The sequence below is a fragment of the Vibrio sp. 10N.261.54.E10 genome, from assembly GCF_002877735.2.
In the GTDB taxonomy this organism is placed as follows: domain Bacteria; phylum Pseudomonadota; class Gammaproteobacteria; order Enterobacterales; family Vibrionaceae; genus Vibrio; species Vibrio crassostreae_C.
The window spans coordinates 1-57,671 of sequence record NZ_MCXE02000004.1; the positions used below are offsets into that span (position 1 = coordinate 1).

The following is a 57,671-nucleotide window of genomic DNA, read 5'->3' on the forward strand; positions in this document are numbered from 1 at the left end:
TAGGAGCTTGTAGAGAAGCACCTTCTGGTGCGGCACGCAGTGGCTCACTAGGGTGATGCCAATCTAGGCCATAGATGAAAGCTCCAAGAGAAAGCCTTGCCCGAAGGATCACGCCTAAGGAAAGAGCACCTCATTATTTCTCACCCCACGTAAAAAACTAAGAAGCAATAAGCTAAGAGATAAGAAGCCAAGAATGAGGATTATTTAAATACATTTACCCGTCAGTAAGTCACTAGAATGGGTATATCGATACTGCCACCTTGCTCACTGTAACCTCCCTTTTGAGAGCCAAAGGTCAGCGTCCCTTTTTCAAAACGAGCATTAATGGTCTCAAGCGCTCGATTAAGCTCTATTGTTAGAGTTAGCCCCAAATCAGTCAAGCCAGTTTCTAAGTTAATGTATATACGTCTATAAGTAAGGCAAACACTTGTCGTATTTTCCAGTAGGAATAAAAACAGATATCGTCCTTACCTCACTTTTTTGAGACCTCACCTTAGTCATCACTTCAGCGCTGTGATGTACTATTTCTCCAAATAGCACATCCGTTTCTCTTAATCGGTCCCGATAACTTAGTTCAACTGATTTACGCAACAAAGAAATATCAAAATCCTTCATACGTGGTGCGAGCCATGTAAATCCAAATCAAACGGTGATGAAAACCGTGCGGTGCTTTATTAAATTATTCATATGTGTGCTCTACCCTTTGCCACTTAGAGTAGTTATATCAAGATATTTAGTTATAGTGCGTTAAGGACACAATGCCTTTCTAGCGTAAATCAATTTTAATTAAGCCAAGAAATTATTTACACCTTCGCAATAATTATTGGCTTTGTTGCGTAATTCAGTTTAGAAACAGAGTCTCCCCGTTTCTCATGCTTTTTAGTCAATACGACAAGTTTCAGGCATACCTAACCCAGTAAGCTTGTTCAACGGTTTTATCATCGCGTAAGTTTCACCCACCTGTGAATTGTAATTTCTTAAGCTCAATCGCCCTCCTAACAACTGTTTTACTCGATACATCACTGTTTCTGATAGTGAACGTCTGTGGTATCCATACCGCTCTTTCCAATACTTATTTGAGCCGTATAACTTCTGGCAACCCACGGCGAGATTTCGAGGGTGACCACGCTCCCAGAAGGCTGCTCCTTCTCTTGGGGGAATAAGCGCAACGGCTCGCTTAATCTTAATAGCAGCGTGGCACACTCTCGTGTCGTACGCGCCATCGCCAGACTCTACGCTTGCCATCCGTCTCGTGTTTTTTGACTTTTCATGAGTGCTGTCGTGATAGCTAAATCACTGAATCGACGTGGCCTACCGCGCTTATTCTGTTTGCTTTGCGCCCAACCGCTTATTGCCTCTTCATCAATCCAAAAAGTCAGAGAGCCACGGTTAATGAGCGATTGGTTGTATTGCTTCCTGTTGGTTGTTTTGTAACGAGGTTTAGACATAGAGCTACGAGAGAGAGTGGACGTAGCTGATCATATCGTAGGTTCTTGATTTAGTTCCATTGAATTACGCAACAACAAATCCACCTAGCTTTATTATTTATATTTAATAGATATAAATAATAAATATATATCTTTTCAACCCTAGAACCATTGTTACATTATAACAATTAGTGTTCTATTTGAGGTCGAGGGAATGAAAGGACACCTTTTAAAAGTAAAAGCACTTTTTTTGGCAACTTTGGCTTTGGGTGACATGGCCTCTGCTTCTACAGCTCTTCAGTTCAAAGACGTGCTCGGTAGAAACATCTCTTTAGAAAAGCCGGCAGAAAAAATTTTCCTAGGTTTTTATTTTGAGGATTACCTAGCGATCGCTGGACCAGATGCTTACAAAAAAGTGGCTATTTTCCCAAGACACTCTTGGAAAGATTACCGTCAATCTCAATGGACCACCTATAAAAAAATCATTCCTGAGTTAGAAACGATTATTGATTCAGGTTCTCTTTATACAGGTACTTTTGATTTCGAAAAACTCTTGTTAACTAAACCTGATGTTGCACTTCTTGCGGCGTGGCAATATCAATCCCTTGGTGAAAAAGTTGAAATACTTGAAAAGAATGGTATCAGAGTTGTCGTTGTAGACTTCAATGCTCAAACGCTTGAAAAACACGTCATTAGCACACGTGTTATAGGCAGAGTAATGGGGACAGAAGGACGCGCTTCATCGATTGCAACGGAATACGAAAACACAGTAAACATGGTTAAACAACGTGTTACGAGGCATCTGGAAAACCACACGGCACGCCGTGTGTATGTGGAAGCAGGTACAGGTGGACCAAATGAATACGGTAAATCTTACTCGACGACAATGTGGGGCAACCTTTTGACAATGGCGGGGGCCGATAACCTTGCCCATGGGATGTTTGAAGGTTCTGCCCACCTAACGCCTGAATATATCTTGAGTCAAGATCCAGAAGTGATCTTTATATCCGGTGCTCACTGGGTTAAACATAACGACAGCGCCCTGCTTGGTTTCAACAGCACAATGGAAGAAGCGCAAACTAGATACCGCCCCTACCTAAATCGTGCTGGCTGGAATCAACTGACGGCAGTTAAAAATGGTGACGTCTACGGTATATACCACTCAGGAACACGTACTATTTACGACCACGTTTTCTTGTTGTATCTAGCAAAGTCTATTTACCCAGAAGCATTTAAAGATATTGAACCTAAGAAATTGCACCAAGAATTTTTTAGGAACTACATGCCGCAAGCGCTCAAAGGCACTTTCATGATTCAGGTGGGCGTAACTCATGAATGAAAGCATGAAAGCATCGTCTGACCTGAATCATTCCAGCGGCGCTATTTATCAAAGAATGCAGAAGCAAAGAATTAAGATTTTGCTAGGCGCTTTTCTGGCAACGAGTTTTTCCGCTTTATTCGATCTTGGTACTGGCTCATCGTGGCTAGGCATTGAACAAGTTGTTGAAGCCCTCCTAGGTGGTCCCTCTGGTGACAGCTTATCAACACTTATTGTCTGGCAACTTCGGTTACCCATCACTCTCACCTGTCTTATGGTTGGCGCCTCACTCGGCCTCGCTGGCGGTCTAATGCAAACCCTCTTAGCCAACCCACTTGCCAGTCCGTATACCCTTGGTATCTCTGCTGCTGCTGGATTTGGTGCAGCCATAGCTTTTTTAACCGGTTTTTCAGTATTTGGTTTGCATTGGTTAGGCGTGCCGTTTGCCGCTTTCTTGACATCTGGATTAGCGAGTATGGCGATCTACATAATTGGTCGCAGCCGACATATGGACGCAAAAATCCTGATTTTGGCAGGTATTGTCGTTCTCTTCTTTTTCCAGGCTTTACAGTCATTAATTCAATATTTGGCATCACCAGAAGTGCTGCAGCAAATTGTTTTTTGGTTATTTGGCAGTCTACTGAAGGCGAGTTGGTTGTCCTTCTTTGTTTCAGGAGCCGTTTTCCTGTTCGGTTTGGTCTTTGCGTTATCTAAGGTATGGGCACTCACCGCCCTCACTTTAGGCGAAGAGCGTGCACTCGCCTTGGGAATAAAGACCAGCAAGTTAAGACTACAGATGTTTTTACTGTGTTCCTTATTAACTGCAGGAGCAGTGTCGTTTGTCGGAACCATTGGTTTCATTGGTTTGGTTGCTCCTCACCTAGCAAGAATGCTAATAGGCGAAGATCAGCGTTTCTACTTACCTTTGGCGGCATTAATGGGAGCGTTGCTTTTATGTACCTCGTCTCTTGTTGCTAAGTTGATTGTCCCAGGCACTATCATACCAATTGGTATCGTCACCTCCTTAGTCGGTGTGCCGATCCTTCTTTATTTTCTGATAAGCAGGAGGTTTATCTAATGACGTCGCTTTCAATAGAAAATCTTGCCGTTCCAATTGGAAGAAAACTCGTTTTAAAGAAGGTAGATGCCCACTTTTTGGGTGGCAAATTTACCGCCATTTTAGGGCCCAATGGCGCAGGAAAAACGACATTGCTCAAAGCTATCATGGGCATCATTCCTTCTGATGGGAAGATTAATTCAAGTGGGGAGGACGGGCTGAGATTACCGCTACAATCCTTCTCGTACCTATGTCAACTCAACAAATCTCCCTGTCAATTAACGGTTATTGAGTTTGTCTTACTGGGCTTGGTTCATCAACTGAGCTGGAACATCACATTTGAACAAGAACAAAAAGCAGACGCCATCCTTGATTATCTAGGTTTGAGAAATCTCGCCCTTAGACAGTTTTCTCAACTAAGCGGTGGTCAGCAACAGCTGGTTTCACTGGCGCAATCTCTTGTTGCTGAGCCCAAGGTATTGCTCTTAGATGAACCAACAAGCGCCTTAGATCTCAAGCATCAAGTCCAAATTTTAGACCTTGTTCGTCAATATACCCGAGCCAAAAATATCATCACAATTGCGGTCCTACACGACCTCTCTCTCGCTGCTCGATACTGCGACCATCTTCTCTTAATGAATGATGGTGAAGTTCAATATTGCGGTAAACCAGAAGACGTGCTCGATTCTGAAAGGCTGGGGAAAATCTATCAGATTCATGTGGACGTAGGTTGTTGCGTTCATGGACATACCCACGTCACCCCAGTTCGAGCCCTTAAAACAGATTAGGCATTCTTATGGCAATGAATAAAAGGCAATATCACTTATTAGTTTCTCTATCCACGTTTGAATCTCAAATTCAAACCCTGACTCATTACAGCCTTGAAAATTGTGAATGTTTTGTCCTTTTGCAAGAAAAAATTGATGAGTTTTGCGCTTGGATTTTGCAAGAAAATTTTAAAACCATTAGCGATGATTTTGATATGACCCCTGAGTACGATCGTTTAATCAAGCAGCTTCGTGAAACTGCTGTAAAAGCTCTGTGTTTATTGGAAAAACATCAGTCTCAGTGTGCCAGAGAGCATCAAATCGACATCAGCGAATATTTATACCAACTTTCTGAAAACACAAAAATTGAACTAAAAAAAGCAGGAATTGAAAGCAACTCTCGAGTCCTGTTTATTGGCTCAGGGTCCTATCCGGTTTCTGCTTTCACTATATCTCAGAGCACAGGCGCTCTCGTGCACGGTCTAGATCTTGATGAGCAGGCAGTGAAAATGGCCAACCAACTCAACTTGTCAACCACTTTTAGCTGCAAAGATCTAATCACTGAGTTTGCCTCTTTCCGGCCAACTCATGTTGTAGTAGCCTCTTTAGTGGAACATAAATGGGAACAACTCAGACAGCTTAGACCTCATCTTAACCACTCTCACCGAGTATTAGTTCGATTCGGTAATGGTTTAAAGTCCGCCTTCAATTACCCTTTCAACCCAAACCTAATGGATGGGTGGGAAACACAACAGATCCATAACGATGCAGCGATATATGACACCGTCTTGATGGAGCGCGCAAAATGACTCTTTCATTAGGAAAAGTGTTAATCGTTGGCACAGGGCCAGCCGCATTTCAGACAGCAAAAATCATCAGAAACCAGTGCGAGCAACTTGGGTTAGTAAACCGCTCATCAGAGCGCTGGCAGCCGATGTTCGAAAGCTTACACAACGAACGTATTGCGCATATTATCGCTGCCAAATCCTCTTTGAAGCGAATGGCTGGGCAGGTGATATTTGATGCGGTTTTTGAAGATTTACGCGATGTAAGCGGACAATGGGATACGTTGGTTCTGGGCACCCCATCTCATGCTTATTCAGCGGTTCTATTGGCTTTACCTAAATCGTGTTTGAGTTCCACAAAAATAGTAGTCCTCATTTCATCCTTATTTGGTGGGCACCGGATTGTAAAAGGCTTGTTTTCAGAACTGAATTTAACCCCCAACGTACTGATATTTTCCAATTACTTTGCGGCCACTAAATTTATAACGGAACAAGCTGGCGTTCGTGTCCTTACCAAAGCGGTTAAAAAACGTATTTATGCTTACTCAAGTAAAGAAAAATGCCCTGTCCTAGAGCTACTGACTCAAACTTTAGCGGATATCGGTGTTGAAGTTGTCGAGTTGGAAAATGGGTTTAGCGTAGAAGGACGAAACATTACCTCTTTCGTTCATCCCGCATTTTTTATGACCCCTTTCTCGCTCAATCATATCTTAAGTGAGACGAGAGAAGTTAAGTACATGTACAAACTTTTCCCTGAGGGACCGATCACAACCGAAACCATCCACATTTTGGTTGAGCTATGGCGCGATATATCAAGATTGATGCTTCACTTTAACGGAACACCATTTAACTTGTTACAATTTCTCAATGATGACAACTACCCTGTGCATCCAGAAACCATTCGTCGTCGTCAAATTGAGCAGTTTATGTCGCTCACTCCAATAGCGCAGGAATATTTGGTTTACGTACGATACAGCGCGATTCTGATCGATCCTTTTTCTAAGCCGGATGAAAATGGGTGCTACTTCAACTTCTCTGCCGTGCCCTATGCCAAAGGTAAGGTGGAAAAAGGCAAGTTGTCTTTACCTCGAATACCTAAAGAAGATATACAGAATCTTTACTGGCTTCAAGTCTTAGGCAGAGCGCATGGGATTGCATTACCGAGCGTTAACCGTGTGCTAGGTATATTCGAATCTTGGTTAAGTAGCTCTCAACTCCCTCACCATTTGATTGAAGAGTCCCGCACTCAAGCGCACCAATACCTTGGTTGGGTGCGTCTATCATACGACCTTTAAAGAAACCCATCATGAACAACGGTGTAGCGTTAACTATATTTTCTGCGTTCATTTTTAGTGTCATGAACGCACTTATTAAAGCGGCCAGTTTGACGATTCCAAGCTCTGAAATTGTCTTCTTCCGAAGCGCAATAGGAACCGTTCTGATTTTAGGTTTAATGTGGAAAGCGAGTATCAGGTTTTCTACCACGGGCATACCAATGCTTTTGCTTCGTGGCCTGTTTGGGGCGTTTTATCTGCTCGCTTTTGTGTACGCGATTACCCACATGCCGCTAGCGGACGCCGTGATTTTGGCTTACCTGTCCCCGTTCTTCGTTATATTACTTTCCAACCTAATTTTGGGAGAAAAAGCCCCTAAAAAAGTAGCATTCCTTTTTCCGCTCACTTTGGTTGGAGTTACCTTAATTGTAAATCCATTTAGCTTCGACACATTTAATTTGTATGCCCTCTCAGGGGTGGCGAGTGCTTTTTTTGCGGCGGCTGCCTCTATCACTATTCGCCACCTGAGTAAGAGGCACCATATTTACGAGATTGTGTTTTATTTTCTTTTCACTTCGATGTTGGTATCCGGTTACTTGATGAGGGAGGAGTTTGTGGTTCCACAGGGAATTGCGTGGATTTATCTAATTGCCATTGGTCTTGTTTCGCTCATTGGGCAAATTTTCCTAACAAAGGCATTCAGTCATGAAAACGCCGCTGTAGTTGCAGTCACCCGCTATATCGGCTTGGTCTTCAATATACTTTGGGGGGTTATTTTTTGGTATGAAATCCCTAGTTGGATGAGCACATGTGGCGTTCTTATAATAATAACAACATCTATTTCCCTCTCGCTAAAGAAAAAAAATATTATTCAATGATCTGAGTACCACCTAGAAAACAAACTAATCAAAGAGAGTAGGGAAGGCTTTGTTGCGTAATTAAATTTAGAGATAGATGCACCCCGTTTCGCATACTTTTTAGTCAATACGACAAGTTTCAGGCATACCTAACCCAGTAAGCTTGTTCAACGCTTTTATCATCGCGTAAGTTTCACCTACCTGTGAATTGTAATTTCTTAAGCTCAGTTGCCCTCCTAGCAACTGTTTAACTCGATACATCGCTGTTTCTGAGAGTGAACGTTTGTGGTATCCATACCGCTCTTTCCAATACTTATTTGAGCCGTATAACTTCTGGCAACCCACTGCGAGATTTCGAGGATGACCACGCTCCAAGAAGGCAGCCCCTTCTCTTGGGGGAATAAGCGCAACGGCTCGCTTAATCTTAATAGCAGCGTGACATGCTCTCGTGTCGTAAGTACCATCACCAGACACCTCAAGGATACTTCGGCGTGTTTGTTTCAGTAAGTTCGAGAGTACTTCCCCATCTCTAACCGTCGATAAACTTAGCTCGGCTGCAATAATTACATGAGTGCTTGTATCGACGGCAATATGAAGCTTTCGCCAGACTCTACGCTTGCCATCTGTCCCGTGTTTTTTGACTTTCCATTCACCTTCGCCATAAACCTTTAGGCCAGTCGCATCAATGGCTAGGTGCTGTATCGCTCCTTTCGTTTTTGTCTTAAATGAGACCTCAACTTGCTTTGCTCTACGACTGATGCAGGTGTAATGCGGACAGCTTAATGGAACATGGGCCAGTCTAAATATCGAGTTGATAAATCCTTGCAACGCTCTCAGTGGCATAGAAAACACGCGTTTCACCATGAGTGCTGTCGTGATAGCTAAATCACTGAATCGACGTGGCCTACCGCGCTTATTCTGTTTGCTTTGCGCCCACCCGCTATCGCCTCTTCATCAATCCAAAAGGTCAGAGAGCCACGGTTAATGAGTGATTGGTTGTATTGCTTCCAGTTGGTTGTTTTGTAAAGAGGTTTAGGCATAGAGCTACGAGAAGTAGTGAACGTAGCTGATCAGATCGTAGGTTCTTGATTTAGTTCCATTGAATTACGCAACAAAGCCAGTTAACGCTACTTGGAATATCAAAACGAGGAAATAAAGAACTGAGAACGCTATTTATCCATGCCGCAAGGTCAATTTTATGGAAAGATAAGTCGGTCGAAAAATATTTTGGTTCATGGCTTATTGAGCTTAAGAAGCGAAAATCTTTTAACTTGGCTGTGTGGTGAAAAATTGAAAATACAGGGGCATTTTTTGGAATACTTCCCGATTACTATTTGTTTTCGCTAAGAGCCTAAATTATCGATGAAAAACGCCCCTCTTGAAAGGGGTGTAGATTTGAACACACTGTTTTTACATGAACGCCAAGTTACTCTTATCCAGGAGCACTTTAACTCCAGAATACAGGCTAAAAGAGTGTGGTGGATAACCTTGTCACTGTTGATGGAAATTTGGGGATCACGACGGCACGTGACTTAGCTCGTCACGAAGGCATTCTTGTTGGTATCTCTGCCGGGGCAACGGTAGCTACAGCTTTAGAAGTGGCTAAATCTGCATCTAAAGGAAGCGTGATATTGGCAATGGCACCAGATACAGGAGAAAGATATTTGTCTACTGAGTTGTTTGATCAACTTGGTAATGAAGAAACGGACCCTTTTATTACAACTTGGAGCGAAGAGTCTATAACAGCTGAATGTAATGCATAGTTCACCCTCTAAATACTGGATTTATGTTAATAGTACACGTGACATGTAAACGCTATCAACGATAATTATCAACGAAAGGAGTACTCGTATGGAAAAACGAATTTCATTAAGTGTGTTGGCGTTGGTCATGTTCTGTGTGACCTACTCTGTAAACCTTCAAGCACCTCTTTACAGTGTTTATGCCGAAAACAGTAACATGGGCCCCGCGGCGGTCGCCATCGCCTTTGCTGCCTATGTATTGGGTCTATTGCCTACTCTATTAATGCTAGGGGGTATTTCAAATAAAGTAGGTAGGAAGCAACCCATATTCCTTGCACTATTGTTAAGTGCGGGGGCAACGGCATTGCTCGTCATTCAGCCAAATTGGACCTCGTTATTTGTCGCAAGACTGCTATTGGGTGTTGCTACCGCCTTAACCACAACCTCAGTCTCAGCGTATATATACGACCTTATTGATGAACGAGAACAAAAATTTGGTACGTTGCTAGTGGCCGCGTCTACGTCGTTGGGGTTTGGTAGTGGTGCACTTGCGACAAGTGTGAGCCTAAACGTAGCTGGCATGACAGTGCTTCCATACAGTTACCTCAGTCTATTTCTACTCGTTTCTTTGTTGTTGTTGTTGCTGGTTCGATTGCCGAGCAACCAAACCATAAAACCAAATCTCAAACTCATTACATTGCCTTGCTTCCCCACCAACACGTGGTCGTATGGTTTAGGCATGATGTTAGCTTGGGCTACAACGGGTATGGTCATCGCAATCGTACCAATACTTCTCAATGAGATGGGTTTAAGCGATTGGACTGGCTTAATGGTTTTCCTATCTATTTGCACTGGTTTTTTGACTCAACACATTGCTAAACGCTTGCACCCAAACTCAAGCCTAATATTGGGATGTTTCTTTACGGTATTTGGGTTTAGCCTCATAGCACTTGGCTACTATCATGAATCTATCACGATCATTCTTTTCGGAGCCAGTTGCACTAGCCTTTCAAGTTATGGTTTCACATATATGGCGGGGCTACTTAAGTTTACGAGTAACCATAACATCGACAAGGCAAGCTCTACGGCTGGCATGTACATCTATTCTTATGTCGGATTTTCGATACCTGTAATTACGTCCGGATTCATAGCGCAGCGCTTCGGTAACTGGATGGCGATACTCAGTTTTCTAACACTTCTACTGGCTCTTTGTTTCATTATTGTCGTCGGAAAGTTGATAGAAGGGAAGAAACAAACTCACTTTATGAAAGTTAAGAGCTAGGAAGGCTGAATGTCAGACTCACAGATTTCGCTCATTACAGGAGCAAACAGAGGGATCGGTTTTGAAATTGCAGCAGAACTTGGCAAGCAAGGTCATAAGGTACTGCTTGCTGGTAGAAAAGCAGCAGCAATTAAAGAGGCTGCTGCTAACCTGAACCTCCAAGGTATCGAAGTCTATTGCTTATGTATGGACATTACCGACGACAAATCTATCAAAGAAGCCGTCCATATCGTTGAAACCTTGTTTGGTAAGGTCGATATACTTATAAACAACGCAGCAATAAGGGTTGAAGAATATGGCACACCGCCGTCTGAACAACCACTCATAAAATGGTTTGAAACGTTCAATACAAATTTGTTTGGTACGGTAAACGTAACCCGCAGCTTTTTACCTTTACTCAAGCGCTCAATGAAAGGAAAAATCCTCAATGTATCGAGCTTATTGGGATCGGTGACGTTACATAGTGACACCAAATCATACGCATACACGGATGAATTTAAATCTCTACCAGCGTACAGTGCCTCAAAAAGTGCCCTCAATTCTTGGACTGCTCACCTCGCCTATGAGCTTCGAGATACCTCGATAACGGTAAATAGCATCCATCCCGGCTATACAAAGACCGACTTAAACGATGGCGATGGGATGTTAACCCCAAAAGAAGGAGCCCTCACAGCGATAAAAGTGGCACTTGATGCTGACAGCTTAGTGAGTGGTCAGTTTATTCACATGGAATCCCTTCTTCCCTGGTAGTAAAAGGAATAGTTAAATGCTCGCAACAAAGAAAGTCGCTTTAGTCTCAGATAGTGATAGCCTAGCTGTCGACTATGATATGCCTTATATTCTGGACGCTTTTAAGCGTACTGACGTGGAAGTTGATGTGATATTTTGGGATAGCCCCAACCACGATTGGGCTATGTATGATGTGGTTGTCCTGCGCTCACCGTGGACCTATATGGAGAAAATTGAGCCATTCATTGAATTTTGCCAACAAGTTGAAAATTGTTCAGTACTGCTCAATCCTCTATCGGTGATCAGATGGAACTCAGACAAGAGTTATTTGAAACAACTCGAGAAGCAGGGTGTCCCAATTGTCCCGACAGAAATCATCTACTCAGAAACTGAGATTCAAGCAGCCGTTGCTAATCTTCAAGATAACTACTGGAAAGTTCACGAAGTCGTGATTAAACCAACAGTTGGTGCCTATTCATTCGGTGTCATTCGTCTGTCCATCGAAGATTTAGACAAAATAACTCAGCATGTGCGTTACCTATTAGGACTAGGTAAGGGCGTCATTATTCAACCATACCTACATACGATTGAAGAGCATGGTGAAACGAACATGATTTACTTTGATCATACGTACTCACATGCGATTAAGAAGGAACCTTTGCTCGCACAACGTGGTGAGACTAAAACGCCGGACATGGAATTTCGCAAGCTAAAAGAAGCGAATAGTGAAGAGAAGGCGTTGGCGAAGCGTATATTGAGGTTAGTACAAAGCAATCTTGGTCTTTCTCAACCACTTCTGTACGCGAGATTAGACTTCATTGAAGGTAAAAATGGTCGGCCGCTGCTGCTGGAACTTGAGATAACCGAACCATCACTAAGCCTACCACTTACGCCTGAATGCGTTGATATATTTGTGCAGTCGATTATTGATAAAGCCCCAAAGCCTGTATATATAAAGGATTCTTTGTAACTGCCCTGGTTACCTATAAGCAGTTAATCGGTCTTCGAACATAATTATAAAGCGGTTCAGAACTTGTCGCCATTTGCTTATATGGGCATCGTCCATTGTACGGAGACATCCTGGATCGCTAAGAAGATCGTCTTCCCTGCCACTTCATCCGTTGGGAATAGCTTACTTTTGTTGACGGCTTTCGAGATAAAAAGTGACGGATAAAATTTAGCCTATGAAGTTTCTGGACAAAAATAAATCAGTACCTTTGCTAAATTAGAAAGTCATGAATAACTACAGGTATGGAAAGTCACTTAATTTGGTGTCCAGTCTTGGCTGTGCAGATCATTGTCTATCTTTACCATCCTGTTTAATGTATTTGCGATAGGCTCATTATGGTCGCATAACACTCGGTAAACACACATAATGAAAGGAATTTATCTATGATATTTAAAGGAATCAGTGCTTTCCCGATCACCCCGATGTCGGATGAACGAATCGACGTGACCGCTTATAGTCAGATTCTTGGCCGTTTAATTAACGCAAGGGTTGATTCTATATGTGCCTTAGGGTCAACAGGTTTATATCCGTATTTAAACGCATCAGAGAAACATAACGCGATTGCTACAGCAGTTGAAATGGCAGGAGAAATTCCTGTCTTGGCTGGCATCGGGTCGCTACGATTAAGGGATGTGCTTGCTAATGCTGAGCAAGCAGAGCAGCTCGGCGTAAAAGGTCTTTTACTCGCGCCTATTTCTTATCATCGGTTATTCGATGAAGAAGTCTATGAACTCTATCGACGTGTATCGGAGAGCGTTTCGGTACCTATCTGTGTATACGACAACCCAGCTGCTACCCATTTTACCTTTAGTCACGAACTCCATGCTGAGATTGCAAAGCTAAAAATGGTGCAGTCAATAAAGTTCCCTGGTGCGCAATTTGAAGATCAGGGTGGATGCCGAGTTCAAGCTCTCAGAAAACTACTGCCAGGCAATGTAACGATTGGAGTTAGTGGTGACGTATTCGCTTCAAATGGCATTCAAGCAGGATGTGACGTTTGGTATTCCGTCCTAGCAGGTTTGTTCCCACTCACCGCTCTATACTTATTTAAGCAAGCCAAAATTTCTTCCCCTGCGCAAGCGAAAGAACTCTCTCTAAGATATGACAGACTGTGGCAATTGTTCTCAGATAATCTCGGTGCCATGAGGGTGATGGTCAGTGCGGCAGAAATATTAGGCTATGCTGAATCCCCATGTTTACCAACCCCTTTGACAGGATTAGATAGTGAATCCAAGCTCATTCTGCAAGAAATTATCTCAGAGTTAGATCTCGCTTAACACTATATGTAGAGTGAAATTTCTTACGGGATTTTTCGACCCAAAATCAAGATGGCAAGCTTTGGACCAAAACCGTGTCAGTGTTTTTACTAATCTAGCTGCCACGGGTAAAATGTGATCTACCCTGTCAGCACGAAGCTGGACACTTCTGAGTTACGAACCATAGAACATCCTGACTTTGCGGATTACTTCTAGTATTACAACCATACGACCACCCTGCATGTTGTTGGCCAAATGCCCTTATCCACTACAGATGGCAATTGCCGACAACAAAAAACTTATACCTAATAAGTCAAAACCTAAAACACCCTCTTTTAGAAGGTAATATCCAGAAACAATACCAATAATAGGTATAACCAAGATATTTAAGTTAGCTGACATCATCAATATACTTCGGCACTTCTGGTAGGTTATTTCATCGAAGAAGACTACCAGTTCATCTCAATATCTATCTGCCTAGGTTTTATCTTGATAACTAACTAATGTATTAAAGTACCTGCCAAGCACTTTATTAAAATCACTAATATAACCACCTACCGAGGTAGGTGGTTTTGAGAGAGAAATCTAAGACTCAGACGTTTGCCGCTAAGGAACAGAGACACACGATGCGTAAAGATAGTCGTCGCTCGGCATAGTGAGCCCAGAGTGACCATTTCTGAGAGATATATTGGCATAGCCCGGACCACGAGACGTTGATGTCCAGTAATTTATCCTGACTGCCCAGCCACGAGCAGTAAACATATTTCCATTTGTGTTGAATAGTCCCCTTAACTCATTCACAGTAGCTAAACGCCAGTTGGTTCGTCCTGCAATACTCTTGGAATTATATGTGTCACACAATGAATCTGCGTTATTCCAATCGAAAATATAGAAATCCCCAGTAGGACCTGAAGTTCCTATTTCTTGTGTAAAACCTTTATTTGTACTGCCTCCTCTACTATCTAGGAACGTTTTGGATGGTGAATTTGTAAACAATTTCCCACTACCAGTATCGAAGATGTCAAGACATGAAGCTCCCGTACTCCTACATGCATAGACATCCACGTCCACTGTGTTACTGGTGACTCCGTCTAGGAAAGCCTCAACCGTCGTGGTGGCGACTGTGTCCCCAGACAATAAACCAGTAGGCGTGACCGTTGCTGTCTGTGGTTCATCCGGTGTCCACGTGACCGAACGGCTGACATCTGATGAGGTCCCATCACTGTAGGTCGCTGTTGCAAGTAACTGTTGTGTTTGACCTTTCGCGACTAAGACCTGTGAAGGCGTGACGGTGAGCGAGGTGACGATGGCATTGGTCACCTCCACGTCCACTGTGTTACTGGTGACTCCGTCTAGGAAAGCCTCAACCGTCGTGGTGGCGACTGTGTCCCCAGACAATAAACCAGTAGGCGTGACCGTTGCTGTCTGTGGTTCATCCGGTGTCCACGTGACCGAACGGCTGACATCTGATGAGGTCCCATCACTGTAGGTCGCTGTTGCAAGTAACTGTTGTGTTTGACCTTTCGCGACTAAGACCTGTGAAGGCGTGACGGTGAGCGAGGTGACGATGGCATTGGTCACCTCCACGTCCACTGTGTTACTGGTGACTCCGTCTAGGAAAGCCTCAACCGTCGTGGTGGCGACTGTGTCCCCAGACAATAAACCAGTAGGCGTGACCGTTGCTGTCTGTGGTTCATCCGGTGTCCACGTGACCGAACGGCTGACATCTGATGAGGTCCCATCACTGTAGGTCGCTGTTGCAAGTAACTGTTGTGTTTGACCTTTCGCGACTAAGACCTGTGAAGGCGTGACGGTGAGCGAGGTGACGATGGCATTGGTCACCTCCACGTCCACTGTGTTACTGGTGACTCCGTCTAGGAAAGCCTCAACCGTCGTGGTGGCGACTGTGTCCCCAGACAATAAACCAGTAGGCGTGACCGTTGCTGTCTGTGGTTCATCCGGTGTCCACGTGACCGAACGGCTGACATCTGATGAGGTCCCATCACTGTAGGTCGCTGTTGCAAGTAACTGTTGTGTTTGACCTTTCGCGACTAAGACCTGTGAAGGCGTGACGGTGAGCGAGGTGACGATGGCATTGGTCACCTCCACGTCCACTGTGTTACTGGTGACTCCGTCTAGGAAAGCCTCAACCGTCGTGGTGGCGACTGTGTCCCCAGACAATAAACCAGTAGGCGTGACCGTTGCTGTCTGTGGTTCATCCGGTGTCCACGTGACCGAACGGCTGACATCTGATGAGGTCCCATCACTGTAGGTCGCTGTTGCAAGTAACTGTTGTGTTTGACCTTTCGCGACTAAGACCTGTGAAGGCGTGACGGTGAGCGAGGTGACGATGGCATTGGTCACCTCCACGTCCACTGTGTTACTGGTGACTCCGTCTAGGAAAGCCTCAACCGTCGTGGTGGCGACTGTGTCCCCAGACAATAAACCAGTAGGCGTGACCGTTGCTGTCTGTGGTTCATCCGGTGTCCACGTGACCGAACGGCTGACATCTGATGAGGTCCCATCACTGTAGGTCGCTGTTGCAAGTAACTGTTGTGTTTGACCTTTCGCGACTAAGACCTGTGAAGGCGTGACGGTGAGCGAGGTGACGATGGCATTGGTCACCTCCACGTCCACTGTGTTACTGGTGACTCCGTCTAGGAAAGCCTCAACCGTCGTGGTGGCGACTGTGTCCCCAGACAATAAACCAGTAGGCGTGACCGTTGCTGTCTGTGGTTCATCCGGTGTCCACGTGACCGAACGGCTGACATCTGATGAGGTCCCATCACTGTAGGTCGCTGTTGCAAGTAACTGTTGTGTTTGACCTTTCGCGACTAAGACCTGTGAAGGCGTGACGGTGAGCGAGGTGACGATGGCATTGGTCACCTCCACGTCCACTGTGTTACTGGTGACTCCGTCTAGGAAAGCCTCAACCGTCGTGGTGGCGACTGTGTCCCCAGACAATAAACCAGTAGGCGTGACCGTTGCTGTCTGTGGTTCATCCGGTGTCCACGTGACCGAACGGCTGACATCTGATGAGGTCCCATCACTGTAGGTCGCTGTTGCAAGTAACTGTTGTGTTTGACCTTTCGCGACTAAGACCTGTGAAGGCGTGACGGTGAGCGAGGTGACGATGGCATTGGTCACCTCCACGTCCACTGTGTTACTGGTGACTCCGTCTAGGAAAGCCTCAACCGTCGTGGTGGCGACTGTGTCCCCAGACAATAAACCAGTAGGCGTGACCGTTGCTGTCTGTGGTTCATCCGGTGTCCACGTGACCGAACGGCTGACATCTGATGAGGTCCCATCACTGTAGGTCGCTGTTGCAAGTAACTGTTGTGTTTGACCTTTCGCGACTAAGACCTGTGAAGGCGTGACGGTGAGCGAGGTGACGATGGCATTGGTCACCTCCACGTCCACTGTGTTACTGGTGACTCCGTCTAGGAAAGCCTCAACCGTCGTGGTGGCGACTGTGTCCCCAGACAATAAACCAGTAGGCGTGACCGTTGCTGTCTGTGGTTCATCCGGTGTCCACGTGACCGAACGGCTGACATCTGATGAGGTCCCATCACTGTAGGTCGCTGTTGCAAGTAACTGTTGTGTTTGACCTTTCGCGACTAAGACCTGTGAAGGCGTGACGGTGAGCGAGGTGACGATGGCATTGGTCACCTCCACGTCCACTGTGTTACTGGTGACTCCGTCTAGGAAAGCCTCAACCGTCGTGGTGGCGACTGTGTCCCCAGACAATAAACCAGTAGGCGTGACCGTTGCTGTCTGTGGTTCATCCGGTGTCCACGTGACCGAACGGCTGACATCTGATGAGGTCCCATCACTGTAGGTCGCTGTTGCAAGTAACTGTTGTGTTTGACCTTTCGCGACTAAGACCTGTGAAGGCGTGACGGTGAGCGAGGTGACGATGGCATTGGTCACCTCCACGTCCACTGTGTTACTGGTGACTCCGTCTAGGAAAGCCTCAACCGTCGTGGTGGCGACTGTGTCCCCAGACAATAAACCAGTAGGCGTGACCGTTGCTGTCTGTGGTTCATCCGGTGTCCACGTGACCGAACGGCTGACATCTGATGAGGTCCCATCACTGTAGGTCGCTGTTGCAAGTAACTGTTGTGTTTGACCTTTCGCGACTAAGACCTGTGAAGGCGTGACGGTGAGCGAGGTGACGATGGCATTGGTCACCTCCACGTCCACTGTGTTACTGGTGACTCCGTCTAGGAAAGCCTCAACCGTCGTGGTGGCGACTGTGTCCCCAGACAATAAACCAGTAGGCGTGACCGTTGCTGTCTGTGGTTCATCCGGTGTCCACGTGACCGAACGGCTGACATCTGATGAGGTCCCATCACTGTAGGTCGCTGTTGCAAGTAACTGTTGTGTTTGACCTTTCGCGACTAAGACCTGTGAAGGCGTGACGGTGAGCGAGGTGACGATGGCATTGGTCACCTCCACGTCCACTGTGTTACTGGTGACTCCGTCTAGGAAAGCCTCAACCGTCGTGGTGGCGACTGTGTCCCCAGACAATAAACCAGTAGGCGTGACCGTTGCTGTCTGTGGTTCATCCGGTGTCCACGTGACCGAACGGCTGACATCTGATGAGGTCCCATCACTGTAGGTCGCTGTTGCAAGTAACTGTTGTGTTTGACCTTTCGCGACTAAGACCTGTGAAGGCGTGACGGTGAGCGAGGTGACGATGGCATTGGTCACCTCCACGTCCACTGTGTTACTGGTGACTCCGTCTAGGAAAGCCTCAACCGTCGTGGTGGCGACTGTGTCCCCAGACAATAAACCAGTAGGCGTGACCGTTGCTGTCTGTGGTTCATCCGGTGTCCACGTGACCGAACGGCTGACATCTGATGAGGTCCCATCACTGTAGGTCGCTGTTGCAAGTAACTGTTGTGTTTGACCTTTCGCGACTAAGACCTGTGAAGGCGTGACGGTGAGCGAGGTGACGATGGCATTGGTCACCTCCACGTCCACTGTGTTACTGGTGACTCCATCTTTAGTGGCTGTGATCTTTATAAATCCTAACGCTTTGCCAATTAATTGTCCCGGTTCTACAAAATATCCAATGTTCTTGTTATTAGAGCGCCAAATGCTTAAATCAGTTAGCACCTTTGAAGAGTGATCAGAATAATAACCTACTGCGACGAAAGCTTTTTTGTTCCCCTTCCTCATCGTTAATTTACTTGTTCCCCGAATTCCTGATGAGGAGACGCTAATATCGATCCGTTCTAATGTTATTGCTGGTTTTACATCAACCTCTTCTGACAATTCTAAATTACAACCTGCCAAGAAGAGTATAATTAATATAGAAAGGGAGATAATTTTATTCATGGCTATAGCTAGTATGGTTATAAATTAAAAATGATTCTTATAAATTCGATTAATAGCAGAGGAAATGACAATCATTTAAGATAATTAATCAATTATTTAACATAAAGCAATGATTTTATATTTTTAATTAATTATCTTTATTTATAAATATAATCATGAATAAACCCTGTATTTCGCTTTCAAATAGTACTAACTTTAGCGTTTAAAATTGGCAGATAATTAATTAAAAATAAATAATAAAAATCCCCCCCCATACAGTATTGATAGTGTTAACGTATTTTAACTAAAGAGAAAGAGCTGAGCTCAGCTGCAAGGAGATTATCAACAATGGTTTATCAATGGGCAGTATTTCGTCATCAGCATCCTATTTTCGGGGGAGGATGTGAACTATTTGTTGTCCTGCTCGCTTTTTTATCAATAGCCTTACCTCTAATATGTGAAGAAAGCTTATTAATACTAGGAATATCTTTAGGACTTGCCATCATCTGCTTTACTCTATTTTTACTTTTTGCCCAAAGTGACAAGATCCGAAGGTCTATGCCTAGCTAGAAAAATGCTATTAAGTCCTTAAAAAACTAGGAGCTCTTCCCTCGTTTGCTTGGGTTTTCAGCATATCTATCTAAGTGACTACTCACCGCCTATTGGGCGATGCTTCTTATTTCGTTAGCCATTGCTCGATAGTATCAAGACTTACGCAGCTTCCATAAGCAGAGACGATTATCCAACCGCCTTTAATTCTAGAAGGCCTTTATCACGGATATTAAGGGCGGCGTTTAAGTCACGATTTATGTCTGTAGTGCCGCCTGATGGACAATCCCACTTGCAAACCGATAAGGGCATTTCTTCCACTTTATGACCGCAACAACAGCACGTTTAGAGCTTGCGTCCCACTGATTTAGTTTAACTAGATATTTGCCTTGCTCTTTTAGTTTGTACTCCAACTTAAAGACAAAACTATGCCATGAGGCGTCCGCTATGTGTTTCGCCAGTTTGCGGCTTTTCATCATGTTTGTTGATTTCAATGTCTCAATTATCACCGCTTGGTTTTCGTCAACGAGAGTTCGAGAAAGCTTATGTTGAAAATCAGCACGAGCGTTAGCCACTTTTTCGTGGCATTTGGCAACGAGCAATCTAGTTTTTGCTCGATTGGCACTGCCTTTTGCTTTTCTAGATAGCTGACGCTGCTTTCGTCTGAGATTCTTCTCAGCACGTTTTACAAATCTTGGGTTAGCTGTCTTTCTACCGTTCGATTCAATAGCAAAATGAAATAGACCTAGATCAATACCAGTTACCTTGCTTAACGTAATGCTCTTAACCTTGCCTACAATCTCACGGTGATTATTCGCCTCTACAGGCTTTATTTTCGGGAGTTTGATGCACCATCAAAGACTTTTACACCAACACAGTGATAGCTCGATTGCTTACCGTGTCTACGTTTGAATGTGGGTACTTGGCTTTCAACTTCGGATTAAAGAAGTTATCAAAGGCTTGGTGACGATTGAGTACAGATTGCTGCAAGACGGTTGAATCATCTTGCTTCAACCAGTGGTATTTACGCGATTTCTTGGCAACTGCAAGTAGTGGCTTGATGTCCTTTTTAGGATTCAGTAAGTTTTGAAAAAATCACCACTCCAAGACAAAGTTGCTTGGTAGTTACAATACGCATAATCGCCTGGTGCTCACAAAGAGCAAAAGCGTTGCTCGTATAACAAACCCGAACCGATTGAATGCCGAAAACGACTGGAATATCGAAACAAAATTCAGACCTATTGATGGCCTTACCTTATGAGGGTTTGATGCCGTCGCGCATCAGCCGACCTTAATCGTTATACAGACAAGAGAGTAAACCTTTGGCCGACGCGCGATGCTCGGAGGTTGTTTCTGTCGTCTTTTCCGTTTTCTTCGCATAGGCGTCGTCTTCTCGCATTTGTTTAATGGTGGTAGCACAGTCACACACTCTGATACTCACCCCTCCCCCCGGTGCCTTTAGTATTAAGAAGTCGATTGAATTCACCCAAATCACGTGCCTGGATATGTCAGAGGAAACCGTAGAACGTATTTTCATGTGACCCTCTAAACGCCAAAACGCACATCAAAACAAAACCCTGAGCACTTAAACGTCCCCTCCTCCGTTTGCACGAATCGCAACGCTGGAAACACAGACCCGTAAGTGGTGTACAGAATAATGTGATCCGCTCGCTCGTGAAGAAACCATTCACCAAAGCCAGCGCCATTTAATTCAATGAAAAAGTCACGGATTTCATGGAAAGCAAAACGACGCGACACCAATTGCGGAAACTGCTGCTTGATAGCTTCAACGAACCCTTGGCCTTTTAACGACGCGATATCAGCCTGTTGCTCTGGCGACTGACGACGACTGAACATTTTTAAACGCTGGATTTTGGAAACCCAATCAGACTTTCTTTTCGCCTCATCACGACACTTTTTGACTTGATAGCGCAACTTCAAGACCGCCAAAGATCTAGAGACATCATTTTTTGGTGAGCTTTCGTGCCCAGCGGCGAAACGCTGGTCGCTGAACTTTGATTTAGAGAGAGTTAGGCTTGAGTGTCGTTGTACCATGAGGAGTTTCCTTTCTGTTTGAGTATCACTTTTATGGAGCCGCTTGGCTGTCCGGCAAACGTTCTTGGTTCTCAAGGACAAGGGCGCGAAGCGTTCATATACCCTTGTCATTGGGGTTCAGAACGATCACGGTTAACAGCCTGTGAGCCCATCAAATGATGTGAGTCGAAAGGGAAATAGGCACATAAGACAATAAGCCTTTACTCGAACTTAATTAAAGTCAGTGAAAGGAGTGAGGAAGCGCAAGCGTTCTGGCCACGCCTTCGAAATAGGACGTTCTTCATCTCAAAGCCAGCCTCAGACAATTCTAGAGGGGTGATGAGGCTACCTTTTGCTCCGGTAAAGTGATTAGCTAAACAAACGAGGTCTTCCACGATCACCTTGCTTGGTCCGTTGCCATTGTTGGATCACTTTTTCATCAATCCAAAATGTCAGCCGACCCACGATTGCAGGGGTTGGGGTGTAGATTTAACCACACTGTATTTACATTAATATCAAATTTCTCTTTTACAGGGGTCCTGTCACCCCCAAAATACAGGCTAAAAATAACAATAATCTAAACTTTCTTATCTTGCTATCGCTTCAATTAATGCCAACCCACCACCTAATCGCAAAATTTTTGATTTAAAAGACTAGTAAAATCAAAGAAATGTCATTCTCAATACTCGATTGGACTCACTTGTAAGGAAAACATAATTGATAGTTAATTTATTAGTATTCGGTCTGCATTAAGAGTTAGGTGGAGCCTCGTTTAACTGATTTTAATCAAAGGTAGTAATATATGTACACAAGGACAAGAATACTGTTCTATTTGAGTTGTTTTTTTCTCTCCTTTAATGCTAGAGCGATCGATTTATCAAATAGTTACGTGACATTTTATGAGGGACCACAATTGAGTGATCAAGCATTTCTCTACCCTATACTTAGAGAGAAAGATACTCGGGAGCTCACCTATCTTGATGACCTCATTTTAGATTCTCTGAGAGGTGGGAAGTTGGGTTATCAATATTTTGATTCCGGTGGAACGAGCGCAACTTGTCAGGGGTCCAGAGGTGGTTTCATACCAATAGGCAAGAAAACCACCGTAAGAAATCTTAGAGTCCCGTCTTGCTACAACAGCTTAATCATGCGTACGCGCTTATGTCTTTATGACAAGGACAACAAGTATATTGGAGGAAATTGTACAGACTCTTACTATGGCCATACTTTTAATCCTTTAACAGAGAAGCCTAGTGACTATAGGTACAAGAAAAATGGGACGTTTGAGGGATGTGAGTTGAACCCGGTAAAAGTAAAGCTAAGTGACATCTATGAGGATTCGGCTTTAGCCCCTGAGGCAATACATACGTACTTTCCTATTGGAACTTGTCGCGCGGTGCATTTAGAAAGTCCTGACTATAAAAGTTTTACCTCGATTCTCTCTCAGATGCATCCTAAAATATATAAGCGCTTAGGACCTAAGTGCACAGTTCTAGAAACTGAACCAGTGTCTCTAGCCCATACTAATGGGACAGTTATTCATCCTAGTATCAAACCTACAAAAGTAGGTTGCTTATAATTTTTTGCTATGTGTAGTGGTCAACTGAAATTGGCCACGGTTTTAGAGGGTACCCAAGACAATCTCTCTGATTCATTAGGTGTGAGGCCACCATTATAGTGATGTGGCCTCAATTGGCTGTAATAGCCAATGATGTATTGGATAATTTATTGTTGAGCCTCAGAAAAGCTACGATAACCTACTGTTGGGATCCACTCCGTCTTTAAGCTTCTAAAGAAACGTTCCATTGGAGCATTCTCCCAGCAATTTCCTCGTCGAGATAAACTTTGTTTTATCTGAAAACGCCACAGTAACTGACGATATTTTCTACTCATCTAGTGACTATCTTGCTCGCTGTGGAATGTAGCCCCTTTAGGCTTTCCTATACTGATGTCTCGGTAATTGACAGCTAATCGAACCAAGCGTTTTCATTAGCTTTGTTGCTAGATAACGGCTCAGAGCTACGCCTTGATTTATCACCAGATCAGCAATAGTTCTCGCTCCCGAAGAGCCATTGCTTACCGCTGCGGTCCTCACCTCGCTTGCGGTCACCCCCTCATAAATTCCGTTGTGGAAGGTCATTAATGGCGACGGCAACATACAGCGATAACACTTCATACGATGTAAGCGATTCCTTGACGTGGACGTCGAATGAGCTGAGCACGGCAACGATGACACCTACTGGCTGGTTGTCAGGGGTTGCGGTTGGCAGCACGACAGTCACGACAGCTGAAGATGGAGGCATCACCACTCACACAATCGACGTGAATGTGTTCACATGTAGAGTTACTGGATCTTCATGTCTTGAGAGCTTCGATACTGGGAGTAGGAAGATGTTTATCAACTCACCATCAAAAATATTCCTAAATAGCCTCGGCGGAGAAAATATTGGTTTTACAAAAAAAAGGAGTTAAAAGGGTTATTTAATACATACGGTAATATGTTTATCGTGCGAGTCTAGGCGCTCAGGATAAATTACTGGTCAGGGACGAATCGAGGTCCTGGTTTGAGTGTAAGACTCAAAAATGGCAGCGAAGGAACCAGTATGCCAGACAACGAGTTTTACGCCCCCTGCGTCTCAGACCCTTCACGGTTGAACCCTCGCGCTTGTGATTCTAGCCCTAAACCACCGACTAAAGTAGGGGGTTCTTTGTATAGTTTTGATGTCTTCCCAACCTCGCCCCTTTTTTCATCCCAGTCTTCATAGCAACTAGAATCAATAGCTCTAGGGTGACCACGTTCCAAGAAAGCGGCGCAATCTCGCGTCATAAGCACCGCCTCCAGCTCCCCGTATTTGTTTGAGTAAGATCGGGAGCACTTATCTCTACGCACGTTTTTGTCTTGCATGAGACCTCGACTTGCTTTGCTCTGAGGCTGATACAAGTATAATCCGGACAAATGAGCCAACCTAAATGTTCAGGCGTCCTAAGTGAGACTTTCGGAGTTTTTCCTGGCGTTTTGCTTTTAGTTGGCGAACCCACGTAGACTTACCCACATCCATGAATTGGGCTGCTTCAATGACCGATTCAAAAAATTAAATTTTTATTTAATTACCTATAATTAAATAATTAAACCATAGAAAAAACTCTAACATTCCATTCAATTTATTTGGGAAGATAACTCCTTTAAAACCTAAAACATTGGTTTCGCTCTCCAGTTAAATAGAGGGGGAATTTAACTATGAAATTATTAATTACTCTTCATAAGGTTGGAAAATTTTGGGGGGTAACCCTAGGCCGTGGGATTAAAAGCTAGCTCCCAGATTCGCTTGATAGAGTGCACCTCTCTTGCAAAGGGCTCGTTATAGTGAGCCTTACCAGCGCAGCACGTTCGCGAAGTGAGCTTAAACGACCAACATGATAAAAGCGGTAAAAACTGCCTTATGGTTATTAATTTTTTGGAGTTTACGATGCGGTTAATGATTTCAGCTGTGGTGGTGGTTTACATAGGCTATTTCTTTCCAAGTTATGTCCTGCTTGATTACTACCTGAGCATTACCCGAGAGTGGGCATTAAATCCGACTTTGGATCGAGCACTCTACTCTGCTTTCGCCTACTATTTTCTACCTGTTATCGCTTTTTTCGTGCTATTTGTTAGTGCTCGGCGAGATAAGCATTGGAAGCAGTACTTAACCTCTTGGCCCAGAAACGTATGTACATGGGGTGAAGGCGCGTTGATATTGATTGGGGTGATTTCATTAAATTCCGTATCAAATTATCTTCAATATATTATTTTTGATTGGTTTTCCCCGGGATCTTGGCAGGCCCAATCCTACAATTTTACCCCTTTATTTTCGGCCTCTGATGGAGTAATTGATTGGTCGAGTGTGTTGCGAAGCGCTCTAGACGGTGTGCTCATTTCTCCCGTGATAGAGGAGCTCCTGTTTCGTTATTTGTTGTTTGTTATTTTCAGGTCCATTTTTGGGGTTACTAACGCCGCATTACTCTCAAGCTTAATATTTGCTTCAATACACCAGTGGGCGCTGGACGCATTTATGTCTGGGGCGTTTCTATGTTGGGTCTTTGAGCGATATCGCCGCCTAGGAGTAGTCATTGTCATTCATGCTTGCCATAACCTGTTTATTTTACTTTATGATCTTGTCTATTATTTAAGCACTCAGCTTCACTTTAACCCTTGGGAGGCGGTTGATATTAGTATTATTGCGTTGCAAGTGGGGTATCTAGTGATTTTTTCACTATTTATTGATTATCAGCGTAGAGGGTTTAAGGAGAGGTAAGGTTTATACGGGGCGGTCTACTTTACGCCTTTATTTTAAATTCACTTGGTTGAGTTTTAGCGTGCTTTGGTTGTCAGCCACTTTTCTCCTCCATCATAAAAGTGAAATGAACACTACGCGATTTTCACAATGAAAACAGTGCTGCCAAGAGGGAGTAAGAAAGGATATTTAAAAGTTAGTGAGTGGTCTAAGCAAGCAATTGTCTTGCCTAGCTTCTCCGTTCCCTTCAAATCTCATTTTTAATTATAGTTAAATAATAAGTGTTTTTTTACCCAATCCTATAGCTTTGTTGATTCATCAAAAACCTATGGTTAAATAATATGCGAAAAATAATTGAAACTCAGTCAGCCCCTAAAGCTATTGGCCCATACTCTCAAGGGGTGATTTCTGGAGGGCTAATTTTCACTTCCGGACAGCTACCGCTTCACTCACAATCAGGCTTGATGGTTAAATCCTGCCTTGAAAAACAAACGACTCAATGCCTAGAGAACATGAGAGCCATTTTGCTACATGCGAATACTGATGTGTCAGACGTAGTGAAAACAACCGTTTATCTTACCGATATGGTGAGCTTTTCAATTGTGAATGAAATTTATAATGATTTTTTCATTAAACATGGTGCCAATTATTTTCCCGCAAGAACCTGTATCGAAGTGTCAAAACTCCCTCTCAATGCCATGATTGAGATAGAGGCCGTTGCTGTCGCACCTTAGCCGTTAACGTTTCGTAATTTTTTAGCTCCAGGGTGCCTATGTCGTAATTGTCATCAACAGCGCGAAAAATCCGAATGAGAGCATATTTGGTACGCTTAACTACTGAGCAAATTGATTCCTTAAAATCAAACTTAGATAGTACCTTCTATTGGTTTCAAGAAGGTACTGTGCTCAACTTCCTTGCGATAGCAAAATTAAAGAGCATGTTGTAGAACTACTAAAACATCGAAAATAAGACACCTAACAAGGCCATCTATACCTCAGGAGGAAAAATGGAAAAGGTCATCCGAGAACTGGCTAAAGAAGTAGGTCGAGTTATTCAAAAACCAGAAATGAAAACTGACTTTGTAATCAAAGGTCTCGGCATACGAAGAGGTGAAGAGGCGTTAATCTATCGTATTCCCTCTCATTCTAAAAAAGCGTCTTTCTATGAAAAAGGAGTGACTCTCTCTGAATTCCAGTTCGCTTACGTACATTTAAAAGAATCGGGTTATTTTACGAGAGCTTGGTTTAATAAAAACCTCTCTGCTTGTGCAAAAGAAGGGGCGTGCAATTTTACAACAATAGGCGGGGTTTTTAGCATTTTAGGTGTGGCAGAATACACCTCAAAGGCGACCTATCAATTAAAGGCATAACAAACTGTTTAGTGTAACTCCCAACGCTTTGCATTTCTCTCCACTAAACTTACTAGACTCAAGTGATTCAATAGTATCACTTGAGTCTTCTGTTGGAGTCCTTCTCATGAAAGTCGAGCTTGTTACTTCCCTTAAGCGTCAAGCGACCAAAACCCTCACAGACCTAGCCAGTGCTGTTCACCGAACATGGGACCCCCTCTACGTATCTGGTTGATGTGGACACCAGTTTATGCAAAACCGTTTGGCTATTCTCGAAGGGCTTGCTGGCGGTGAACTCGCAATCTCAAAGGCAAAGCACTGGGTCCTGATGAAGCAAGGAAAAATGTCAAAATGGCTGAAGGGATTTGGAGTGAGCCCGCGTTATCGACTCTCAATAATTCGCGGAATACATTGCCCTTGAAAACCTGCTCGCTGCCAAACAACTCGTTCAAAACATCTTCGAAAGAGTCGAACGCCTCAGCTAATTTCCCGAGTCTGGGCGTCTTCCTCCTGATCTTAAACACCTCAATTCTCGTGAATTCGTGGTTAATCCTTGCCGTGTTTTTTACCAAGCTAAAGGTGTGCATCTTTAGTTCAGCTGAACTAACCGTTGAACTAAAAACGTCTCAAGACGCTCTTGAAGTACTCGACCGTGATCAGTTTACCTTAATGAACGACCCCACGGCTATACGGCTGAGACGGGAAAAATTATCGTTATAAAACAAGGCAAAGTGACGTTTTCTGTTGAGGCCCAGAGGCTCATCAGCCCGTTATTAACTATCACGAACACCACCGCTGAAAATGTGTTGCTCACTTAATGAGACGGAGCGGAACAATACGAAAAGCGATTGCTTAAAGTGATAGAAGGCTTAACTTGGCGACACAAACGGTAAGTATTTTAGTTCTTCCCCAAGTTTGGATTTTAAAAAACTCAATTATACCGTTAATGAGATGAAATATAATGTGGTGCGGTCTTACGCAAAAAGCATTCAAGCGCTAGAGTAGAATGCCCCGATGGACGGACATTATGCAAATTTTCGACAACAAGATGGTGCGAGAAAAATGACAGTGTTGGTAGACAATATGACCGTTATTGCAAGGATTTAGCAAAGCTAACCGTCCCCGAATTAACTGCGCTCACCAAGGAGCATGGGGAGTTCTATTCATACTTCCCAACGCTTCATTTCTTTTGGACGTCGAGTAAAATTGCGCCAGAAATCACCACGCAATCCGCCGGCGCTTCAGAGTTTCTGTCTATCACTTGGTTCTCAAGAATTTCAAACATCCATAAGAGCCATTCTTCTCTGGCCATCTGTGTACGGAACATTCAAGTTCCGTCGGCAACGCTATCGAAAGGCCGAGGGCTGGCTCGGCTTTTCAATGTCTTTATTAACGATGTTTACTGGGGCTCCAAGGTTTCGCCAGAGCGATGAAAACGCTGGAAATTTACTTCTTTCTAGGGCCACTCTGTATGAGCCTCAGCGATCCGAGGGATTTGGTTTCCATGAATTGACCCATTGCCGCCCAATGGGCAATGGTTTGGGACGGGGTCAGTCCAGAGCTTTTGGCGGCTCTGAGTGCTTGTTTGAACAACACTTGATCGATATAGACACTCACTTTCATCACTAATCCTTCTTGTTCATGCTTACTTTATTTAAATTTACTCGGAACCCAAGATTTTGCCGCTAGAGTTTATTTTAAAACCGTCCTAATAGGGCTCGATCGGCAAATAACCACGCCCCTCAGCGCTCGGGTTGCTCGTCCTTGACCGTGATTTGAATCTTTTGGATGGGTAATTTTAAAATTAATAAGGCTAGACGCCGTCAAAAACGGGCAGCGCTTCGAACAGGACTAGTACGTTGATAACGATGATGCTCACACCGTAGATAAACACACCAACCAACACCAACTCTCCTCCAGGCACTTGGTAAGCCTTCGATTTTTTCTGATCTTCTTCACTCTCTTCAAGGTTGTTAAACGCTGGTCTTTGTAGTCTCGATTTCCTTACTAACAATGCCGGTACGATACATGCCCAAATCGCAGCGGCAGACGCTGCATAACCAATTGCGCTAAGAAAACCAAAAGGAAAAAGAAGAGAAAAAATAAGAGGCGGAATAAATGTAACCGCCCAGGTCTTGGTTCTTCCTTTGGAGGTAGCATCAAATTGAAAAAGATCGGCCAAAAAATCAAACACACCCAACCCTACCCCAATAAAACTCGACAAAATGGCCGCCGCTGAAAAAGCACTAATGACATTTGATAGGGTTTCTTCAGCCAACACTGCTTTTAAGCTGATGAGTAAGATGTCTATATTTCCACCTTCTGCAATTATAGGGCCGAAGCTAATTCTTGGTAAATTACCATAGATACTTAATAGCCAAATGGTGTAGATAAAGAACGCCATGAGCGTTCCGCCTACAATCGCCCTTTGTGCGAGCCTTTCATCAAGGTAGTAGTCTCGCAGAGTGGAGACGCTGTGCTGGTATCCAAATGAAGTTAAAGCAATAGGGAAAAACCCCCATACGTATTGCGCATACTCAAACTTTAAGTGAGCAGTATCCAACAAAGTAACAAGATTAACATTAAACCAAAGGCCAGCAGTCCCAAAAATAAAGCTGATAATCATAAATAGCATCAACACCATGGAAATGCGGTCAACTGTTTTTGTTGAATGCCAAACTAGTCCAGAAAAGATAAGCACAAAAAGGATAGAAGCTAGTTTAGGGGAAAGGCCAAAGTACTCCTTAATGATCAGTCCAGATGAAGTGATGTAAGCGTACAGTAAAATCCCTCCCACAAAGTAGATCATTAAGTTATTAAAAAAATTAACCTCTTTTCCTAACAAATCTTTTGTGATGGAAGAAAAAGACGACCTGTATGGATAATCTTTTAAAACTTCGAGTAACAGACAACCACTGGTTGTCATAATGAGCATAGTGAAGAGCAAAGCCATTAAAGCACCGATGGTCCAGACCCCAGCCCCTGCAGCGGGAAGTCCAAGCATACCAGCGCCGACGCAAATACAAGCGACAATACAGGCTCCTCCAATCATTGAAGGCGGGGTTGTGCTCCTTACCTGTTTCATACTAGACATAAATAAATACCTTTCTTTCGTTAGTTCAATTGCTCTTTTAGACTGCTCCCCTTACAAGCTAGGAGGCACAAAAAAGCGCTAGAACCTAGAATCTAGAACTTAATTTTAGGAATGACATATTAATTAAATTCTAAATTAGCCTAATATTTCTACCTAGTTAACCCCCGATTTCAGATAATAACTGCGACACTCATGGGAAGGTGTCAAAATCGGGGGGATTTAAGGTTCGTCAGAGAATGCGTGAAGCTGGTTAATGAGTAATCAGCCAGGTTCGCATCGATATAAACATGCAAAATTGGAGAGGCTAGACGCGATGATCTTACTTAGATTGGGTCTGGTTCGAAGTAGACCTACTTAAGCCGACGCGTTGTGGAATGGTCTTTATCAGATAAGCCTGATGCCACAATTTCAGGCAAGGAAAGATATGAGCTATTACTTGATGAGTTACTACAATCGGCCTCGGCCTCAGCACGCAACTCATGGGCTGTCGCCAGTAAATGCCGAAAATAGGCTTAAATCAGTGTCCGAAATGTTGACCACTTACACTTAACAGAATAACGTCTATCTTTTGGGGGGTCAGCGTGGTTTTTGTCTACGAGAGTTCGAGAGAGTTTGTGTTGAAAATCAGCGCGAGCGTTAGCGACTTTTTCATCGCATTTAGCTAATAGCAATCTAGCTTTACGAGATAACTACTTCTGCTTACGTCTGAGGTTCTTCTCAGCACGCTTTATAAATCTGGGGTTAGCTGTCTTTCTGCCGTTCGATTCAATAGTAAAGTGAGACAGACCAAGATCAATACCTGTCACCTTACTCACTGTATGAAGCAAACTAGGCGCTTCCACTCCATCATCAACAAGGATAGATGCGTAGAACTTACCTGTTTTACTCAATCTGACAGTAATACTTTTAACTTTACCTACAATTTCACGGTGAATGTTCGCCTCTACAGGTTTCATTTTCGGAAGCTTGCGGTACATATGCGACTTTAAATGTAGAGCTTTGTGGTTCGCAAAACGCACAACGCCAAACTGAGCTATTAAAAACTCAGATTGCTCTTACGTTGGGTAAATGCGTGCCTTAGTTGCTCTTAACACTCAAAATCCTTAACTGTATTCATGAACAGTCTTATATCAACTGCTTCGGGCTGTCTATCTTAAAGTGCTATCGCACTTTCGCCTTATCTCCCCGCCCTCAGAGCTGGCGAGGGTTTACGGCGTGATTGCTAAAAAATCAATTACTCCCAGGACTGTGAAAATTCTTGATCTTTAAAGGCAGCAGCGAGGCCTGTGACTTGTTGTAATCGTAGAACTTCATCTTTATCCATTCCCAATTCGTAACAAATTTTATGATTTGCCCATCCCATCTCTTTGAGTTGAATAATCAGATCTGCAATCAGTTCAACTTGGTGTGAGCCACGCGCCAGGTTATGGCGAACAGAAGTCGATATGCAATTTTCTTCAGGCAAATTAAGGACCACCGCGGGGATGTACCCCGTTAGGGTTTGCAGATCTGGGTGGTTCAATAATAATTGATAACGATGAAACCCATCGATGACAACGTATTTTTTGACCGAAGCATTCAAACGATTAACCAAAATAGGCATAGTTAAACCATTTTTCTCCATCGACGTTTTTAGGAGTTTGCTTTCTGGAGGCGCCATTTTATTTGGGTTGTATTGATTAGCTTCTATTTCATCAAGTGGGATCATTTCAACATGACAAGCTGGCGGTAAATCAGGAATAAGCTCGATGAGTACTTTGGCTGCTTTATTGTAAATTGCGACCTTATCAATGACTTGTTTGTCCGTGTTATTGATAGATTTCAACGGCTTCTTGGTGCGATGCTGATAAGCTAGAGTAGGTTCACTTTCCATTCGTATCACTCTTCTTCTCCATAGAGGGCATGGTATTGTTTTGCTAAGGACTTGTTGTACCCAAAAGAGAGTCCTCGGCACCAATAGTCATTTTTAATCAGTACTTTACAAATTCTTCTCCAACTAGGAACTTGCTTCCTAGATTCCAATTTACTCTCTGCGTAATCAGGGATGCAGGTCACTCCTTTTTGAGGACCGTTTTTACGCCACCACTGTAAGAACTTAAAAATTCGGTCTCGGTAATGTTTTTCTACATGTGGCGGCATGGTTTTCAGAAGGTATTTACTGTATTGCCGGTAGCTAAGCCCCGGTGGTAATTCAAAGCGATAATAACCAAGGATACGCCCCTGACTTTTTGAGTATCGAGCACCAAAGTTACATCCTTCTACTCTGGCAACTAATTTTTGCCAGGTATCAGGTTCTAATATTTGATATAGCCACAGCCCTTTTCTTTGCTCATCGCCAAAAGGTTGGCAAAGCCGCTGCTGTGAAAGAGGGACGCCGGCCTTATGCATTAAGTCGTAAATACGGTTGTAATCCCAACTAAAGCGGTAATTCGCAACCCAAATATCTTTAGTTTTCCAATCGTATAAGGGATAAGCCATATACACATTTGGCTGCATTTTAGTCGTCCAATATTTATCTGAAAATTTTTTTTTGGACCTATTTTTAATGGTATTGAAGCGATGTAAAGATTCATCAGCACGTATACCGATTAACACAGCGATTGGCTCACCCCTTTCCTTTTGGTACCAATGAGCAAACTTAAAAACAAAGTCTTCAAACTCCATCCCGTTTTGGAAAAAAGGGAATACATCCGGGTTTGAAATCACGCCTTTATGCGGTGGTCGGTCCCTGACCCATTGCGCTTCTTTAGCAGGATCCCAACAAAGCCATTTAGGCTGAAACTGTGAGATTGAATTCCTTAAGCTGAGCGGTAAACAAACCCAATAGGGGTTAATTTCTCCGTCCAGTACCATGCGCTCAATGAAGGCATGAGTTTCATGATACTGAGCTTCAAAGTCCACGATGAGTACATCGACAGGTAATCGACCACGCTTTTTCGCTTCTTGAATAGTCAGATTTAAAAGGACGCCAGAGTCTTTCCCTCCAGAGAAGGAAACATAGAAATGGTTAAAGTTGTCGAAAAGATAGCAAATTCTTTGTCGAGCGCCTTCAAGCACATTGTATTTTTGCTGAATTTTATCTCGAGAGAAATCGCCTTCTCTTCTTTTTTTACTGGCAATCATGATTTCCACAATGTCATTAACTACTCAAATAAAAATAAATAACTTTTGCATTTTTTATAAATTAATTATTAATAATTAATTTATTTATAAGGGCAATATTGAAGAAAAGCTCTTCCGAATTTCAAGCTCGGGAGAGCTTTGAGAGACTAGAAACTAAAGTGAAGATTACCTCTTAAACCAATAATCCAACTGTCATCAGCTTCTGAGTTCTTCGGTAAAGAATAAAGATATTGAACATTAGGAGTTAACGAGAGCGCACCCCAGTTCATTCGGTAATAGATTTCAGAGTTGTAAGAGTCATCAGCTACATTAGCAGAGTTGGGCTTAGCCCAACCCAAGGCGATGCCTAGCATGCCAGGTCCTGCCTCATACCCAGTACCAAACACGACCGAAGATTTGTATAGAGCCTCAGGTCCTTGCGCGACACCGGCTCTGAAAAATGGTATCCATGAGCCGGTTTTATATATGGACGACCAATTTGCGCCATAGTTTTCGCTAGCTTTCTCTTTTCCATCACTGTGCCAAACTGTTAGGTGTGAATTCTTCAAATAAAAATCGTCTTTCGACTCCACCCAACCTATTTCTAGGGACTTAAAATATTGATTATCATTGATGAACTGTTCAACACCATCGAAAGGCTTAGTCGAATCAGCTTTTGCATCAGAGAAACTTGCATAAAAATAATAGTTTTCCGACATCATATGGCGTAGAACGCCGCCGAATGTTGATTCATCTGGGATTGGGATAGAACCGGAACCGGTACTAAACTGTAAGTTAGAAAAACCATAGTAAGGGTTACCCAACTGATAAGTATCAACATAATCAGTTGCATCTAAAAAACCAACCATCATATCAGTAGATTGTTTATTAAAGGTTTGTGTCCAATAAAGATTCGTTAACCTTAAACCTATATCACTAAAAGCTGGTTGGATTACACCAAACCCTCCGACATTCTCCATGACAAATTCAGAGGGCGTACTCTCTGTATAACCGTGCTTATGATCAACCCTCAGCTGCAAAGCTCCGGTATCACTCTCTTTTTGGTAAGCTCGCCAATTCAATGTAATCCGTGCAATACCAGCTGCCGCACTGCTGTCTTTGTTCGGCAAGCTCTCACTGGACGTTAAACCAAAAACATAATAATCCACAGCTCCCTTTAAATCCTGGTCTTCAGCCGCATGAATCAACGTTGGCGTAACAAACACAACCGATCCCACAAGCGTTAGCCAAAAACGCTTAGTCTTTTTCGTAAATGCTACATTCTCAATCATATCAATAACTTCCTTTTTTTTTCATCGAAGTTGTACGACTCAGCTCAACTTTCATTGTTAGTCAGGAGTTATTAAGAGGGATTTGAAAAATGAATACTCGTAATTAATAGGTAATTTAAGCGCTCTCCTTTATCAACCTGTCACAATCATTTATTTAAAATCGAAAACACCTCAATTTTTTATACCAACATCAAAAATTGAGGTATATACTATTTCTTATCCCTACCCGGAGGCAGAAATGGATAATCAAAACACTACAAACACATTTCAAGCGCTTAAAATCGGTGCAGACGCTTACATTCAGCGTCGTAATCAACGTTTACTGGCCAATCATCGCAAAGAGCTGCGTAACTTTACCCGAGCAGAAGCCTCGGCCTACCTTGGCATTGATGCAAAAACGCTTGATCGGTATGTTACCGCCGCTGCGATAGATCCCCGTCGTCATGAAGACTCACAATGGTCGATCGATATCGCGGAAATGTACAAGGTACGTAACTTACTACCAGATAATCTACGTAAAGACGCTAAGTTCATACGCAGTGAGCAGCAAAAGGCGCAAGTGATGGTTATCCAGAACCAAAAAGGCGGTGTTGGTAAAACCGTTTCTGCCGCGACTATCGCATCAGGTTTAGCGACCGAGTTTCATCAAGAGTATCGTGTTGGTCTAATCGATATGGATGGCCAAGCCACGCTATCGATGTACTACGCGCCCGAAGCCGAGCAAGAAGGTAACTTGTCTGTTGGTGACTTGATGATGAAAACGTTCGACCTCGATGAAGGCGAAACCGTTGATCAAGTCATCTCTGAAGCCTTTCTTGAAACTACCATTCCAAACCTGCGCATTTTGCCTGCCGCGCAAAGTGACCGAGCGATGGAAGGCTGGTTTCATGAGCAAGTATTCAGTCAAACCTTAAATTCACCTTATTCACTACTTAAAGACATCATCGATAGTGTAAAAGATGAGTTTGATATCATTATTATCGACACCCCTCCTTCACTAGGTTATGCAACCTTCAATGCGTATTTTGCCGCAACGAATGTGGTCTTCCCATTGTCGATTACCGAAAACGACATTGATGCTACCTGCTCTTACTTCAGCTACATTCCTCAGGTGTGGGCCCTGTTAGAGAACGCCAACCATGAAGGCTACGACTTCATGAAGATCTTACTGACTAACCATCGTGATAGCTCAACCACTACCGAATTAATGAACAACCTGTACGACAACTTCTCTCCTTACTTGTACTCAAAAGAGTTTAAGCATAGTGAGGCCGTTCGTCAGTCATCTTCCCTACTCTCGACGGTGTTTGATATGTCGAAAAGTGAATACCCGAAAAGCAAAGCAACTTTCCAAAGCGCGCAACAAAACAGCTATGAAGTTACAAGTCAGATCTTGCGCGATATTCTGAACGTTTGGCGTGAACAGGAGAACAAATAATGGCGAAGAAACGTGGCGGGAGCCCTTTAGGCAATGCTCCTGGTTCAGCTCAAGCGCAGCAATCAGCGGCCAAAGCAAATTTAGACACTCTAACAAGTCAACTCAGCACCGAGCTAGAGAAAAGCGGGCAAAACGCTGAAGACTACCTTAGAACTAAGTTTGGATTAGAGTCTGTTGGCCAGAAAATGGTTTGGCAATTAGCTTCTGGTTCAACTGCCACTTTCAATGAAGTTACACTGTCACACGAACAAGTTAAGCAGAACTCATTTGTGACCTTTGATGTTAATGGTCGTGACCAGTCTCTGTTAACCAAAGAATCATTGGAAGATTTGAACTCGTTAGAGTTTCAGCAGTTCTATCCAGCCGTTGGCCGAGAAATTAATGGTCGCATTGATATTCTTGATGGCTCTCGCCGTCGTGCTTGGTTTTTATTTCAAGAAGGTCGTGTAAAAACATTCCGAATTCTAGTCACTCAAAACGAGCTTTCTACCACCGATGCCAAAGCGCTGGCTAAGCAGCTGCAAACCGCCAAAGAGCACAACCAGCGTGAAATTGGTTTGCAATGTCAAACTCTGATGAAGAACGGTGAGCTAACTCAAGAAGATGCGGCAAAAATCTTAAATATTAGCCGTCAAGCGGTAGGTCGAGCGCTGAAAGCAGCCAGTATTGACAGTAAGCTGATTGCCCTATTCCCTGTCGTTAACGACTTGTCTCATGCTGATTACTCCCTCTTGGCTAAGGTGATGAAAGCGTTCGCCGATGACAAGAAAGCCTTGAGCAGCTTCATTAAAAAAATAGCCGATAATGCTGTCAACGCTCAGGCTGAGCAGAGCCAAGAAGACGCTAAAGACGCTCTGATTGCTTACATTAAAGTTGAGTTAAAGATCGTTGAAGCCAAGCAAGAATTAGACAAAGCTGTCATTACTCCTCTAGCAGAGTTCGACAGTAAAGGTATGTTTGCTCGTAAGCGTGTTAAAGGTCGAAACTTTTCGTATGAATTTGGTCGCTTATCAAAGGATGTCCAAGCTGAACTCGATAAAGCTATCCAATCAGTGTTAGGTAAACACCACCAATCAACTTTATAAAAAGATAAAGGCTCTCAAATTAGGTAATGCCGTTCACTTGTGAGTGAACGGCATTTTTGTTCTTAGCATACCGGCTGTGGTCTAGGCTTAACTGTTCTAGGGAATGTTCTTTCCCTTCGCCCTTCAAGTATTAAGCTTTCAGCCATGTTGTGAAACCCCTTTAACTGACGAGGTATTGCTCCTGGTGTTGAGTAAGGTAAGCCTACAAATAACGCCGATACATGAGCTAATGTGCCGTTAAAACTCAGTTGATAAGGAAGGTAATTTCCCTTTAAATTGAAGCAGAGCTCGACCATCTGATATCGGATTAAATTGTAAGTAAGCAAGATGCCCCATAACTCCTGCTTGACCAGCTCTGGTAAACGACTTCGCAGCGTAAGACGGTTTCCAAGCATGTATTGTTTTTGCTCTCGGTAGCCCAGCTCTATTTCCCAACGATGCTCATAAAGGCCTGCAATATCTTTTGATGGGTAACGCAGGGAGTCCGTCATGGAGGTTAATACTTGGTAGTCTTTTCCTTTAATTTTACGAGTGACAAGTCGAGCGGTTATCGACTTTGGTAAATCAGGCCATAGCTTTCTAGCTCTTGGATTACTGTGTAATTGAACAAGTTTGTCATTTCGCCCTAAAGATTGAACAATGTCATATTGTGTATTTTTCTTGAGGGGGATAAGCCAATGGCGCTCTGAGCCAGAGTCTTGCCATTTATGTAATAAACCTAAAGAATAGAACCCCTTATCGAAAATTGTTACGCTATGGTTTGGTGTTGTTTTTATTAGTTTTTCAGCTAATATCATTTCGTTTGTATTGTAATTATCAAATGCACTGGCCGTAATAATGTGACTGCTTAGTTCCATTTGGCAGACCATTCTCACTTGCGGATATTGCGTCCCTTTTTGTCGAGAAAATGCATTTTCATTTTGCGGGTTATCGGGCGTTCGCCAAACAACGCCATCGACACCAAGAAGCGTTAACCCATTCCACTAGGGTAACTGTGCGCTTTTCAACCATGACGTAGTCATTCGCTCAAAGACCGCTTTTATTGCGTCTTCACCCAACGTCTTTCGACGTTGAGTCAACGCACTTGGTGCGACAAAAGCTTTACCTGTACGGTCGTACAATATCAAGTTGGTTAACTAAATCTTTCATGGACTTATTGTTATAGATGGCCATTCCAACAAGCAGCCACACCATGGATTCTAGAGTTAACTTTCTCTTTCTCATCGTGACGGTATCAGTAAGAGAATAAGACTCGTCGATGAGTTCAATTGGAAGCAAGTCAGACAAAGTTTCAATGTTGCTAGGTTTCCAATCATTAATTATGTTTAGAGCTTGAGAAACATCCATAAAAAAATCCAAGTGCATTAAATACACTTGGATTTTGACAGCTCTGGAGGATCGTTCAACCGATCACTTTGGCTTTAACTGATCGGCATTACTCATAAGAGCGGCTTTCTTTTTAACGACTGATTGGTTGGTGTAGCACTACTGTTGTATTGAGAGAGCGAATGCCATTGAACGACTCTATCTCATTACATAAATGGTGTATTGATTGCAGGTCAGGTGCTTCAATCAAAGAAATAATGTCGTAGGTACCACCAACAATGCTTGTAAGTCTGACTTCAGGTAGTTCTTTTAACGCATTACTTACATCATTTTTCTTACCTTTTTCACAAGAAATCAGCAAATAACTTGCCGCTTTTCTCCCGTCATTTTCTACTCTTATTTGTGCCGTATACCCTTTGATAATACCGGTTTTTTCAAGTCTGTTGATACGTTCAGCGACTGCTGTTCGCGACAAGCCGATGTTGCGAGAAAGGTTAGCAATCGATTCTCGCCCATTGGAGAGTAGATTCGATAGAATTTTACGATCTAGTTTGTCTAAGCCTTGTAAACTAATGTTGGACATCATGTGTTCTGCCTTTTCTGAATTATTATTATATTTGTATTTCTCTCAAATTAGAGCCTTTATCTTTCACCTAACCCGTCCTAAATAAGGTTGACACATATCCAACATGAAATTAGAGAGTTACAAATACAATTATGACTCTTATCAGAACGCACTTGCGGAAAGGATAATGGAAGACTAAAGATAGAATACTCACTGATGATGCAAAGAAAATGGTCTCCAAATCAGTAAAAACTAAGCCCTACAATGAGTTTGGCCTCGTCAAACTCTAACCCCCCCCCCGCCGATGAAGTACCTCCATCATTTTAATTAACCACTTGTTTGTCACCTCCCTCTATCGCCAAATCGAAAAAATAGGATGACTACAAGCGACTAAACCATCAAGAACAAGTTGGCTTGGGAAACTTCCTTCCTTATTCTATTTGACCTAGGGTAACTTCATCCTTATAACCCAAAAATTGGCTAAGTGCAGAGTGTTTGATTCTAGGTGAACCTAACAATCGAATTATTATCTTAGCCAAATATAAAGACCATTAATTTATTATTAATAAATAATGATAAGGCTTAATTCTTCTCACGTCCAAAAGGCTCTCTCCTGTAGTTGGCATCCTGATCCCGGACCTCATAAATGAGGGGTTCAATGGCAAAACGACAAAGACGTACATTTTCTACTGAATTCAAAAATATATGCTGCAAGCTTGGTTCTTGACCAAGGGGACTCCATCCCTGAAGCAGCTAGCTCTATGGAATACGTGAAACAGCTTTACGACACTGGGTCGAATAACTCAAAATTGAGCAAGGTGGGGTTACTCCAACGACCAAAGCCCTCACGTCTGAGTAAAAGAAAATCCAAGAGTTAGAAGCCCATATTAACCGATTAGAACGAGAAAAATCCGTACTCCAAATAGTGTTTGGTGCGGCGATATTACTTATCTTAGGTCTGGTTCGAAGTGGGCCTACTTAGCAGTAGTGCTTGACCTATTTAGTCGACGCGTTGTGGGCTGGCCTTTATCAGATAAGTCCAATGCTGAATTAGCATCTAAAACTTTAGGGCTGGCTTAGAAGAAACGGGGGCGGCGAAGAACATGATGTTCTATTAATATCAAGGATGCCAGGACAACTCAAAGCATGAGCCTTCGTGGTAATTGTTGGGAAAACACTCCCATAGAAGGTTATTTAGAAGCTTGAAAGCCGAGTGGGTACCAGAAACAAGCTACCTGGAACAAGCTCAGGACAAGAAAGACAACGGCTATTACCTGATGAGTCCTTACAATCGGCAACGCCCTCAAGAAAATGATGGGTTGTCACCAGTTAATGGCCCTTCAGCCAGTGTCCTGTACTTTTGACCACTACACCCCCTAGAACAATCAATATTCCGCCGACCATCAAAGACCATAAGCTAACCTATTTTATTTTTTAGTGACCCAAGTTCAAGCTAGACGCCCCCAAAACGCAATGAAATCTGTACTACTAAACATTAGATTAGTAAGTACACCAAAAAATGAATAGCTGCAGCTCGATTAAGAGTTCCGATTCTTTCGTAACGAATTGAGGAATAAAAGCAAAATAACAGGCTCAAGGGATCTCGTAGACAGAGAAGAAGCAACTATATAAAACAGGAAGAATGAGAGTATTAGTCAAAAATTTATTGTTGTTTAACCCTCCAAAACTCCAGTTTTAAAAAACTAAAATATCACTATAAATAGATGATTTTTTTGATAATTTATTTATAAATTATCAAAAAAATCCTATGAGGAATGGCCTAAATTTTAGCCATTGCCAAATGGGTAATCTAAAATTATTAATAATCATTTTTTATTAAAATTTATTCATCTACACAGATAAATTAGAGATGTGTATATGAATAAATTTTCAAAAGGACTACTAATATGGAAACACTGATCTGCCGCTCTTTTCAATCATTTATAGATTTCTGCGATAACGATATTGTTAAAGGAAAAAATATCCACTGCACTTTTAAGGCCTGTAAGGAGAAGGACTGGCGTTGGATGCAGTTTTACCTAAACGACAAAGGAGGAAAAGAGCTGACCTTTAGCTTCATATGAAACAAAACGCCTTAACTAATATTTCGTTTAACTTCAAATTTATTCAAAATTTTGTAAATAGTATTCAAAAAATGAGCCATTATATAAAGCACTAGAAAAACTAACTGTCTTAACCATCGCTCTCTAGAAATATGGAGAAACACTATGTTAAAAGCGCATCTCGAAAACCTACAATTACCTATAGGTAATTGTATATTACACAGGGATGAATCAGGGGCTCAATTGATGCTTAGCAATCAAAAGTCATTTTCAATTACCCTACCTGAAAGCTGTATCCTTGAAACTCTGATTAAGAAAGAACAACTCATTTCAACCAAAGAAGAGTTAATTATTGCCGCTTGGGGGAGCCCAGATATCATCGGGCCTAACTCTTTACCAGTCGCGATAACTAACCTAAGAAAAGTTCTAGACCTTGATAGCATCAAAATCGTCAACATCCCAAGAAAAGGTTACAAGATTCATATTCCTGAATTTGAAACCTCACTAGACCCGCCGAGAGATATAAAGTTACCACGTCACTCTAAGTTTTCGTGTCCTCTCAAAAAAGCAACCAATCATCTAAAATTATACCAATGGACTTTCATCGGCTTATCTTCAACAACCCTCGCGGTCCTACTAATCAGTTATTTCTATTTTCGATACGAACTTGAAGTTGTTAACGTGAACCTTAATAATCAATCAAGCCAAATCTGTTTAACAAAAAAGGATGAACTGAAATTAATCCTCGCCTCTTCCCAAGTTCAGGCAAGCAAAAAACCTTCAATAAACCCCTAACACCTCGTCAATTTAGTTATTAATAACTAAATCCCCCCTTATTCACAGCAAAGGGGGGTACAACTTAGAGTGCAGGTTCTAACGTAGCGTTAAAATGTCTCAATACTTTAGGTTCATAAGTAAACTTCAAACCTGAAATAGATGAGGCGCGTTTTTTCACTTCTTTAAAAGCAGCAATAATGTAATCAAGGTGAGCTTGCGTATAGGTTGCTCTGGGAATGGCTAAACGCAACAGTTCCGCTGGACAAGGCAGTTGTTCACCAGTTTCAAGGTCACACCCTTGCAATAAGGACCCTATTTCAGCCCCACGAATACCCGCCACTTTATAAAGCTCACAAGATAAAGCATGCCCAGGGAATTGTTCCGGCGGAATATGAGGTAAGAGCACACCTGCGTCAATAAATGCAGCATGACCGCCAGCTTGCTGGCAACGAACCCCTAACGCTTCAAGACCATTTACTAAATATTCAACTTGCTGAAGACGGGAAGCTAACCAATCTTCTTCCATCCCATCATAGAGTCCGACAGCTAGGCGCTCCATAGCACCGCCTTCAAGCCCGCCATAGGTTGGAAAGCCTTCCAATAGCACGCATAATGTTTTGCATTCTAATTGAACATCTAACAAGCTTTCATCTTTGAAAGCAAGCAATCCCCCAATAGGAACCATCGCATCTTTTTTCGCTGACATAGCAAAGATATCGGCATATTTAAAAGCTTCGCTAGTTATCTCTTGAATGCTCCATTCAGCATATCCCTCTTCGCGTTGCTTTACAAAATAGGCGTTCTCTGCAAACCGTGCACAGTCCATAACTACGGGAATATCATAAAACTGCGCTAACTCATAAACAGCCTTCAAATTGGCAAGAGAAACTGGCTGACCACCTGCAGAATTGCAAGTAATCGTACTCACAATATAGGGCACATTTTTAGCCCCGATCTCTTCAATGCCAGACGCGAGCGCTTTCAAGTCAAAATTGCCTTTAAAATCTCTCTTAACTTCAGTATTAAAGGCATCACGAGAAGGCACATTCATCACACGACAGTTATTTTTTTGAGTGTGCCCTTGAGTGGTATCAAAAAAGTAATTTGAAAATGCGGCCATCTTTTCTCGTTCTAGCCCCTTATCTCGTTCACGCTTATTGATCAAGGCAGGTACATACAACTGTTCAGCGCCACGTCCTTGGTGTGTAGGGATAGTAAACTGATAGCCAAATATATCTTTTACCGTTTGGCTAAGCGTCCGATAGCTTCGACTGCCGCTGTACGCTTCATCACCTCTCAACATTGCGGATTGCATGGCCTGCGTTACTGCCCCGGTGCCACTATCGGTCAGTAAATCGATAAACACTTTATCGCTATCTAACAAAAAAGGATTGTACCCCGCTTTCATTAACGCCAGCTCTCGCTCTTGTTCTGTTGTTCTTTTAACTGGTTCAATAACCCGGATTCGATACGGCTCCGGCAAATAGTGTGAATCCATAGGCTGTTCTTGATTGTTGCTAATTGCTGACATAGGGTTCTCTCCAAACATTTTCCAACGATTAAGGGTAAGTTGGTTAGAAATAACTAAAGAAGCCCATTATTCGGACACCCAAACCTCTCCTTCCCAACTTAAATAAAGATTAATCAAATAAATAAAATTTGGTATTAATTTCAGCGTAAATTAAATATTAATAAACATATTAACAACACCTAAAAGCCCTCTAAAAAAGCATCATAGCCATGAGAAAACCTGACCAAATGACATCACCGTTTTTTTAATTAATAAAGATAATTAAATAAACAATGGACTTAGAAAGTAGCACTATAAAAGTAGTGGTATGAGAATGAAAAATATACCTAGAGCATATAAATTAGAAGGAAAATGGAAATATGGAGAGCCCATTATGATACTAGGGAACACATTGGTTGCTGGAGCGGGGCCGGTCGGCATTCAAACTAGCCAAATTATGGCTCCTCTTAGTCAAAAAATAGCCCTCATCGGCAAAAGCTCCCCTCAGTGGGAAAATAGGCAAAGATTAATCAAACAACACGGATACGTTGTTTGTTGTGAGGTGAATGAACCACAATTAGCGACACTAGTCGGATTAGTTAAGTTTAATGAACTTTATACAGAGCTCTCTCCCCTTCCCTCCTCTTGGGATACGTTAGTTTTAGCCACTCCAGCTCACGCCTATTGTGATGTGTTGTCTTCCTTTTCTGAAATTTTATTAAAGAACTTAAAACAAATCATTCTTATGTCCTCAATGCTCGGTGGGTGTCTTATTTTAGAAGGAATGTTAAAAAAGAAAGGAGCCTCTCCAAATATAATGCTCTTCTCTAGCTACTTTGCGACGTCTTATTTTACTTCTAACCCGACGGACAAAAATAGGGTCCTCACGGTCAGAACCAAAACAGTAAAAAAACGAGTTTATATTTACCAGTCTAAATCCAATGATGGTTTATTGAGCGCCTTGCGAAACGCTTTAGAAAAAATTGATGTTCAAGTCATCCCTTTAGATAACTCGTTCAGTGTGGAAGGCAGAAACATTGCTACTTATGTACACCCTGCTTTTATTATCAATACGTTTTCATTAGATCACATTTTATCTAAGGAAGACGAAGTTAAGTACATGTATAAACTGTACCCAGAAGGGCCAATCACCATGAGTTCGATTAGGGATTTACTACTGCACTGGAAATCAGTTTCTCGCCTACTTGAACATTACTCAGCTCAACCGATTAATCTACTGCAGTTGCTAAATGATGAACATCACCGAGTACATGAAAAGACTATCCCCAAGGACAAAATAGTCTCTTTCAACGAGCTTGATGAGATAGAGCAGGAATATCTACTCTACATACGATATAGCACAATCCTGATAGACCCAGACCCGTTTTCAAAAGGTAAAACCTTTGAGGTTTCAGCCAAACCTTATATCAAAGGAAAAGTTAGAAAAGGAAGACTACTACTCCCCAGAACTCCTCTAGAAGACCTACAGACCCTTTATTGGCTTAACCACTTAGTTCAAAGCTCAAGCCTAATCTCTTCTGTCACATTTCCCTCAATAGAAGTGTTTGAAAATTGGATAAAAGAAAGAAACCTACCAAATACGCTAATCCAGGCTTTAAAACAACGCGCAAAAGAATATTACGAATATGCAACCCCATCTATTAGCCCCTAGTAATTACTAGGGGACACACATATCTTTTAATTCGCATTTTAGCGTTTTGCTTCAAAAAGATAACAGGAAAAAGGAGATTAAGGTGTTAATAAGAAAAGCGACGCTCAACGACATATCCTCTATCAATGCTCTGTGTCACGAGCAACTAACAGGCAGCCACAGTAAAATTAGCCATTACAAGAGAGAGCAGAACGAATACAGCTTAAGTGATTACAATTTCAGTAAAATCAGAATCATTGATCTAGTTTTTACGGAATCAATGATGAAGGAGAAGCTAAACAATAAAAATATCTATTTTTTTGTCGCTGAAACAAAAAAGAATAAACAAGTCATAGGTTACCTAATGGTTAGTGTCCATCCTCCTAAAAAAAGGCCGGCTCTCCAACAACGTCTCCCATCTTTCTACGCTTACATCGAACGATTTTATGTGTCGTATAAATACCATGAACAAGGTATTGAGCTTGCCCTACTCAACAGCTTTGATTATTGGAAAAAATACAAATCAGCACACTAATCATTATCTTTCAAAAAACCATGAAATTTGTCAATGCTCAGGCTGAGCATTGACAAATTTTCCCACAATCAAATCAATCTAAAGCTGTTTTTCTATAAAAGCCCATCAAACCTTCTTGATACCCAATCAAAAAGAAAAGGGCGAAACTAATATTGCCAGTGAGTTGCGAAAAGACAAGACAACACACACCACTACGACCCAAGCTAAAATAACGTATTCAATCGGTCACCAGTTATAAATTGCCCCAAGCCCCCTGGTTATCCCAAACCAAAGTAAAGGCGAGACAGCGAGTAACCAAGGAGTTTGGACCTCGATTTTTTATATGTCGGTTGCACCAGAAAAAAATAGCAACATGAAACGTCGATACCACAGCGTAAATCACACCGGTAATTAAGGTGTGACTGAGACACTACATTGTGCTTGGATACTGGTAGGAGGGCAGGGTAGGAGAGTATTAGAAGAGAACAGTTCATCTGCTTGGCATATGTGGCTTCAAACATCGAAATTAAAGCTAAGCGGTGTTCTGCTATTCGCTAGACAGATCTACGAGAGAAAGCCCTAATGCCTCACCTATGACATCTGGACAACTAGAAATTCGTGAATTTTAAAAGAAGGTATCTCGTCTTAAATAGGTTGACGATTTTTAGCAAGCCTGTAACGGAATTTTTTGTTTTTTCATACATATTATTTGGCCTGTTCATCTTACGAATGAAGGCGTCCGTTGACAATGACAACTAATGAACGCCCTCATCAGATTGAACATAAGTCATGTAGCTCACCAAAAACTCCTCTACCTTTGAAGAAAACATTTATTTTACCAAATTCGGATGCTTTTTCATTCAATGCCTTTTTCATTGTTTTGGTGTAGCTCCATTTTGGCTTAACCAGCAACCGCTCTTCTTGAAGGTAGTTAAACTAAACATCGCGGCCCAGCTTTATTCCTTTAGCTATCAATTGAGGTTTTAGTAAGAGAAGTGAAGCTTGTGAGTTCCTAGTCGAGACATGAAGCGCCTTAGTGCAAGCTCACCTTGACAATTTTTCTCTCTGATATACACATTAAAGATAAATATCGCGTAACGAACAAGCCCTAATTACGCTTACTTTCTTTTCGAAGGCTTCTTGCCGCCCTCGGTGATTTCGGCATCGTGCTCTTCCTTGAACTGACTAAATAATCCATTTCTCCATTTTCAATGGTATCCACAACCTGTATTTAAAGCCTAGTGTGTAATCTCGCTGAGTGCTCTTAACGTAGTGTTTATTTGGGATGGTCATAATTAGTCCTCAATGTATAAACATATTTCAAGACGGGGAAAATATTAAAAAAACCACGACTCTGCTGATAGTTTAACAGTCGGACAAGAGATAAAGTTTATCGATGGCTTACAAGCTCGTCGGAAACCTAAAAATATCATGGACCGCAGCGGCCAAGGCTGTCACTAAATAAGTGGAAAGTATCATCAATTACTGCGGTGCTTCCAGATAAAAAACTTATCTCGACGAAAAAATTGCAGGGAGTAGGCGACAATCGAACGTTTTTTAGAAGCTTAAATACTAAGTGGATTCCCGCAATAAATTATCGCAGCTTTGCAGAGACTCAAAAAATCATCCAATACATAATTAGATATTCCAGCCAACTTAGGCCATATCAGTATAATGGTGTTCTGACACTCATTGGCTCAGAACGATTGATTGTCTTGAAAACCGTGACCAATTTTATTGGACCACTATACTCTTGCCTCTAAAGAAAGATAAAGCCCAATTAAGCGATAAACGTAATTTCCCATCTAAAGGTTGATAAAGATTGCTACAAAGTTAGCGTGGTTGCATGACATTGGTATTCCTACAACGTTCGCGAGCTTGTTCGGTTGTGGGGTGGAACAGCACCTACCGACAATTTCAATTTAATAATCAGTAATTTCAGAGCACGCTTCAGGAACACATTCGTCAAAGTTGGATTTCATTTACGCAACAAGGTTTAAGTCGATTTTAAAGTTAATCTTCTCAGGGACGATAGTAGAAATAGCCTCTGAAGCCAATTTCTATCCAAGAGTGAGAGAAAGGGGCGGTAAATTATAATTATTGACTTAACCTTTGAAATTCGAGAGTTCGTAATATTTGATTTCTGGCGTTGGCACTTAAGGTTCTTCCCAAGGCAAATTAATCCCACTGTCATTAATATAATCAGCGCTCAACACACACAACTCATCACAACACGAATCAACCTTTGTCCAATCCTAAATCTATAGGCCTCATCATTTGCTTGAGGAGGCTATTGCCGATTGTAGTAGCTCATCAGGTAATAGCGGCTGAGCTTGTGTCCACTCGATTTTCAAATTTATGAATAACTTCTCCATGGGAGCATTGACGATCCCATGTCAATACTTACATCATAACTGAAAAATCTTTCAATATAATGGAGGGAAATTTACAAACGATATAGCGTTTCAAAAATCTTTGTGTTTCTCTTATCGAAAGTCCCTCTGCTTCTCTTCGCTACATATAGTTTTGTCTTAGGATCCTTCTCATTCTATCAAAACTACTGTCATCGGTGTCAGGATGTCTTTCCTGATGAAGTTTGTAACGAACTCACTTCAAAGAGGTTAGGTAAATGCAAACTCTTTGCCTAACCTCTGTAGATTAGCACATGCTGTAACCAACAATATCGCAGCTACACATGATCACACCAAAGTGTTCCATTAATGTTGAAGCTCTTTCTTTAGTTCGCATGAGAGAAACTTTTCGTAAGTAGATTTAAATGATAAATAGGTTTGACTGCATAAAAAATCGAGGAGACATAGCAAGCTCGTTTAATTCAGTCAGGCGCAGTGACGAGTAATGCATGAAACTGATTTACAGCCTGGGATGATCTAAAAAACGAAAAAGATCTTCACCATAAGAGCCCGCATTAATAGTAGCGATTTACCACCTAGTTTAGTACCTAAGATCATTAGACCACTACAAACCCAACCCATTTATCAATTACATGCAATTGGTAAAAAATATAGCTAAACATTAAGAGTAAGACATAAAATTATTAGAGAACTAACATTTACCCAACAACTAACATCAAAAATCTCTCGAGATTTGATGTTAGTTGTTGGGTTACCGACTGAGCCTAAGTGAAGTTGGTATATCTTGAAACTAGATCCTAAAGTTTCTAGTTTCTTAGAGTTCATCTAAATGTATCAACATCTACCGATTCAATATCAACATCTACCGATTCAATATCAACATCTACCGATTTTATATTGATATTAAACGATCAAACATATAAACATTTACCGAAATAAGATTTTTTAGTATTAACATTAGCCGATCTAAAAGAAAGGTAAGATCATTAATTTAAGTTAACTTATGATAATTAACCTAAATTGGTTATAAAACGATCAAAGCATTAGATAAATTATGAATTAAATACATAGTTTGATCATTGCGAAGTAACTAAACATTTACCGAAAAAAGTAGTTATTTACCGATATTTATACATAATTTATGTGACGAGCTATAGATATTTACCGAAATAATATAGACATCTACCGAAGTTGATGAGGTAAGTAAGGTTATCTGTTAAAATGATACTATCTCATTCTTAGGTAATGATCATGACGTTATCATCCAACTCTAGCCTGACGGTTATTAATGAAGAAGACCGAAAAAATCGGTTTATCTCATCGATTCTTTTCTCTCGAGCAACTATTTTTCATCCTGCTTCTCGTTTGACTTCAACGATGCAGTCAAAATTGATTCAAATTGCTCAGAGTGGTGGTACAGATCCAAATCACCCATTAGAGAGTGTTAATATTAATAGCTATGGGAAAAGCTTCAGGGTTGATCTACATGTAGATTATCTCCTACAACCTCATCGCGATATCCTCGAGACTATGCTGGCCTATGCTCAAACTATTCAACTCGACGATGCTTCTTATGAAGCGGGATCTCGTTTAAATTGGTCCCAAGTATATCAAACCATTTCTGATGGTGATATTTCTGACACTCAACAAGATGGTTTCGACTCTTTTATTGACCGGGATGCAACCGTTTTATCGATGAGTATGTATGAGCTAGCAACCCGAATGGGAATGGCGACAACTCGTCCGAACTACGATCAAATTGAGCGTCGTATTACTCAATTGGCAACGGCTCATTTGGTGATTAATGAACTCGATGAAGAACAGAACGTTGTAGGCAAAAAGCCCTTAGAATTTGTGCAAGATTACCGTTTCTATTGTGATCGAAGTAAATTCAAAACCGGCCGTAAAAACAGTAAGAATCTAACTAACCATGTATTCTTAGTGCCAGACATGCGCTTGCTACAAGCGATACGCGACCATGGTTACTATTATCGATTAGAACAACACAAAATGACCAACTATAGTAAACCGTCAGTTCGCTCATTCTTAAAATACATTACCACGCACAAAGCAGAATTTTTACATAACAAAAAGTTTGAATGGGCGCTCGATAGTTACATTCAGTCTATTGCTTCTAAAGTCAGCCATAGCTTCCGGAGCGATCTAAGAAAAGATTTGTTGGCCAATGCCGTGCAAATTGAAAAAGATTTTAGTCTTCAATTTCGCGATGTTGGTAATGGTATACAGATCTTTTATATTGGGGAGGGTAAATCATGATTACTCAATCTCTTGATAGCTTGATGTCTTCACCTGCGAGCCAAAGCCTAGAGTTCAGTATAAAAGGCTTACTCAAAGGGCATGTAGGTATGTTGATTGCCGCACCGAATGTCGGTAAATCTCACCTTGCACTTTGTATTGCGATGGAACACGCTTCTTCAATGTCTTTACTAGGGATGAGCGCGGCCGACAAACCGGCTAAAACCTTGGTACTGAGTTCAGAAGACGGGGCTGGCGTGATTCAATCTCGAATGAAAGAAAAGCTGGTTAATTGCACTGCCACCATTAAGTCAGAGCTAAAAAAAAATCTACATTTTTTAACGGACATTGAACCGATAGTGATCCCGCCCGACAGCTCTGCACAAGAAAAAGTAGAACATAAGCAGTATTTAGAACAACTCAAACAAATTTTCTCTGAATTCGATTTAGTGATAGTAGACACCGTGACTGAGTCAATAGGCCGTTGTGAGGAAGTCAAACACGATCGCTTAATCAAAAATGTCTTCCAAAGCCTTGCCAGTGAATCAGGCGCTAGTTTATTGCTTGTTCATCATGTGAATAAAGAGGAAATTCGTGGTAATCAAGAAATTACCATGGCATCTGGGGCTGGTTTAACGTCGATAATGCGATTAACAAAGTGCTTATTTACGTTAAAGAGAAACAAGGATTTCCTGTCGATTAAGTACCTTAAGAGTAATTATTTACCTGAAAATGAAAATCAAGGGTTTGCGGTTGAAGTAAGACAAAACCTTACGATTAATCCACAGGTATTCAGTTTGAAATCCAAGACGTCTAAGTCTGTTCGATCGGTGCAAAGTATTAAGCAAAATCCAAAAAAAATTACGCTGCCTGGAACTATCCCGGAACAAGAAGAAATTGAAGAGCGTAAAAACCTCAGAGACGTTTTGTAAGCTAGCTCTCACATTTTCAAAAAGCACCGAATTTCGGTGCTGTCTTTTTGTCTGACTCTGTTCGCACTTTCTTATATCCGTTCACTTTTTTGTCTACCTTAGATAATCTTATTTAAGGTGAAAACATGGTGAACTACGCATATTTAGGAGTCTCTTCAGACAACCAATATGTAGCAAACTAAAAGCACGGGCTCTATGACTCTACCAAAAAGGTTGGGATAGGTAATTTGGTGTTTGTAGAAGTCAGCCGTATTGCACGTCTTACCTCACAAGTGCTCAAAGCACTCTAAGTGAGCATGGAAAATAAAATCATCGTCTATATTGCTAATCAGAATTTGCAACTGGATGGTTCAATGCTGTGTCGGATAATGGCAACAGTACTAGGCGCCAAATTTGGTTTTACTCTAGGCTTATTTCATGAAAATTGTCTATGTCCGTGTCAGTACCCAAGACTAAACGTCCGACGTTCAAATTTAACAGCTAAACCAGTTGTTGGGCTTTGCGAGGGAAGGGGACATTATTCACGTTACCAAAGTCGATTGAATGGCGCGTAATACCATCGATGCATTGCAAATTACCGCTCAGCTCGCGCAAAAGAAAGCCGGTTTGGTTTTTCATGATTTGTGCTATTTGGAGCTCAATAGCTATGTAGGCCGGATCATTTACACCACCAAGATGGAAAGAAAACACATCTTGCAGCGCTGTAATGAGGGGGTTGGCACGAAAATAGGGCTTGTTTTTTCCAGCTTTACGTTTCATGAAAACGGTTGAGGGGACGTTTAAGTGTACTGGGTTTTGTTTTTATGTTCGATGCAGTTTTTAGGAGGCCGCATGACAGTTTGTCCCACAAGATCCGCCGAGACATATCTAGGTGAATTCGACCGATTTTGACTCCACCGTAAAGGCGGTTTAGGTACATGAGGTGCTCGTTAAGGATTTCGAATCTACCGACTCCATAAGACTAGAAGAAGGCAATCTAGGTTAAGGTGTCAGGATTATATATTGTGACGGCGTAACAAGTTTTGAGCCGATGCGAGAAGATTACGTTTGCGAAGAAAGTAGAAAGGACGAGAGAAACAACGTTCGCGTATCGGCCTCTTCTCTTTATGACGACTAGGAACAGGCTCTTAACGTCGATATCACGTTAAATAATCGTTAATGTTTACTTCATCAATTTGCTCAGGCTGTAAATAGTCATCAGTAAGACGTTTACAAACCCTCGAACTTAAAAAAAAAGCGAACAGAGCAGGGTCAACGCTTCAAAGAGATCGGCAATGGCCATGACTTTTGTGGTAAGAGGCATCTCTGAGCCCGTTAAGCCCATAGGTTACACTTACCATTAATTTTCTCATGGTGGCCTCCCGCAATTTTTGCCAAGTTTCGAATATGTCGTGGGAACGGTAGCTACTCCAAAATATGGATGGTTTGAACAATGTGATCGTTGATGATAAACCGTTCTTTCTCTGTTAACGTGCCGCTCTGAATACCTAAGTTGTGCATTTATCCTTTATTCGCCTGATATTGCTTCGGCTGGGTATTTATCTTTTTTCGTGTACTGCTTCATTTCTTCTGAAGATGTACCGAGTTGTTTACTTAAGGTTAGAGTCCACATTCGTGAGACGATATTAGGTTCAGTTGGTGTGATAAACTCTGCTCCCAAATTAAGCTGAGCTAAAAATTAAAAATATTGATTCAACTGTTCACAATTTTCTATTAGTTGCTTTCACCATCCAACTGGATACGCTTGCACCAAAGACTTCAATTTCGTAATTTCTTCCTCACGTTTAAGAAGCTTGAAGCGTATTCTTACTTCGTGGATCCGGTTATAAATCGCTTCCAGTTTTGTTGCTTTTTTGACCACACCTTCGGGTGTCGTGATTTTTCCACAGTTATGTAGCCAACTCGCCATTTTCAACTCTTGCCACTCTTTTTGAATTAAGAAAAAAGTGGTCAAAAGGCGGTAAGGTAGATTCTTGAGCTGCGCGAGTTAACCACTCGGCTAAGATTGGAACACGTTGGAACTGGTTTCTGTATAAAGGGATTTTTTGTCTAATAATCCTGCAATAAATTTGATGAATTGGTTAAGGAGTCATGTATGGTTTATGGTGTGCACGACATGGAAATTTGATTCGATAGGGACAGCAAGGAGTGCCTTGAAAAGACATTTATTGCCAGAGTTTGTGTGCTATCCCGTCAGTAGCCTTGATTCATACCATGTACAACGTTGATTTGATGAATTTAGTTGACTTAGGCTGGCGCTGCCAACCGTAACCTTGATGTGCTTCGTTCTATTTTTAAGTATGCTGTTCAGCAGCGTCTTGTATGGAGAATCCTTGTGATGGCATTAAGCAAAACCGTAAAAAATAGCTTAATCACACATCTTAAGTATGGAAGAGCCAAAGCAGCTTAAAATCGTTTTAAGGTGCTAAAATTGCTCCTTTTAATGGGTTGTCTAATTTAAGAGGTGACGGGGCTGAGATGGTCTTTTGTCAAAAATGATGAATGGCACCGCAGTTGTTAGGTCATAAGCGTATTCCGTCAACGCTTCGTTTGCCCATGTGAATGATGCGCAAGTATCGCTATCTTCTGAGGCGATAGGGGAAGTCATTCGTGGAATATTATCAGGTCAGTTTATGAGTAAACCTAAAAATCGAAAAGTGAGAGCATCCAAACCTAAACAGACGAGCTCCCAAGCGCAGAGGAAGACTTATCAAAGCAATGCCAACACGTACTGATGAGGAAGTTGAACGGTTTAGGTATCTGTGTTGATATTAGGATGTTAATTGAGTCGATTCTCGGGCGATAACTCACTCTAGTAAGGGCTAATTTTCAAAGTGATAGACGCAGAAGTGTCTTAATATTAACCAACAATAGTCTGGTAAGTGTGTTACCTTGGTTTTTATCCCTACCGCTTAGTAGGGACTTCTTTTCTTTTCCGAACTCGCATCTCGGCACTCCTTAGTTGCCCTCCTAAGCCTCACCGCAGGCTTTAATTATGTCCATTTCAACCCAAAAGTTAAGAAACATCTTCAAATTCACTAGAATTGAAAATTTCAAAACCAACTACCGGTGTTTTTCAAGGTAGTTGTCATCATTTGCTTACTTATTAAGCAGCTTCTCTTTCTGGATTTAGGTGAACGTCACCAACAGGCGCACAGTTCCTGATATCACCAGACCACCGCTCAGGCTTTCGCTGTTTTGCAGCGAGCAATACCTCTACACGACGCTTCAAGATCTCTTTATCTTTTCCATTGTGACGCTCTGAAGGCGTGACGTAATTTAGCTGACTGTGCTTGTGCTCGGTGTTGTACCAGCGTACGAAGGCTTCAACCCAACTTTGGCTACTATCGATTGTTTCAAAGCCTTTCGTTGGCCAGCTTGGCATGTACTTTACCGTGCGGAACAATGACTCAACATACGGGTTATCATCACTGACTCTTGGGCGACTATACGATGAAGTAATACCTAACTCTTCCATTTTTGCTTTGAACGTCAACGACTTCATCGGCGCACCATTATCTGAGTGAAGAACCAGTGCTTGATTGAAGCACTGCTCTCGCATCAACGTTCGTTGCAGAAGTTGTGACGCTAGCTCACCGCATTCATGCTCATACACTTCATAACCAACAATTTTTCGACTGTAGATGTCCTCAATGACATACAGGTAATAGTGTTGGCCTCGAACCTTTGAAGGTAAGTAAGTGATATCCCACGTATAGACTTGGTTTGAGTCCGTCGCTGTGTAACTGGTTGGCTTCGCTTGCTTCTGTCTGCTCCGCTGACGACCTCGCTTGTGAAGTTGCCCCTGCGTACTCAGTACTCGATAGTAGCTCGACTCAGAGGCGATATACTCACCTCTATCAAGCAGTGTCGGGACGATTTGAGTTGGAGGCAAGCTTGCGAACTCAGAGCGGTTACACACCTCGACAATCGCATCACGCTCTTCCTGAGACAGCTTGTTAGCAGGCTCAGGTCTGGTGCATATTGGCCTTTTGTCAGCTTGAACTTCTCCTTGCTGATACCAGCGACGATAGGTTCTCAAGTCAATTTGAACTTCATGGCAAGCTAGCTGTAAACGGCATCCGCATTGCTTCGCTTCAAGGATTAGAGTCACTATGGTCTGCCTTTCATCGGTTGAGGTTAGTCGTCCTCTGGCTCTTCCCCGTAAAAGGCTCTCAGCTTTTTTCTTAGTACCAAGAGAGCGGCCGTTTCAGCGAGTGCTTTTTCTTTGAGTCGTAAATCTTTCTTCAACTCTTTGATTTCAAGTTTGTCAGCTTTAGCCTGCTTCTTTGCTTCAGCTTCCTGCTCTTTACTCGACTTAAACCCTTGCATACATTCGCTGCGCCAGCTTTGGATTTGCTCTGGAAAAAGACCTTTTTCACGACAATATTGGCTGAGTTCACTTTCTGTCATTGAGTAGGTTTCAGCGACAATGGCAAGTTTAGTTTGAGCTGACCACTGCTCTGATGAAGTGTTGCTATTTGGCACGGCGGCTCCTGAACGTCTGAGTTGCTGGCGCCAATTATACAGGGTCGCAGTGCTAATTCCTTCCTCTTCCGACACTTCTTTAACTGACATTGAATAGGGAGGTAATAGCTTCTTCAATATAGCTTCTTTTCTTTCTACTGAGATACGAGACACAATTACTCTTTATCGCCCAAACTGGTTAAATTTTAACAGTGACAACTACCCTGCCAGATAGGGCTACAATGTAACTCATATTGCTCCTTGGCTACCACTTGCTCAGAAAGTGAAACCTGTCATCCCTTCGGCAATTATATATTGCGAAGGTAATTTCGGTGAAATTGATGGTAAAACCGCTAATGGGCTAGTGAGGCATTCATTAAGCTATCGTATTCTATCGGTTATTGATAGTGTATCTGCCGGCTTAGATGCTGGAGAAGTACTTGATAACAAAGCCAATGGAATACCGATCCTTGCCAATGCTGAAGAAGCTATCATTCACGCGGAAAGCATTCCCGATTACTTCATTTTTGGCATTGCGCCATCAAGTGGTTTTTTATCTGACTTAGATAAAAGCATCATTTTAAATGCCATGTCACTAGGAATGAACATCGTAAATGGCTTGCATGAATTCCTAACTGATGATCCTCTATTTTTAGAAGCTAGCTTAAAGAATAACGTTCGAATATTCGATACTCGCAAACCCAAAAGTAAAGGCGATCTGAAAACGTTTAGCGGCAAAATACACAACGTTAAATGTCCGAGAATTGCTGTAATGGGGACGGATTGCGCGCTAGGAAAACGAACAACAGCAACAATATTGGCGAATGAACTGACTAGAAAAGGCCTTAACGTCGTTCTGATTGCCACTGGTCAAACAGGTATTATGCAAGGCGCACAATACTGCGTTGCACTCGATGCTGTCCCTTCACAATTTTGTGCCGGTGAGTTGGAATCTGTCATTGTACAGGCCTATGAAAAAGAAAATCCGGACCTGATTATTATTGAAGGGCAAGGAGCCTTGAGTCATCCTGCGTTTTCAACCAGCGCATTTATCTTACGTGGCAGTTGTCCAGCGGGTGTGATATTGCAACATGCTCCTAAACGTTTATATCGTAGTGATTTTCCTGATTGCCCAATGCCTTCGATTGCTTCAGAAATAAATCTTATCGAAACGTTTTCTAATACCGATGTTATTGGACTAACACTGAATCATGAAGATATGTCTTTAGATGAAACCTGTCGTGCGATAGACAGCTACACTACCGAATTTGGTATACCGGTTACTGATGCATTATCACAGCCTGTCGAACATCTACTGCACATCGTAACGTCAGCCTTCCCTATGATAGCAAGAAAACTGGCCGCAAAAGGGTGAACTGCCCTAGATTAGACATTGATTGTGGGAAGATTCACCATAACGCTCAGTACCTGCTCACTCAGCTCTCACTAAAAAATATATCCGTTACACCTGTAACAAAAGTCTTCCTCGGCCACCCTATCATCGCACAAGTTCTTATTGATGCTGGCGCAACAATGTTAGCCGATTCAAGAATGGAAAACCTTCAAAAGATGACTGAATCAGGCATTGCTATCCCTAAAATGCTGATACGTACGCCCATGCTAAGTCAAGTGGCGAGTGTAATAAAATACAGTGATATGAGTTTAAATTCTGAAGTTGAAGTAATTCAGAGGCTTTCACATGCAGCGGAACAACAAAATTGCCGTCACGGTATCATTATTATGGTTGAGCTTGGCGATCTCAGAGAAGGTGTGATGCCGAATCGCGTGATTGATTTTATCCGAGAGATTATTTCTTTACCGAACATCACGATAAAAGGAATTGGTGCGAATTTAGCCTGTCGGTATGGCGTCGCTCCAAATGAACAAAATATGAATATTCTTTCTGATCTTGCCGATGGAATTGAAGCTACATTTGGGGTCAATCTAGAAATTATTTCAGGGGGTAATTCTGCTTCAGTTAACTGGGCTCTTCAGAGAACAGGCTTAACTCGAGTCAATAACCTTCGTATAGGAGAAGCAATTTTTTTAGGCTGTGAGCCTTTAGAGCACGAAAATATCAAAGGCTTACATACGGATGCGGTTTCTTTGACCGCTGAAGTGATTGAATCCAAGATTAAACCGACTTTGCCTTGGGGAAGTCGGGGGTTAAATGCTTTTGGTGAAAAAGAAAACCTTC

35 protein-coding genes and 15 pseudogenes (1 of these 50 running past the window's edge) are annotated in these 57,671 nt (G+C 42.3%); 30 read left to right on the forward strand and 20 right to left on the reverse strand.

Translation table 11 applies throughout. The features are described from left to right. Positions 1–221: 221 nt before the first annotated feature. The gene (locus BCU07_RS22405; protein ID WP_241910063.1) at positions 222–380 is read right to left on the reverse strand and encodes a hypothetical protein; all 159 of its coding nucleotides are present in this window, start codon (positions 378–380) and stop codon (positions 222–224) included. A gap of 499 nt (positions 381–879) precedes the next feature. Continuing rightward, positions 880–1,448 (reverse strand): annotated as a pseudogene (locus tag BCU07_RS22410) (transposase). 193 nt (positions 1,449–1,641) lie between these two features. Here BCU07_RS22410 and BCU07_RS22415 point away from each other — a divergent pair. The 6 genes from BCU07_RS22415 to BCU07_RS22440 are packed head-to-tail and all read left to right on the forward strand — an operon-like array spanning position 1,642 to position 7,506. Beyond that, positions 1,642–2,766 carry an ABC transporter substrate-binding protein gene (locus tag BCU07_RS22415; RefSeq protein WP_016800125.1) on the forward strand — a complete coding sequence of 375 codons (1,125 nt, stop codon included), beginning with the start codon at positions 1,642–1,644 and terminating at the stop codon, positions 2,764–2,766. Next, a complete protein-coding gene (locus tag BCU07_RS22420; RefSeq protein WP_016800126.1) occupies positions 2,759–3,823 on the forward strand; it encodes a FecCD family ABC transporter permease in 1,065 nt (354 codons plus the stop codon). The genes BCU07_RS22415 and BCU07_RS22420 overlap by 8 nt, the downstream gene beginning before the upstream one ends. Beyond that, on the forward strand, positions 3,823–4,590 hold the full coding sequence (locus tag BCU07_RS22425) for an ABC transporter ATP-binding protein (protein WP_017103898.1): 768 nt from the start codon (positions 3,823–3,825) through the stop codon (positions 4,588–4,590). The genes BCU07_RS22420 and BCU07_RS22425 overlap by 1 nt, the downstream gene beginning before the upstream one ends. A gap of 8 nt (positions 4,591–4,598) precedes the next feature. Next, positions 4,599–5,378 (forward strand): hypothetical protein, encoded by a 780-nt coding sequence (locus BCU07_RS22430; RefSeq protein ID WP_102428836.1) that lies wholly within the window; start codon positions 4,599–4,601, stop codon positions 5,376–5,378. Further along, positions 5,375–6,649 carry an opine metallophore biosynthesis dehydrogenase gene (locus BCU07_RS22435; protein ID WP_016800129.1) on the forward strand — a complete coding sequence of 425 codons (1,275 nt, stop codon included), beginning with the start codon at positions 5,375–5,377 and terminating at the stop codon, positions 6,647–6,649. The genes BCU07_RS22430 and BCU07_RS22435 overlap by 4 nt, the downstream gene beginning before the upstream one ends. An 11-nt stretch (positions 6,650–6,660) precedes the next feature. Beyond that, positions 6,661–7,506, forward strand: coding sequence for a DMT family transporter (locus BCU07_RS22440; RefSeq protein ID WP_102428837.1), 846 nt, complete (start codon positions 6,661–6,663; stop codon positions 7,504–7,506). Positions 7,507–7,605: 99 nt separating this feature from the next. Here the strand turns inward: BCU07_RS22440 and BCU07_RS22445 are convergent. Further along, a pseudogene (locus BCU07_RS22445) lies at positions 7,606–8,525 on the reverse strand (IS5 family transposase). Between the two features lie 135 nt (positions 8,526–8,660). Between BCU07_RS22445 and BCU07_RS22450 the strand changes: the two are divergent. The 5 genes from BCU07_RS22450 to BCU07_RS22470 all read left to right on the forward strand — a co-directional run bounded on the left by BCU07_RS22450 (position 8,661) and on the right by BCU07_RS22470 (position 12,208). Then, positions 8,661–8,771 (forward strand): hypothetical protein, encoded by a 111-nt coding sequence (locus tag BCU07_RS22450; protein WP_371695879.1) that lies wholly within the window; start codon positions 8,661–8,663, stop codon positions 8,769–8,771. A gap of 192 nt (positions 8,772–8,963) precedes the next feature. Beyond that, positions 8,964–9,248: a hypothetical protein gene (locus tag BCU07_RS22455; protein WP_241910064.1), complete on the forward strand. Its 285-nt coding sequence runs from the start codon at positions 8,964–8,966 to the stop codon at positions 9,246–9,248. A gap of 88 nt (positions 9,249–9,336) precedes the next feature. Then, entirely contained in the window at positions 9,337–10,509 is a 1,173-nt protein-coding gene (locus BCU07_RS22460) for an MFS transporter (RefSeq protein ID WP_017100377.1), read from the forward strand. Between the two features lie 9 nt (positions 10,510–10,518). After that, the gene (locus BCU07_RS22465) at positions 10,519–11,259 is read left to right on the forward strand and encodes an SDR family NAD(P)-dependent oxidoreductase (protein ID WP_017100376.1); all 741 of its coding nucleotides are present in this window, start codon (positions 10,519–10,521) and stop codon (positions 11,257–11,259) included. 16 nt (positions 11,260–11,275) lie between these two features. Beyond that, complete coding sequence (locus BCU07_RS22470; protein WP_017100375.1) at positions 11,276–12,208, forward strand: ATP-grasp domain-containing protein; 933 nt, start codon at positions 11,276–11,278, stop codon at positions 12,206–12,208. A 9-nt stretch (positions 12,209–12,217) separates the two neighbouring features. Here the strand turns inward: BCU07_RS22470 and BCU07_RS22475 are convergent. Then, positions 12,218–12,396 (reverse strand): annotated as a pseudogene (locus tag BCU07_RS22475) (IS256 family transposase); the annotation flags it as partial. 234 nt (positions 12,397–12,630) lie between these two features. Between BCU07_RS22475 and BCU07_RS22480 the strand changes: the two are divergent. Beyond that, positions 12,631–13,524, forward strand: coding sequence for a dihydrodipicolinate synthase family protein (locus BCU07_RS22480; protein WP_017100374.1), 894 nt, complete (start codon positions 12,631–12,633; stop codon positions 13,522–13,524). Between the two features lie 585 nt (positions 13,525–14,109). Here the strand turns inward: BCU07_RS22480 and BCU07_RS22485 are convergent. From BCU07_RS22485 to BCU07_RS22505, 5 genes and pseudogenes are all read right to left on the reverse strand, one after another. Beyond that, complete coding sequence (locus BCU07_RS22485; protein WP_413286184.1) at positions 14,110–18,687, reverse strand: Ig-like domain-containing protein; 4,578 nt, start codon at positions 18,685–18,687, stop codon at positions 14,110–14,112. A gap of 876 nt (positions 18,688–19,563) precedes the next feature. Continuing rightward, positions 19,564–20,454, reverse strand: a pseudogene (locus tag BCU07_RS22490) (RNA-guided endonuclease TnpB family protein). A gap of 465 nt (positions 20,455–20,919) precedes the next feature. Then, entirely contained in the window at positions 20,920–21,429 is a 510-nt protein-coding gene (locus BCU07_RS22495) for a hypothetical protein (protein WP_102258285.1), read from the reverse strand. A gap of 1,578 nt (positions 21,430–23,007) precedes the next feature. Then, positions 23,008–23,491, reverse strand: a pseudogene (locus tag BCU07_RS22500) (integrase core domain-containing protein); the annotation flags it as partial. Positions 23,492–24,375: 884 nt separating this feature from the next. Next, positions 24,376–24,491 (reverse strand): annotated as a pseudogene (locus BCU07_RS22505) (IS3 family transposase); the annotation flags it as partial. 384 nt (positions 24,492–24,875) lie between these two features. Between BCU07_RS22505 and BCU07_RS22510 the strand changes: the two are divergent. The 5 genes and pseudogenes from BCU07_RS22510 to BCU07_RS22530 form a co-directional block, all read left to right on the forward strand. Next, complete coding sequence (locus tag BCU07_RS22510; protein WP_016800044.1) at positions 24,876–25,703, forward strand: CPBP family intramembrane glutamic endopeptidase; 828 nt, start codon at positions 24,876–24,878, stop codon at positions 25,701–25,703. Positions 25,704–26,023: 320 nt separating this feature from the next. After that, a complete protein-coding gene (locus BCU07_RS22515) occupies positions 26,024–26,416 on the forward strand; it encodes a Rid family detoxifying hydrolase (protein ID WP_016800045.1) in 393 nt (130 codons plus the stop codon). A gap of 272 nt (positions 26,417–26,688) precedes the next feature. Continuing rightward, positions 26,689–27,051: a hypothetical protein gene (locus BCU07_RS22520; protein WP_016800046.1), complete on the forward strand. Its 363-nt coding sequence runs from the start codon at positions 26,689–26,691 to the stop codon at positions 27,049–27,051. Positions 27,052–27,157: 106 nt separating this feature from the next. Next, a pseudogene (locus BCU07_RS22525) lies at positions 27,158–27,391 on the forward strand (prevent-host-death family protein); the annotation flags it as partial. Then, positions 27,382–27,611 (forward strand): annotated as a pseudogene (locus tag BCU07_RS22530) (type II toxin-antitoxin system RelE/ParE family toxin); the annotation flags it as partial. The pseudogenes BCU07_RS22525 and BCU07_RS22530, both read left to right, overlap by 10 nt. 1,232 nt (positions 27,612–28,843) lie before the next feature. Here the strand turns inward: BCU07_RS22530 and BCU07_RS22535 are convergent. The 5 genes and pseudogenes from BCU07_RS22535 to BCU07_RS22555 all read right to left on the reverse strand — a co-directional run bounded on the left by BCU07_RS22535 (position 28,844) and on the right by BCU07_RS22555 (position 34,518). Next, a complete protein-coding gene (locus BCU07_RS22535) occupies positions 28,844–30,124 on the reverse strand; it encodes an aromatic amino acid transporter (RefSeq protein WP_029222809.1) in 1,281 nt (426 codons plus the stop codon). A 578-nt stretch (positions 30,125–30,702) separates the two neighbouring features. After that, positions 30,703–31,101 (reverse strand): annotated as a pseudogene (locus BCU07_RS22540) (RNA-guided endonuclease InsQ/TnpB family protein); the annotation flags it as partial. A gap of 257 nt (positions 31,102–31,358) precedes the next feature. Beyond that, positions 31,359–31,997, reverse strand: coding sequence for an IbrB-like domain-containing protein (locus BCU07_RS22545; protein WP_016800051.1), 639 nt, complete (start codon positions 31,995–31,997; stop codon positions 31,359–31,361). Positions 31,998–32,002: 5 nt separating this feature from the next. Next, a complete protein-coding gene (locus BCU07_RS22550; RefSeq protein ID WP_102428347.1) occupies positions 32,003–33,247 on the reverse strand; it encodes a DUF3440 domain-containing protein in 1,245 nt (414 codons plus the stop codon). Positions 33,248–33,393: 146 nt separating this feature from the next. Beyond that, entirely contained in the window at positions 33,394–34,518 is a 1,125-nt protein-coding gene (locus BCU07_RS22555) for a carbohydrate porin (protein ID WP_017102338.1), read from the reverse strand. Positions 34,519–34,756: 238 nt separating this feature from the next. On the opposite strand from BCU07_RS22555, the gene BCU07_RS22560 reads away from it, so the two are divergent. Together BCU07_RS22560 and BCU07_RS22565 are read left to right on the forward strand one after the other, a co-directional pair. Then, a complete protein-coding gene (locus tag BCU07_RS22560) occupies positions 34,757–35,956 on the forward strand; it encodes a ParA family protein (protein WP_016800054.1) in 1,200 nt (399 codons plus the stop codon). Continuing rightward, complete coding sequence (locus BCU07_RS22565; RefSeq protein WP_017102337.1) at positions 35,956–37,041, forward strand: ParB family protein; 1,086 nt, start codon at positions 35,956–35,958, stop codon at positions 37,039–37,041. Before BCU07_RS22560 ends, BCU07_RS22565 begins: the two co-directional genes overlap by 1 nt. 19 nt (positions 37,042–37,060) lie before the next feature. Here BCU07_RS22565 and BCU07_RS22570 read toward each other — a convergent pair. Further along, positions 37,061–38,388: pseudogene (locus tag BCU07_RS22570) on the reverse strand (IS4 family transposase). Between the two features lie 112 nt (positions 38,389–38,500). Further along, the gene (locus tag BCU07_RS22575; protein WP_017062578.1) at positions 38,501–38,953 is read right to left on the reverse strand and encodes an Lrp/AsnC family transcriptional regulator; all 453 of its coding nucleotides are present in this window, start codon (positions 38,951–38,953) and stop codon (positions 38,501–38,503) included. Positions 38,954–39,590: 637 nt separating this feature from the next. On the opposite strand from BCU07_RS22575, the pseudogene BCU07_RS22580 reads away from it, so the two are divergent. The 3 genes and pseudogenes from BCU07_RS22580 (at position 39,591) to BCU07_RS22590 (ending at position 41,790) form a co-directional block, all read left to right on the forward strand. Continuing rightward, positions 39,591–40,296: pseudogene (locus BCU07_RS22580) on the forward strand (DDE-type integrase/transposase/recombinase). 543 nt (positions 40,297–40,839) lie between these two features. Further along, complete coding sequence (locus BCU07_RS22585) at positions 40,840–41,016, forward strand: hypothetical protein (RefSeq protein ID WP_016800056.1); 177 nt, start codon at positions 40,840–40,842, stop codon at positions 41,014–41,016. Between the two features lie 144 nt (positions 41,017–41,160). Beyond that, the gene (locus tag BCU07_RS22590) at positions 41,161–41,790 is read left to right on the forward strand and encodes a winged helix-turn-helix domain-containing protein (protein ID WP_016800058.1); all 630 of its coding nucleotides are present in this window, start codon (positions 41,161–41,163) and stop codon (positions 41,788–41,790) included. A 64-nt stretch (positions 41,791–41,854) separates the two neighbouring features. Here the strand turns inward: BCU07_RS22590 and tnaA are convergent, their stop codons facing one another. Further along, the gene (tnaA, locus tag BCU07_RS22595) at positions 41,855–43,270 is read right to left on the reverse strand and encodes a tryptophanase (RefSeq protein WP_029203693.1); all 1,416 of its coding nucleotides are present in this window, start codon (positions 43,268–43,270) and stop codon (positions 41,855–41,857) included. A gap of 340 nt (positions 43,271–43,610) precedes the next feature. On the opposite strand from tnaA, the gene BCU07_RS22600 reads away from it, so the two are divergent. Next, a complete protein-coding gene (locus BCU07_RS22600) occupies positions 43,611–44,954 on the forward strand; it encodes an opine metallophore biosynthesis dehydrogenase (RefSeq protein WP_017102562.1) in 1,344 nt (447 codons plus the stop codon). An 82-nt stretch (positions 44,955–45,036) separates the two neighbouring features. After that, positions 45,037–45,468, forward strand: a complete 432-nt coding sequence (locus tag BCU07_RS22605) for a GNAT family N-acetyltransferase (RefSeq protein ID WP_016800061.1) — start codon at positions 45,037–45,039, stop codon at positions 45,466–45,468. 737 nt (positions 45,469–46,205) lie between these two features. Here the strand turns inward: BCU07_RS22605 and BCU07_RS22610 are convergent. Then, positions 46,206–46,490: pseudogene (locus BCU07_RS22610) on the reverse strand (IS3 family transposase); the annotation flags it as partial. A gap of 2,580 nt (positions 46,491–49,070) precedes the next feature. Here BCU07_RS22610 and BCU07_RS22615 point away from each other — a divergent pair. The 4 genes and pseudogenes from BCU07_RS22615 to BCU07_RS22630 form a co-directional block, all read left to right on the forward strand. Further along, a complete protein-coding gene (locus BCU07_RS22615) occupies positions 49,071–50,096 on the forward strand; it encodes a hypothetical protein (RefSeq protein ID WP_016800063.1) in 1,026 nt (341 codons plus the stop codon). After that, positions 50,093–51,007, forward strand: a complete 915-nt coding sequence (locus BCU07_RS22620; RefSeq protein ID WP_017103257.1) for an AAA family ATPase — start codon at positions 50,093–50,095, stop codon at positions 51,005–51,007. Before BCU07_RS22615 ends, BCU07_RS22620 begins: the two co-directional genes overlap by 4 nt. 125 nt (positions 51,008–51,132) lie before the next feature. Continuing rightward, a pseudogene (locus tag BCU07_RS22625) lies at positions 51,133–51,393 on the forward strand (resolvase); the annotation flags it as partial. Between the two features lie 91 nt (positions 51,394–51,484). After that, a pseudogene (locus BCU07_RS22630) lies at positions 51,485–51,721 on the forward strand (recombinase family protein); the annotation flags it as partial. 1,009 nt (positions 51,722–52,730) lie between these two features. Here BCU07_RS22630 and BCU07_RS22635 read toward each other — a convergent pair. Then, a complete protein-coding gene (locus tag BCU07_RS22635) occupies positions 52,731–52,916 on the reverse strand; it encodes a hypothetical protein (RefSeq protein WP_017103258.1) in 186 nt (61 codons plus the stop codon). 1,197 nt (positions 52,917–54,113) lie between these two features. Further along, a protein-coding gene (locus BCU07_RS22640; RefSeq protein ID WP_413286081.1) for an IS3 family transposase occupies positions 54,114–55,648 on the reverse strand; the annotation gives its coding sequence in 2 pieces (ribosomal slippage) (positions 54,114–55,195 and positions 55,195–55,648; 1,536 coding nt in all). Positions 55,649–55,727: 79 nt separating this feature from the next. Here BCU07_RS22640 and BCU07_RS22645 point away from each other — a divergent pair. Together BCU07_RS22645 and BCU07_RS22650 are read left to right on the forward strand one after the other, a co-directional pair. Beyond that, positions 55,728–56,849, forward strand: coding sequence for a DUF1611 domain-containing protein (locus BCU07_RS22645; protein WP_241910036.1), 1,122 nt, complete (start codon positions 55,728–55,730; stop codon positions 56,847–56,849). Further along, positions 56,846–57,671, forward strand: a pseudogene (locus BCU07_RS22650) (alanine/ornithine racemase family PLP-dependent enzyme) (it continues 300 nt past the right edge of the window). Before BCU07_RS22645 ends, BCU07_RS22650 begins: the two are co-directional and overlap by 4 nt.

Coding starts and splice junctions, on each gene's coding strand:
- BCU07_RS22415 (WP_016800125.1), top strand. CDS start 1,642: ATGAAAGGACACCTTTTAAAAGTAAAAGCACTTTTTTTGGCAACTTTG.
- BCU07_RS22420 (WP_016800126.1), top strand. CDS start 2,759: ATGAATGAAAGCATGAAAGCATCGTCTGACCTGAATCATTCCAGCGGC.
- BCU07_RS22425 (WP_017103898.1), top strand. CDS start 3,823: ATGACGTCGCTTTCAATAGAAAATCTTGCCGTTCCAATTGGAAGAAAA.
- BCU07_RS22430 (WP_102428836.1), top strand. CDS start 4,599: ATGGCAATGAATAAAAGGCAATATCACTTATTAGTTTCTCTATCCACG.
- BCU07_RS22435 (WP_016800129.1), top strand. CDS start 5,375: ATGACTCTTTCATTAGGAAAAGTGTTAATCGTTGGCACAGGGCCAGCC.
- BCU07_RS22440 (WP_102428837.1), top strand. CDS start 6,661: ATGAACAACGGTGTAGCGTTAACTATATTTTCTGCGTTCATTTTTAGT.
- BCU07_RS22460 (WP_017100377.1), top strand. CDS start 9,337: ATGGAAAAACGAATTTCATTAAGTGTGTTGGCGTTGGTCATGTTCTGT.
- BCU07_RS22465 (WP_017100376.1), top strand. CDS start 10,519: ATGTCAGACTCACAGATTTCGCTCATTACAGGAGCAAACAGAGGGATC.
- BCU07_RS22470 (WP_017100375.1), top strand. CDS start 11,276: ATGCTCGCAACAAAGAAAGTCGCTTTAGTCTCAGATAGTGATAGCCTA.
- BCU07_RS22480 (WP_017100374.1), top strand. CDS start 12,631: ATGATATTTAAAGGAATCAGTGCTTTCCCGATCACCCCGATGTCGGAT.
- BCU07_RS22485 (WP_413286184.1), bottom strand. CDS start 18,687: ATGAGGAAGGGGAACAAAAAAGCTTTCGTCGCAGTAGGTTATTATTCT.
- BCU07_RS22495 (WP_102258285.1), bottom strand. CDS start 21,429: ATGGTACAACGACACTCAAGCCTAACTCTCTCTAAATCAAAGTTCAGC.
- BCU07_RS22510 (WP_016800044.1), top strand. CDS start 24,876: ATGCGGTTAATGATTTCAGCTGTGGTGGTGGTTTACATAGGCTATTTC.
- BCU07_RS22515 (WP_016800045.1), top strand. CDS start 26,024: ATGCGAAAAATAATTGAAACTCAGTCAGCCCCTAAAGCTATTGGCCCA.
- BCU07_RS22520 (WP_016800046.1), top strand. CDS start 26,689: ATGGAAAAGGTCATCCGAGAACTGGCTAAAGAAGTAGGTCGAGTTATT.
- BCU07_RS22535 (WP_029222809.1), bottom strand. CDS start 30,124: ATGTCTAGTATGAAACAGGTAAGGAGCACAACCCCGCCTTCAATGATT.
- BCU07_RS22545 (WP_016800051.1), bottom strand. CDS start 31,997: ATGGAAAGTGAACCTACTCTAGCTTATCAGCATCGCACCAAGAAGCCG.
- BCU07_RS22550 (WP_102428347.1), bottom strand. CDS start 33,247: ATGATTGCCAGTAAAAAAAGAAGAGAAGGCGATTTCTCTCGAGATAAA.
- BCU07_RS22555 (WP_017102338.1), bottom strand. CDS start 34,518: ATGATTGAGAATGTAGCATTTACGAAAAAGACTAAGCGTTTTTGGCTA.
- BCU07_RS22560 (WP_016800054.1), top strand. CDS start 34,757: ATGGATAATCAAAACACTACAAACACATTTCAAGCGCTTAAAATCGGT.
- BCU07_RS22565 (WP_017102337.1), top strand. CDS start 35,956: ATGGCGAAGAAACGTGGCGGGAGCCCTTTAGGCAATGCTCCTGGTTCA.
- BCU07_RS22575 (WP_017062578.1), bottom strand. CDS start 38,953: ATGATGTCCAACATTAGTTTACAAGGCTTAGACAAACTAGATCGTAAA.
- BCU07_RS22585 (WP_016800056.1), top strand. CDS start 40,840: ATGGAAACACTGATCTGCCGCTCTTTTCAATCATTTATAGATTTCTGC.
- BCU07_RS22590 (WP_016800058.1), top strand. CDS start 41,161: ATGTTAAAAGCGCATCTCGAAAACCTACAATTACCTATAGGTAATTGT.
- tnaA (WP_029203693.1), bottom strand. CDS start 43,270: ATGGATTCACACTATTTGCCGGAGCCGTATCGAATCCGGGTTATTGAA.
- BCU07_RS22600 (WP_017102562.1), top strand. CDS start 43,611: ATGAGAATGAAAAATATACCTAGAGCATATAAATTAGAAGGAAAATGG.
- BCU07_RS22615 (WP_016800063.1), top strand. CDS start 49,071: ATGACGTTATCATCCAACTCTAGCCTGACGGTTATTAATGAAGAAGAC.
- BCU07_RS22620 (WP_017103257.1), top strand. CDS start 50,093: ATGATTACTCAATCTCTTGATAGCTTGATGTCTTCACCTGCGAGCCAA.
- BCU07_RS22635 (WP_017103258.1), bottom strand. CDS start 52,916: ATGGCGAGTTGGCTACATAACTGTGGAAAAATCACGACACCCGAAGGT.